The sequence below is a fragment of the Tropicibacter oceani genome, assembly GCF_029958925.1.
Lineage (GTDB): Bacteria > Pseudomonadota > Alphaproteobacteria > Rhodobacterales > Rhodobacteraceae > Pacificoceanicola > Pacificoceanicola oceani.
Genome location: NZ_CP124616.1, coordinates 2,365,385 through 2,422,143, shown reverse-complemented (window position 1 = coordinate 2,422,143; position 56,759 = coordinate 2,365,385). Strand labels below are relative to the sequence as shown.

The 56,759-nt window shown below is 63.5% G+C and carries 55 protein-coding genes and 2 tRNA genes (1 of these 57 cut by a window edge); 15 read left to right on the top strand and 42 right to left on the bottom strand.

The annotated features are described in order from the left end of the window. Positions 1-140 precede the first annotated feature (140 nt). The 9 genes from QF118_RS11705 (at position 141) to QF118_RS11665 (ending at position 8,718) form a co-directional block, all read left to right on the top strand. Entirely contained in the window at positions 141-980 is an 840-nt protein-coding gene (locus tag QF118_RS11705) for an AAA family ATPase (protein ID WP_282299238.1), read from the top strand. A 77-nt stretch (positions 981-1,057) separates the two neighbouring features. Continuing rightward, positions 1,058-1,960, top strand: a complete 903-nt coding sequence (locus tag QF118_RS11700; protein ID WP_282299237.1) for an AEC family transporter — start codon at positions 1,058-1,060, stop codon at positions 1,958-1,960. 353 nt (positions 1,961-2,313) lie between these two features. Further along, positions 2,314-2,769, top strand: a complete 456-nt coding sequence (locus QF118_RS11695) for a GNAT family N-acetyltransferase (RefSeq protein ID WP_282299236.1) — start codon at positions 2,314-2,316, stop codon at positions 2,767-2,769. Beyond that, complete coding sequence (locus QF118_RS11690) at positions 2,769-4,151, top strand: DUF2927 domain-containing protein (RefSeq protein ID WP_282299235.1); 1,383 nt, start codon at positions 2,769-2,771, stop codon at positions 4,149-4,151. The genes QF118_RS11695 and QF118_RS11690 overlap by 1 nt, the downstream gene beginning before the upstream one ends. Then, a complete protein-coding gene (locus QF118_RS11685) occupies positions 4,148-4,312 on the top strand; it encodes an apolipoprotein acyltransferase (protein ID WP_282299234.1) in 165 nt (54 codons plus the stop codon). The genes QF118_RS11690 and QF118_RS11685 overlap by 4 nt, the downstream gene beginning before the upstream one ends. A 109-nt stretch (positions 4,313-4,421) precedes the next feature. Continuing rightward, complete coding sequence (locus tag QF118_RS11680; protein ID WP_282299233.1) at positions 4,422-5,606, top strand: vWA domain-containing protein; 1,185 nt, start codon at positions 4,422-4,424, stop codon at positions 5,604-5,606. A 135-nt stretch (positions 5,607-5,741) separates the two neighbouring features. Then, entirely contained in the window at positions 5,742-7,808 is a 2,067-nt protein-coding gene (locus QF118_RS11675; protein ID WP_282299232.1) for a methyl-accepting chemotaxis protein, read from the top strand. 139 nt (positions 7,809-7,947) lie between these two features. Beyond that, positions 7,948-8,307, top strand: a complete 360-nt coding sequence (locus QF118_RS11670; protein ID WP_282299231.1) for a hypothetical protein — start codon at positions 7,948-7,950, stop codon at positions 8,305-8,307. A 132-nt stretch (positions 8,308-8,439) separates the two neighbouring features. After that, entirely contained in the window at positions 8,440-8,718 is a 279-nt protein-coding gene (locus QF118_RS11665; RefSeq protein ID WP_282299230.1) for a hypothetical protein, read from the top strand. Positions 8,719-8,720: 2 nt separating this feature from the next. On the opposite strand, the gene QF118_RS11660 is transcribed toward QF118_RS11665, so the two are convergent. The 13 genes from QF118_RS11660 to QF118_RS11600 form a co-directional block, all read right to left on the bottom strand. Then, complete coding sequence (locus QF118_RS11660; RefSeq protein ID WP_282299229.1) at positions 8,721-9,365, bottom strand: L,D-transpeptidase; 645 nt, start codon at positions 9,363-9,365, stop codon at positions 8,721-8,723. A gap of 201 nt (positions 9,366-9,566) precedes the next feature. Beyond that, complete coding sequence (locus tag QF118_RS11655; protein WP_282299228.1) at positions 9,567-10,475, bottom strand: FAD:protein FMN transferase; 909 nt, start codon at positions 10,473-10,475, stop codon at positions 9,567-9,569. Positions 10,476-10,479: 4 nt separating this feature from the next. Next, a complete protein-coding gene (locus QF118_RS11650; RefSeq protein WP_282299227.1) occupies positions 10,480-11,046 on the bottom strand; it encodes a nitrous oxide reductase accessory protein NosL in 567 nt (188 codons plus the stop codon). Further along, positions 11,043-11,867, bottom strand: a complete 825-nt coding sequence (locus tag QF118_RS11645) for an ABC transporter permease (RefSeq protein ID WP_282299226.1) — start codon at positions 11,865-11,867, stop codon at positions 11,043-11,045. The genes QF118_RS11650 and QF118_RS11645 overlap by 4 nt, the downstream gene beginning before the upstream one ends. Further along, the gene (locus QF118_RS11640) at positions 11,864-12,760 is read right to left on the bottom strand and encodes an ABC transporter ATP-binding protein (RefSeq protein WP_282299225.1); all 897 of its coding nucleotides are present in this window, start codon (positions 12,758-12,760) and stop codon (positions 11,864-11,866) included. The genes QF118_RS11645 and QF118_RS11640 overlap by 4 nt, the downstream gene beginning before the upstream one ends. After that, a complete protein-coding gene (locus QF118_RS11635) occupies positions 12,726-14,057 on the bottom strand; it encodes a nitrous oxide reductase family maturation protein NosD (protein ID WP_282299224.1) in 1,332 nt (443 codons plus the stop codon). The genes QF118_RS11640 and QF118_RS11635 overlap by 35 nt, the downstream gene beginning before the upstream one ends. 3 nt (positions 14,058-14,060) lie before the next feature. Next, the gene (gene nosZ / locus QF118_RS11630) at positions 14,061-16,001 is read right to left on the bottom strand and encodes a TAT-dependent nitrous-oxide reductase (protein WP_282299223.1); all 1,941 of its coding nucleotides are present in this window, start codon (positions 15,999-16,001) and stop codon (positions 14,061-14,063) included. Positions 16,002-16,023: 22 nt separating this feature from the next. Then, on the bottom strand, positions 16,024-18,219 hold the full coding sequence (locus QF118_RS11625; protein ID WP_282299222.1) for a NosR/NirI family protein: 2,196 nt from the start codon (positions 18,217-18,219) through the stop codon (positions 16,024-16,026). Beyond that, a complete protein-coding gene (locus QF118_RS11620) occupies positions 18,216-18,605 on the bottom strand; it encodes a hypothetical protein (RefSeq protein WP_282299221.1) in 390 nt (129 codons plus the stop codon). Before QF118_RS11620 ends, QF118_RS11625 begins: the two co-directional genes overlap by 4 nt. A 243-nt stretch (positions 18,606-18,848) precedes the next feature. Beyond that, the gene (locus QF118_RS11615) at positions 18,849-22,064 is read right to left on the bottom strand and encodes a PAS domain-containing protein (RefSeq protein ID WP_282302469.1); all 3,216 of its coding nucleotides are present in this window, start codon (positions 22,062-22,064) and stop codon (positions 18,849-18,851) included. Between the two features lie 259 nt (positions 22,065-22,323). Further along, positions 22,324-22,399, bottom strand: a tRNA-Val gene (locus QF118_RS11610). A 150-nt stretch (positions 22,400-22,549) separates the two neighbouring features. Then, positions 22,550-22,624, bottom strand: a tRNA-Val gene (locus QF118_RS11605). A 34-nt stretch (positions 22,625-22,658) separates the two neighbouring features. Further along, on the bottom strand, positions 22,659-23,096 hold the full coding sequence (locus QF118_RS11600) for an HU family DNA-binding protein (protein WP_282299220.1): 438 nt from the start codon (positions 23,094-23,096) through the stop codon (positions 22,659-22,661). Between the two features lie 207 nt (positions 23,097-23,303). On the opposite strand from QF118_RS11600, the gene QF118_RS11595 reads away from it, so the two are divergent. Beyond that, the gene (locus QF118_RS11595; RefSeq protein ID WP_282299219.1) at positions 23,304-23,495 is read left to right on the top strand and encodes a hypothetical protein; all 192 of its coding nucleotides are present in this window, start codon (positions 23,304-23,306) and stop codon (positions 23,493-23,495) included. A gap of 151 nt (positions 23,496-23,646) precedes the next feature. On the opposite strand, the gene lon is transcribed toward QF118_RS11595, so the two are convergent. Beyond that, positions 23,647-26,055, bottom strand: a complete 2,409-nt coding sequence (gene lon / locus QF118_RS11590) for an endopeptidase La (protein WP_282299218.1) — start codon at positions 26,053-26,055, stop codon at positions 23,647-23,649. A gap of 283 nt (positions 26,056-26,338) precedes the next feature. Here lon and QF118_RS11585 point away from each other — a divergent pair, with 283 nt between their 5' ends. Beyond that, a complete protein-coding gene (locus tag QF118_RS11585) occupies positions 26,339-26,770 on the top strand; it encodes a hypothetical protein (protein WP_282299217.1) in 432 nt (143 codons plus the stop codon). 14 nt (positions 26,771-26,784) lie between these two features. On the opposite strand, the gene tgt is transcribed toward QF118_RS11585, so the two are convergent. Further along, on the bottom strand, positions 26,785-27,912 hold the full coding sequence (gene tgt / locus QF118_RS11580) for a tRNA guanosine(34) transglycosylase Tgt (RefSeq protein WP_282299216.1): 1,128 nt from the start codon (positions 27,910-27,912) through the stop codon (positions 26,785-26,787). Between the two features lie 241 nt (positions 27,913-28,153). Here tgt and QF118_RS11575 point away from each other — a divergent pair, with 241 nt between their 5' ends. From QF118_RS11575 to QF118_RS11560, 4 genes are all read left to right on the top strand, one after another. Further along, positions 28,154-29,893 (top strand): glycosyltransferase family 2 protein, encoded by a 1,740-nt coding sequence (locus QF118_RS11575; protein ID WP_282299215.1) that lies wholly within the window; start codon positions 28,154-28,156, stop codon positions 29,891-29,893. Further along, positions 29,890-30,846, top strand: a complete 957-nt coding sequence (locus tag QF118_RS11570; RefSeq protein WP_282299214.1) for a glycosyltransferase family 2 protein — start codon at positions 29,890-29,892, stop codon at positions 30,844-30,846. Before QF118_RS11575 ends, QF118_RS11570 begins: the two co-directional genes overlap by 4 nt. A 100-nt stretch (positions 30,847-30,946) precedes the next feature. Beyond that, complete coding sequence (locus tag QF118_RS11565) at positions 30,947-31,417, top strand: cupin domain-containing protein (RefSeq protein WP_282299213.1); 471 nt, start codon at positions 30,947-30,949, stop codon at positions 31,415-31,417. A gap of 243 nt (positions 31,418-31,660) precedes the next feature. Then, positions 31,661-33,160: a DEAD/DEAH box helicase gene (locus tag QF118_RS11560; RefSeq protein WP_282299212.1), complete on the top strand. Its 1,500-nt coding sequence runs from the start codon at positions 31,661-31,663 to the stop codon at positions 33,158-33,160. 85 nt (positions 33,161-33,245) lie between these two features. Here QF118_RS11560 and QF118_RS11555 read toward each other — a convergent pair whose 3' ends face one another. The 27 genes from QF118_RS11555 to QF118_RS11425 form a co-directional block, all read right to left on the bottom strand. Next, positions 33,246-34,913 carry a ribonuclease J gene (locus QF118_RS11555; RefSeq protein ID WP_282299211.1) on the bottom strand — a complete coding sequence of 556 codons (1,668 nt, stop codon included), beginning with the start codon at positions 34,911-34,913 and terminating at the stop codon, positions 33,246-33,248. Position 34,914: 1 nt separating this feature from the next. Further along, positions 34,915-35,697: a type III pantothenate kinase gene (locus QF118_RS11550; RefSeq protein ID WP_282299210.1), complete on the bottom strand. Its 783-nt coding sequence runs from the start codon at positions 35,695-35,697 to the stop codon at positions 34,915-34,917. A gap of 12 nt (positions 35,698-35,709) precedes the next feature. Beyond that, positions 35,710-36,447, bottom strand: a complete 738-nt coding sequence (locus QF118_RS11545; protein ID WP_282299209.1) for a biotin--[acetyl-CoA-carboxylase] ligase — start codon at positions 36,445-36,447, stop codon at positions 35,710-35,712. A 135-nt stretch (positions 36,448-36,582) separates the two neighbouring features. Beyond that, a complete protein-coding gene (gene nuoN / locus QF118_RS11540) occupies positions 36,583-38,025 on the bottom strand; it encodes an NADH-quinone oxidoreductase subunit NuoN (RefSeq protein ID WP_282299208.1) in 1,443 nt (480 codons plus the stop codon). A 12-nt stretch (positions 38,026-38,037) separates the two neighbouring features. Next, a complete protein-coding gene (locus QF118_RS11535) occupies positions 38,038-39,591 on the bottom strand; it encodes an NADH-quinone oxidoreductase subunit M (RefSeq protein ID WP_282299207.1) in 1,554 nt (517 codons plus the stop codon). Next, positions 39,591-41,723, bottom strand: coding sequence for an NADH-quinone oxidoreductase subunit L (nuoL, locus tag QF118_RS11530; RefSeq protein WP_282299206.1), 2,133 nt, complete (start codon positions 41,721-41,723; stop codon positions 39,591-39,593). Before nuoL ends, QF118_RS11535 begins: the two co-directional genes overlap by 1 nt. 6 nt (positions 41,724-41,729) lie before the next feature. After that, positions 41,730-42,035 (bottom strand): NADH-quinone oxidoreductase subunit NuoK, encoded by a 306-nt coding sequence (gene nuoK / locus QF118_RS11525; RefSeq protein WP_023849383.1) that lies wholly within the window; start codon positions 42,033-42,035, stop codon positions 41,730-41,732. A gap of 95 nt (positions 42,036-42,130) precedes the next feature. Further along, a complete protein-coding gene (locus QF118_RS11520; protein WP_282299205.1) occupies positions 42,131-42,310 on the bottom strand; it encodes a hypothetical protein in 180 nt (59 codons plus the stop codon). 5 nt (positions 42,311-42,315) lie between these two features. After that, positions 42,316-42,918: an NADH-quinone oxidoreductase subunit J gene (locus QF118_RS11515; RefSeq protein ID WP_282299204.1), complete on the bottom strand. Its 603-nt coding sequence runs from the start codon at positions 42,916-42,918 to the stop codon at positions 42,316-42,318. Then, positions 42,915-43,322 (bottom strand): carboxymuconolactone decarboxylase family protein, encoded by a 408-nt coding sequence (locus tag QF118_RS11510; RefSeq protein ID WP_282299203.1) that lies wholly within the window; start codon positions 43,320-43,322, stop codon positions 42,915-42,917. The genes QF118_RS11515 and QF118_RS11510 overlap by 4 nt, the downstream gene beginning before the upstream one ends. Before the next feature lie 44 nt (positions 43,323-43,366). Then, the gene (nuoI, locus tag QF118_RS11505) at positions 43,367-43,861 is read right to left on the bottom strand and encodes an NADH-quinone oxidoreductase subunit NuoI (protein WP_282299202.1); all 495 of its coding nucleotides are present in this window, start codon (positions 43,859-43,861) and stop codon (positions 43,367-43,369) included. A 5-nt stretch (positions 43,862-43,866) separates the two neighbouring features. Further along, positions 43,867-44,904, bottom strand: a complete 1,038-nt coding sequence (gene nuoH / locus QF118_RS11500) for an NADH-quinone oxidoreductase subunit NuoH (protein ID WP_282299201.1) — start codon at positions 44,902-44,904, stop codon at positions 43,867-43,869. A gap of 7 nt (positions 44,905-44,911) precedes the next feature. Beyond that, the gene (locus tag QF118_RS11495; protein WP_282302468.1) at positions 44,912-45,310 is read right to left on the bottom strand and encodes a YNQ4 family lipoprotein; all 399 of its coding nucleotides are present in this window, start codon (positions 45,308-45,310) and stop codon (positions 44,912-44,914) included. 2 nt (positions 45,311-45,312) lie between these two features. Continuing rightward, positions 45,313-47,298, bottom strand: coding sequence for an NADH-quinone oxidoreductase subunit NuoG (gene nuoG, locus QF118_RS11490; protein ID WP_282299200.1), 1,986 nt, complete (start codon positions 47,296-47,298; stop codon positions 45,313-45,315). 204 nt (positions 47,299-47,502) lie between these two features. Next, complete coding sequence (locus QF118_RS11485) at positions 47,503-47,910, bottom strand: DUF5333 domain-containing protein (RefSeq protein WP_282299199.1); 408 nt, start codon at positions 47,908-47,910, stop codon at positions 47,503-47,505. 119 nt (positions 47,911-48,029) lie between these two features. Beyond that, the gene (locus QF118_RS11480) at positions 48,030-48,380 is read right to left on the bottom strand and encodes a hypothetical protein (RefSeq protein WP_282299198.1); all 351 of its coding nucleotides are present in this window, start codon (positions 48,378-48,380) and stop codon (positions 48,030-48,032) included. 95 nt (positions 48,381-48,475) lie between these two features. Then, complete coding sequence (locus QF118_RS11475) at positions 48,476-48,964, bottom strand: hypothetical protein (protein ID WP_282299197.1); 489 nt, start codon at positions 48,962-48,964, stop codon at positions 48,476-48,478. Between the two features lie 213 nt (positions 48,965-49,177). Next, complete coding sequence (nuoF, locus tag QF118_RS11470; RefSeq protein WP_282299196.1) at positions 49,178-50,476, bottom strand: NADH-quinone oxidoreductase subunit NuoF; 1,299 nt, start codon at positions 50,474-50,476, stop codon at positions 49,178-49,180. A gap of 4 nt (positions 50,477-50,480) precedes the next feature. Further along, positions 50,481-50,702: a DUF5337 domain-containing protein gene (locus tag QF118_RS11465; protein ID WP_282299195.1), complete on the bottom strand. Its 222-nt coding sequence runs from the start codon at positions 50,700-50,702 to the stop codon at positions 50,481-50,483. 12 nt (positions 50,703-50,714) lie between these two features. Then, positions 50,715-51,389, bottom strand: coding sequence for a hypothetical protein (locus QF118_RS11460; RefSeq protein ID WP_282299194.1), 675 nt, complete (start codon positions 51,387-51,389; stop codon positions 50,715-50,717). Positions 51,390-51,508: 119 nt separating this feature from the next. Next, the gene (locus QF118_RS11455) at positions 51,509-52,534 is read right to left on the bottom strand and encodes a helix-hairpin-helix domain-containing protein (protein ID WP_282299193.1); all 1,026 of its coding nucleotides are present in this window, start codon (positions 52,532-52,534) and stop codon (positions 51,509-51,511) included. A gap of 31 nt (positions 52,535-52,565) precedes the next feature. Continuing rightward, complete coding sequence (locus QF118_RS11450) at positions 52,566-53,768, bottom strand: NADH-quinone oxidoreductase subunit E (RefSeq protein ID WP_282299192.1); 1,203 nt, start codon at positions 53,766-53,768, stop codon at positions 52,566-52,568. 58 nt (positions 53,769-53,826) lie between these two features. After that, complete coding sequence (locus QF118_RS11445) at positions 53,827-54,129, bottom strand: hypothetical protein (RefSeq protein WP_282299191.1); 303 nt, start codon at positions 54,127-54,129, stop codon at positions 53,827-53,829. 104 nt (positions 54,130-54,233) lie between these two features. Continuing rightward, the gene (locus QF118_RS11440; protein ID WP_282302467.1) at positions 54,234-55,454 is read right to left on the bottom strand and encodes an NADH-quinone oxidoreductase subunit D; all 1,221 of its coding nucleotides are present in this window, start codon (positions 55,452-55,454) and stop codon (positions 54,234-54,236) included. Continuing rightward, positions 55,454-56,047: an NADH-quinone oxidoreductase subunit C gene (locus QF118_RS11435; protein ID WP_282299190.1), complete on the bottom strand. Its 594-nt coding sequence runs from the start codon at positions 56,045-56,047 to the stop codon at positions 55,454-55,456. Before QF118_RS11435 ends, QF118_RS11440 begins: the two co-directional genes overlap by 1 nt. Continuing rightward, a complete protein-coding gene (locus tag QF118_RS11430; protein ID WP_282299189.1) occupies positions 56,044-56,577 on the bottom strand; it encodes a NuoB/complex I 20 kDa subunit family protein in 534 nt (177 codons plus the stop codon). The genes QF118_RS11435 and QF118_RS11430 overlap by 4 nt, the downstream gene beginning before the upstream one ends. Beyond that, on the bottom strand, positions 56,568-56,759 hold the 3' portion of the coding sequence (locus tag QF118_RS11425; RefSeq protein ID WP_282299188.1) for an NADH-quinone oxidoreductase subunit A. The gene runs 174 nt beyond the window's last position; only the last 192 of its 366 coding nucleotides appear in the window; its start codon lies off the right edge, out of view; it ends in the stop codon at positions 56,568-56,570. The genes QF118_RS11430 and QF118_RS11425 overlap by 10 nt, the downstream gene beginning before the upstream one ends.

Sequence of the window (56,759 nt, the reverse complement as noted above, 5' to 3'; positions counted from 1 at the left end):
CCGTCATGGTAATTTCCTCAGATATCTGGCACCCCTGTGCCGTGCAATTAAAGCAAGCCCCCGGGGATGTCACTACACAATAGCGCCAAAATCTGGCGTTTTCGGGGCTTGTTCTGAAACCAATCGTGAGGAACGCCTTGATGCGATTCGAAGGAACCGAAAGCTATGTCGCAACCGATGACCTGACGATGGCGGTCAATGCGGCCGTGACGTTGGAACGACCGCTTCTGGTAAAAGGCGAGCCGGGCACCGGCAAGACCGAGCTGGCGCGGCAGGTTGCGGGCGCGCTGGGACTGCCGATGATCGAATGGAACATCAAGTCGACGACCAAGGCGCAGCAGGGCCTGTATGAATATGACGCCGTGTCCCGCCTGCGCGACAGCCAGCTGGGCGACGAACGCGTCAACGACGTGCGCAATTACATCCGCAAGGGCAAGCTGTGGCAGGCCTTTGATGCGCCGGGCAAGGTGGTGCTGCTGATCGACGAGATCGACAAGGCCGATATCGAGTTTCCCAACGATCTGCTGCAGGAACTCGACCGGATGGAATTCCACGTCTACGAGACCGGAGAAACGATCAAGGCAGTCAACCGCCCCATCGTCATCATCACCTCGAACAATGAAAAGGAATTGCCCGACGCCTTTTTGCGGCGCTGTTTCTTTCACTATATCAAGTTTCCCGAACCCGATGTGCTGCGCAAGATCGTCGAGGTGCACCACCCCGGAATCAAGGAAACCCTGCTGACCACCGCACTGACCCAGTTCTATGAATTGCGTGAACAGCCGGGCCTGAAGAAGAAGCCGTCGACCAGCGAGGTGCTGGACTGGCTCAAGCTGCTGCTGGCCGAGGACCTGGACGCCGAAGACCTGCGCCGCGACGGGGCCAATGCCTTGCCGAAACTGCACGGGGCGCTGCTGAAGAACGAACAGGACGTGCACCTGTTCGAACGGCTGGCCTTCATGGCGCGGCGCCAAAGGTGAGGTCGGCGCGGCGTGGCTTGGAGGGCGGGCCGCTGGTCACGCAAGGGGCCAGCCGGGGCGTCCGGAAAGTCGCGTAGATGCTGCATATCCTGACCCATGACATCCTGCCGGTGTTTTCCATGCTGGCGCTTGGCTTTGTGCTGGGCCGGATGCGCAAGGTCAGCCGGGACGAGGCCGCCGCGCTGAACCGCGTCGCCTTTTTGGTGCTGCAACCGGCGCTGATCCTGCCGCTGATCGCGCGGGTCGATCTGGGCGCCCTGCGCCTTGATGCGCTGGGGCTATACGCGCTGTGCCAGGTCGTCACCTTTGCTTTGGCCTATGGCGTTGCGCGGCGGATCTTTGGCCGCGCGCATCTGGAAAGCTGGCTTTTGGCCATGGCGACCGTCTTCGTCAATTCGCTGCTCTATATCTATCCGATCTCCTTCCTGATCTATGGCGAGGCCGCCGCCCTTCCGATCACCGCCATCGTCGCCTGGGATGCCTCGGTTTCCTTTGCCTTCTTCATCGTGACCACCGACCTGATGGCCAACAGGCAGGCAAGCCCGGCCGCTGCGCTGCGCCGGGTTGGGTCAAACCCCGTGCTGATCGCCATTGCCATCGGCATTGCCGCCAACCTGCTGGCCCTGTCCCTGCCCGCCCCGCTGTTGACGGCCATGGCCTTTGCCGGCGCCGGGGCCGCGCCGCTGACACTGTTCGCCCTTGGCGTGATCCTGTCCGGTCATGCGCTGATCCCCGGCCCGACCGTCATCGGCCTGTCGGCGATCAAACTTGTCGCCTTTCCGCTGCTGGTCTGGGGCGCGCTGCACCTGGCGCCGCTGCCCGAAGACTGGAACCGGCTGTTCATTCTCAATGCCGCGGGGCCCTCGGGGGCCATGGCCTTTGCCCTGGCCATGCTGCACGGCGTGCGCACCGATGCCATCGCCCCGGTGATCATCTGGACCAGCATCCTGTCGCTGGTGTCCCTGGCCGCCCTGGCCTGACGCCGCCCCCCCCCCTGCACCGCCGCCGGGAATGGTTAACACCCCTTGGCCGCAAAAGCGCCGCGCCCGGGTCAAAGGCCGCCCGCAAAGCCCCCAAAAGCCGCATTGCCGCCCTTATCTGAGCGCGCACAAAACCCCGGAATCGCCGGGATTGTTGCAGCGCTGCACAACCCAAGCCATTGATTAACAAGACCTTAACCCGCCAGGGCGAAGCCCCGCAAATAATTCCACCAACGCAGAATCAGGGCCTGTGCAAAAACCCATCTTTCGCCCTATAGTGTCCCCACAGAGGACAGAAAAACACCGGATGTCTTGAACATCTGAGTAAAACAACGAGCAGGCAGGCTTACAACGTGTCCCAAAACAACGATGTCATCGTTCGCGCCCTGCGCGACGAGGATGAACCCGTATGGCGCGAGCTGTGGAAGGCCTACCTGGACTTCTACAACAGCACCGTCAGCGATGAGGTCTACAAGTCCTCCTTCGCGCGCCTTCTGGGGGACGATCCAAGGGATTTCAGCGGCATGGTCGCTGAGGTCGATGGCCGCGTGGTGGGACTTGTCCACTACCTCTTTCACCGTCATGGCTGGAAAATCGAAGAGGTCTGCTATCTGCAGGACCTTTACGCCGACCCTTCCGTGCGCGGCAAAGGGGTTGGCCGGGCCTTGATCGAAGCGGTCTACAAGGCCGCCGACGATCACGGCGCACCCAATGTCTACTGGCTTACTCAGGACTTCAATGACACCGCCCGTCGTCTTTATGACCGCATCGGCGTCGTCACCCCATTCCTCAAGTACCAGAGATCGTGATGCGCAGAGCCAGACGTTACCTCCTTCCGCTTTACCTGATGCTGGGCGCCTGTATGCCGGTATCGCAATCCGACACGCCGACACGGGCCGCTGCTTCGATGGAAAGCGATCTGCCCTCGATGAAAAGCTTTTCGGTGCCGCGCCCCTCGGCGCCCATTGCGTCGAATTCCGACATCGCGCGGGATTTCCTGGACCTGGCCTTTTCGCTGGAATCGGGGCGCGGTCTGCAGACCCTGACCCGTTTCGAAGGACCGATCCGGGTGCGCGTCACCGGCGCGCCGCCGCCCAGCCTGGCGCCCGACCTGAACCGGCTGCTGCACCGTCTGCGCACCGAGGCCGGCATCGACATCGCCCAAAGCGACAATGGCGTGGCCAACATCACCATCCAGGCCGTCACCCGCGCCGAGATCCGCAAGACCCTGCCGACCGCCGCCTGTTTCGTGGTGCCGAATGTCAGCTCGCTCAAGGAATATGCCGCCTCGCGCCGCACCGCCAAGGTCAGCTGGTCGCGGCTGACCTCGCGCCAGCGGCTGGCTATCTTCCTGCCCAACGACAGCACCCCGCAAGAGGCCCGTGACTGCCTGCACGAGGAACTGGCCCAGGCCCTGGGGCCGCTGAACGATCTGTACCGCCTGCCCGACAGCGTCTTTAACGACGACAACGTGCACACAGTGCTGACCGGCTATGACATGCTGATCCTGCGCGCCTATTACGACCGCGAATTGCACAACGGCATGAGCCGCCGCGACGTCGCCGACCGCCTGCCGGGCATCCTGGCGCGGATCAACCCCGCCGGGCAGAACGGCGCCGCACGCCGCCTGTCGAAAACGCCGCGCGTCTGGATCGATGCGGTGCAGACGGCGCTTGGGCCGGGCGCAGGCCCCGCCGAACGCCGCGACGCCGCCACCGAGGCGCTGAAAGTCGCCATCGCCATGGGCTGGTCCGACCACCGCCGCGCCTTTTCGCACTATGCCATGGGCCGCCTGTTGCAGGCGATCGACCCCGAGGCCGCGCAAGACCACTTTGTCCTGGCGCAACGGTTCTTTGGCACCTCGCCCGATACCCGGCTGCACCGCGCCTATGTGGCCTCGCAGCTGGCCGCCTATGCGATCAGCGCAGGCCGCGCCGATGATGCGCTGTACCTTCTGACGCCGCATCTGGACACCGCCGCCCAGCATGAAAACGCCGCCCTTCTGGCGACGCTGATGATGCTGCGCGCCGAGGCGCTCGAGATGGCCGGCCGCGTGTCCGAAGGCCGCCAGGTCCGTCTGGACAGTCTGGGCTGGGCACGCTACGGGTTCGGCTCGGACTGGGCGGTGCGGGCCAAACTGCGTGAGATCGGCTCGCTCAGCCCCCTCAGACGGAGACGTGGCGCGCTATGATCGTGATCTTCGGGGCCCTGCTGGGCGCCATCCTGGGCGGCATCAATGCCGCCCGCCGCAAGGGCAACATTGCCGACATCGCGCAATATGCGGCGGTCTACGCCATCATTTTCGCCCTTGTCGGGCTGATCCTGACCATCAGTATCGAAAAACTGGTCTGATCAGGGACAGCGCGCCCCGGTCCGGGGCGTCGCGCGGCAGATCCCGGATCAGGTCCGGAAGGCAACCGGGGTGATTGCCCTTGCCCGCACCCTGCCCTAGTGTCGCGCCATGTTCGTGCCCTTCTTTGAAAACCTGCGCAAATCCGGGGTTCCGGTGTCCTTGCGCGAATACCTGACCTTTCTCGAAGCGGTGGGAAAGGGTCTGGCGACCTATGACGTCGAGGCCTTTTATTACCTGGCCCGCAGCGCAATGGTCAAAGACGAACGCCATCTTGACCGCTTTGACCAGGCCTTTGCCGCCACCTTCAAGGGGCTCGAAGCGATCGGGTTCGAACAGGTGCTCGAAGCGGTGAACCTGCCGGACGACTGGCTGCGCAAGATGGCCGAAAAGCACCTGTCCCCCGAGGAAAAGGCCGAGATCGAGGCGCTTGGCGGCTTTGACAAGCTGATGGAGACGCTGCAACAGCGGCTCAAGGAGCAGCAAGGCCGCCATCAGGGCGGCAGCAAATGGATCGGCACCGCCGGGACATCGCCCTTTGGCGCCTATGGCTACAACCCCGAAGGCGTGCGCATCGGGCAGAATGAATCGCGTCATCAACGGGCCGTAAAGGTCTGGGACAAAAGAGAGTTCCGCAATCTGGACGACAGCGTCGAACTGGGCACCCGCAACATCAAGGTGGCGCTGAAACGGCTGCGTCGCTGGGCCCGCAGCGGTGCCGAAGAAGAGCTGGATCTGGACGGCACCATCCGCGCCACCGCCGAACATGGCTATCTGGACGTGAAAACCCGCCCCGAACGGCGCAATGCCGTCAAGGTGCTGCTGTTCCTCGATGTGGGCGGCAGCATGGACCCCTATATCAAGCTGGTCGAAGAACTGTTTTCGGCCGCGCGGGCCGAATTCAAGCATCTCGAATATTACTATTTTCACAATTGCCTGTACGAAGGCGTCTGGCGCGACAATCGCCGCCGCTATGATCAGCAGACCCCCACCTGGGAGGTGCTGAACACCTATGGGCATGATTACAAATGCATTTTCGTGGGTGACGCCAGCATGTCGCCCTATGAAATCGCCTATCCGGGCGGCGCCAATGAACACTGGAACGCCGAGGCCGGGCAGGTCTGGTTACAGCGCGCGCGCCAGCAATGGCCCGATCACCTGTGGCTGAACCCGGTGCCGCAGCGCCATTGGGACCACACCCAAAGCATCGCGATGATCCGCGAGGTCTTCGAGGATCGCATGGTGCCGATGACGCTGGACGGGATCGACCGGGGCATGCGGCTTTTGTCGCAATAATCGGCCCCGGGCGCTGACTTTGCGCGATTGACGCCGATTTCCCCTAAAAAACGCGGCATTTTTCACGCGGCGCTTCACCAATGATCAAACTTTGGCGCGGTATCCCGGCACCTGTCTTACGTGGGAGAGCGCTCAATGTCGCTGAAATACAGGATCATCATGGCGATCGTCGTCTGCGCCCTTGTTTCCGTCGTCCTGGTCGCCGCGCCGCTGTACATGGGGACACAGAAGCTGATCGAAGAGGGCGGCAAACGCGAATTGCAGCAGATGGAGGCGCGCATTCGCGCCGGGTTGGAGTCGCGCATCGAAACCGCGCTTTCCATGGCCCAGACCATCGCCGCGATTCCGCGCGTCCAGCGCGCCGTCGCCAATGCCGACACAAAGGGGTTGCACCGGCTTTTCGTCAAGGATTTCGCCACCATGTCCGCTTCGACCGGTGTTGCGCAATTCCAGTTCCACACGCCCCAGGCGGTTTCGATCCTGCGCGTCCACAATCCCGAAAAATACGGTGATGACCTGTCCGAATTCCGCCAGATGGTGGTGCAGACCAATGACACCAGCCAGCCGCTGTCGGGGCTGGAACGCGGTCGCGCCGGGCTTGGCATTCGCGGCGTCAGCCCGGTAACCGATGACGGCGAACACCTGGGCAGCGTCGAGATCGGGCTGGCTTTTGATTCCGCGCTGTTGCACGCCATCCTTGGAACCACCGAAACCCGGCTCGAGGTTTACATCCTGCCCGATCAAAGCATTGCGACCTTCGAGGAAAGCGATGATGAAATCCAGCGCATCACCGGCAATTTCGACGGCGACGCCCTGCTGACGCGCGCCGATCTGAACCGGTTCCTGCAGAACACGCAAGGGACGACGAAAAACACCATCGACGGCGCGCCCTTTGCCGGCACCGTCTTTACCATCAACGACTTTTCGGGGCAGCCGGTGGCCATTGCCCATGTGCTTGTGCCGCAAAGCGCGCTTGTCAGCATTTCCAGCCAGATGACGCAGGTCGCCCTGGGCGCCGCGGCCCTGGCCATGGCCCTTAGCGCGGTCATGGCCTGGCTGTTTGGCGGCCGCCTGACGCGGTCCCTTGGCCAGATCATCGCCCGCATGAAATCCCTGGCCGAGGGCGACACCGCCGTCGACCTGGACGCCTTTCAGGACAACGGCGAAATCGGCCAGATGGCGGTGCGTCTGGATGTCTTTCGCCAGGGCCTGATCGAGGCGGAAAAGCTGCGCGTGGCGCAGGAAACCCAACAGGCCGAACAGGAACAGATCGTCAGCCACCTAGCCCGGGCGCTGCGCGGGCTGGCCGATGGCGATCTGGACTCCCGCATCGACGCCGATTTTGGCGAAGGCTATGCCCAGCTGGTCACCGATTTCAACGCCGCCGCCACCGGGCTGTCAGACATCATTTCGTCGATTGCCGGGGTCGCAGGCACCGTCACCGACCGCGCCAAGGACCTGACCGAGGCCGCCGACGACCTGTCGAACCGGACCGAAACCTCGGCCGCGACGCTTGAACAGACCGCCGCCGCGCTGGAACAGGTCACCAGCAACGTGCGCACCACGTCCGAAGGCGCGCAAAACGCCAATGAATCCGGCAAGGCCGCCATCGACAAGGCCCGCTCGGGCGCGGATATCGTTTCGGACACGGTGCAGGCCATGACCGACATCGACGATTCCGCCGAGGAAATCGCCCGCATCACCGGGTTGATCGACGACATCGCCTTTCAGACCAACCTGCTGGCGCTGAACGCCGGGGTCGAGGCCGCGCGCGCCGGCGAGGCAGGCAGCGGTTTCGCGGTCGTCGCCTCCGAGGTGCAGGCGCTGGCCCGGCGCACGGCGGATGCCGCCGGCCAGATCGACACGCTGATCACTGTCTCGGGCGAAAAGGTCAAACATGGCGTCCAGCTGGTCAACCGCACCGGTAGCGCGCTGGACGAAATCGTCGCCGCCGTCGAAGGGGTGACAAACCAGATCAGCACGATCGCCGACCTGGCCGCCGAGCAGCTGCAAAGCCTGTCCGAAGTCAATGTGGCGGTCAACGATCTGGACCAGACGACCCAGCGCAACGCCGCGATGTTCCAGCAAAGCACGATGGCCAACCAGGCGCTGCTGGAACAGGGCGAAAAGCTGCAATCGCTGGTGAACCGATTCACCCACGAATCCCGGCCCGATCACCTGGACGAACAGAGTGCTGCATAATGCTGCCAGAACCGCGGCACTGTCGCGGTTTGCCCCGCCTGTTTCGAACAGGCATCACAAAGTCGCCGCATTTTGAACAAGGATGCGCCACAGCGCACGATCACCCTATGGTTGCGCCTTGCTTTGTGAAATGTACCTCATGCCAACGCCCTCTTCTACGCCCGCCGCCAAAGGTGTTCCCGTCATCATCCGCGATGAAAACCGGGCCTTTTCACGCAAGCGCGACGTGCAGGTCGTGCTGCCTGACCCAAGCATGAGCCCCGCCAGCCTGATCGCCTTGCGCCTGCGACTTCAGTTCGCCGAGCTGACCAAGGCGGAGGGCAGCGCAACGCCGGGCGCAGACCCCGCGCCCCTGCACAGCCGGATCGAACGGGCCTGGCGCGCCTTTGAAAACCGCAGCCTGATCATCCTGATCGACGACCGGCAGATCGACAAACTGGACGCGCCGGTCTTTTTCAGGGCGGGAACCGTGATCACCTTTTTGCACATGGCGTCGTGACCGGCGATGCCGCGACGGATGCGCTGCCTGCGGACGGTTGCAGCAGGGCGCGTTTTCCCCGAAAAGGCGGTCTTGCGGCCTTGGCCGCGGAATGCAACCTTGGCGAAAATCCATCCAACCCGTGGGGCCCCTATGACCAGACCGTTGAAATTCCTCGCAGGCTCGCTGATCCTTGTGGGCCTTGCCGCCTGTGAACCGGTGCCCGCCCCGCAGGGCACGGGCGGCGCTGCCGCCGTGACCGTGCCCGAGTCGGTCTCGTCGATCGCGGCGCCTTTCCAGGATCTGACCTCGGCGCGGGTGCGCTCGGACGATGGCTGTTACTGGTATACCCACCGCGGCCCGGTCGAGACCACCGAACTGCCCCTGCGCACCGCAGAGGGCAACCCGATCTGCACGCGGCCAGCCAGCTGAGGTTACAGCCGGCTGCCGTCGGTCGGGTACAGATAGGCGGTGACGCCGGTATCGACCTGATCGTACAGCGTGTTGATATGCGCCATGACCATGCGCACACAGCCCGAACTGGCCCGCGTTCCGATCGAACGCGGTGCGGGCGTGCCGTGGATGCGCAGGTGACTGTCGCGGTTGCCGACAAACAGGTACAGCGCCCGTGACCCCAGCGCATTGTCCGGCCCCGGAGGCATGCCCTCTTCCCAGCGGGCGTATTTGTCGGGCTCGCGCTTGATCATCGCGGGCGTCGGGGTCCAGCGCGGCCACTTGGCCTTGCGCTTGATCGAATAGACGCCGGGTTCATACAGCCCGTCGCGGCCGATGGCGACGCCATAGCGCATCGCGGTGCCGTCGCTTCCGATGTGGTACAGGTAGCGCGCCACCGCATCGACATGCACATCGCCCGGCTTCAACCCGTCGTTGGCCGTGACCCGCACCGGCAGGAACCGCGGATGCAGCCCCCAGGGGTTGCTGGAGCCAAGGTCGAACCCCTCCGGGGTCACCTGCGCATCCCAGGTGTCCCATTCACCGGGGGCGGCAAAGGCGGGCCGGGCCAGGGCCGGCGTGGCAAATGCGGCAAGGGATGCGATCATGGAGCGTCTGGAGAGCATGCTGGACCTTTCGGGCGTATCGACGAACGCCGAGACCGCCCAAGGGGCCGCCTGACGCGCCGTGATCAAACATTCAAACCCCGGGCAGGTTCAACCGCATTCTGGCAGGTTCACGAATTTTTTGCCGCGCTGCGGCCTTGCGGGCGTGATTTGGGGCGCTGTGGGCCCTTTGCCGGGGCCAGCCCGGACCACTCCATAGGGTCACAGCGCTGCAATCGCCTCCAGGTTTGCGCCGTCAAAGCGGGCCAGGCAGGCCTCGATCCCGGCGCGTGTGTCGTAAAGGCAGGCGGCGGTCGACAGCGCGTCCGCCAGGGCGGCGGTGCTGGCCGATACGGTGATTTCACGCCACGCGGCCTGCGCCGGTGCCGCAGTGCGCGGGTCAAGAATATGGCCGGCGCTGGCGGCTTCGTCAAAGGTGGTGCCCAGCGGCGCGGAGGTGGCCAGCGCGCGGGCGACCAGCGGCACCGCCCCCCCGGCGGCCAGACGCACCGGCCAGGGCGATCCGTCCGGCTGGGCGCCAAGCGCGCGGAATTCGCCGGTGTCGATCAGGATATTGCTCAGCCCCATCTGGGCCAGCATCCCGGCCACCTGATCCGCGACAAAGCCCTGGGCTATACCGTTCAGGGTCAGCGCCATGCCCGGCCGCAGCGTGATCCGCGCCGCATCCAGCGTGACGCCCTGCCATCCGGTCAGGGCGCGCGCGGTCTGCAGATCGGCCAGCGCGGGGGCGGTGCCGCGGGCATAGCTTTCGGCATAGCGGGACCAAAGCGGCTGGATCGTCGGGTCGAACCGGCCTTGGCTGGCCTTGTGGACCGCCCCCGCCAGCGACAGGCATTCCAGCAGTTCAAAGGGCGGCTGGTCCAGCACGCCGCTTCGGTTCAGCAAAGACAGCGCACTGTCCGGGCGATACAGGCTGAAGATATCCTCAAGGCGGGAAATCTCGGCCTCGACCCGGGTGCAGATCGCCTTGGCATCGGGGTGGGCCAGGCGCAGCGTCGCCTGCGCGCCAAGCGCCCTGCCCTGCCAGATATAGACCGGGTTGGCCCGGCCCGGTGCGGGAAACATGGCGGCGGCGGCACTGATGGCCAGGAAACGGCGGCGGGGTATCATTGTCTTATTCTCCCAATTCTCTGGACAGGACGCGCAGGCGGTCCTGGAAAGTCGTGTCATCCGTTTCAGCGGTCAGCTCGACCGGCGCCAGCACCGCGCTGTCGGGGATCTGGTCCAGGCGCATGACCTGCCCGCCATTGGCGGTGGCAAAGCGGGCGGCGGCGGAAGGGTCGGCAAAGGGCACCAGTTCCGGCGCGCCCATGCCGCCCAGAACCCGCGCGCCGACCACATAGACGGCGTCCTGCGCGGCGATCCAGTTGGCCTGGCCCGGCTCCTGCCATGTCGCGTGCGGCGCGCCCATGTCGTTGACCCAGACGGCAACGATTTCATGGCTTTGCTCGGGCATGCGCATATAGGCGACCACGTCGCGCACCTGGCTGAAGAACAGCGGCGCGCCCGGCAGGCCGCCCAGGTGGGCCTGCGCCTTGGGCCCGGCGTGTTCCAACAGGTCCATCTGACAATAGTGGCCAACCGCCCCCGCCGTCAGCGGCACCGGCGCGGTGTCCTGCGCGACATCTTTCTTGCAGGCGCCAAGCGCCAGCACGATCAACAAAAACGACAGGGCTTTCATGGTTCCACCTTTCGAAAGGCCAGCGCCGCCAGCGCCAGCGCCACCAGCGGCCAGACCAGGACCGAAACCAGCGATTGCCACTGCGCGATCGCATGGGCCGCGCCGCCAATCCCCGAGGCGGCCGAGGTCGCCTGCGCGGCGGACAGGTTGAACAGGCGAAAGGCATCGGCCGGGTTGGCCAGCAAGGCTATGGGAAAGACCCTGGTGGTAAAGACGCCGCCATCATCGGCCACCACTGCCGCCAAAAGCCCCAGATCGTACAGCACGACCAGCCCCAGCCACAGCCCGATGGCCAGCCCCGCCGCCCCGGACACCCGGCGCGCCAGCGAGGACACCGCATAGCCGATCCCCAGGAAGGTCGCGCCCAGCAGCGCCGAGGTCCAGGTCAGCGTTGCCAGCGCCCCGAGGCCCGACAGCGCATCCGGATCGGCCAGGATGGTCACCGCCGCCGCCGCGCCATAGCCTGCGGAAATGGCCAGGATCAGGATCGCGGCATGCGCCAAGAACTTGCCGGCCAGTACCTCCCAGCGGGCGACCGGATAGGTCAGCAGCAAGGGCAGCGTGCCGCGCTCGACCTCGCCGGCGACGGCGTCAAAGGACATCAGCAGCGCCACCAGCGGCACAAGGTAGACCGACAGCGAGGTCAGCGAAGCCACGACAACCGACAGCCTGTCAGCGCCAAGCGCCCCGGTCGGGGCCGAGCCCGCCGCCGCCAGTACCAGCGAAAAGACGACCATCAGAAGAACCGCGATCAGCACCCAGCGGTTGCGGCGCGCGATGTGAATTTCGGTGGTTGCGGTGGCAAGGATGCGGGCGATCATTGGCCGTCCCTCCGGCTGAAATGGCTGTAGATGTCTTCGAGGCTGGGCGGGATCACGTCCAGATCCGCCACCTTGCCGCGCAGCGCCGAAATCTGCGCCAGCGTGGCCAGCTTGTCCGCCTGCGCGCAGCTTAGCTGCAGCCGGTCACCGATGCGGATGGCATCCGGAAAGACCGCCATGATGTCCCTGTCATAGCCGTTGATCGCGGTGATCTGCATCGCCACTGGCAAGGCCGCCTTGCTGCGCAGGTCGGTCAGGGTGCCCTCGGCCACCATCTTGCCGCCCGACAGGATCAACAATCGGTCGGTGCGGGCCTCGACCTCGGTCAGGGCGTGGCTGGACAGCAGGATCGCCGCGCCCTCGGCGGCCAGCGTGTCGAGCAGTTCATAGAAATCGCGCCGCGACACCGGGTCCAGCCCGCTGGTCGGTTCATCCAGGACCAGCAGCGCCGGATGCCCGATCAGCGCCTGCGCCAGCCCGACACGCTGGCGCATCCCCTTGGAATAGGTGCCGATGCGCCGCCGCGCGGCATGGGCCAGCCCGACACGGTCCAGAAGGTCCATCGCCCCGGCAGGATCGACGCCGCGCAGGCGCATGTAGTGGGTGATCTGCTCCAACCCGGTCAGCGCCGAATGAAAGGCCGCGTTTTCAGGCAGATAGGCCACCTTGCTGCGCGCCAGGGCGCCGCCGGGGGCCGCCCCGCAGACAGAGATATCGCCAGAGTCGGGCGCGATCAGGCCAAGGATGATCTTCATCATCGTCGACTTGCCCGCGCCGTTATGGCCAAGCAGCGCGACGCGTTCGCCGGGCTCGACCCGCAGCGACACATCGCTCAGGGCATGCACCCCGCCGAACGTCTTAGTGAGACGTGAGATCGTTAACGTCGAAGTCATTGAGATCACTTTCATTCCGCCGCGCGGCCGCTTCGGCCTCCATGGCGGTGTATTGGGCCGCAACCGCGATCTGCGGTGCGGTCATCAGGGGGGCGCTGTCGACGACACCGCCCGGCAAGGTCGCCGGAAAGCTGGACTGCGCCCAGCGGATCAGCTGCACGGCGGGGGCCCCGGTCAGCAGGGCGGCGGCAGGCTGCGACCACAGGATATGGTCCATCAGGTCGTTGGGGCGAAAGGCGCTGTCGGCGATGCCGTCGCCGCCCAGATCGAACCCGGGATGGTCCGACCAGAAATTGCCGCGCCCCTCGAAGCTCCATTCCACATCGCGCGTGCCGACATATTTGACCTGCGTGCGGTTGCCGACAAAGGCGTTTCCGGTCAGCACGTTACGCTCGGACCCTGCGGTGAAATGGATGCCGATTTCGCAGCCCTCAAAGCGGTTGTTGTAGATCAGGTTCTTGTGCGCATTGTAGATGAAGGTGCAGCGGTTCGCCCCGCCGCGCACCAGGTTGCCCGACACGGTGGCGTTGTTGGCATAGTTCAGCATCACGCCATGGCTGATGTCGGACAGCGACAGGTTGTCCTTGACCACCGGGTTGTTGGAAAACATGATCGCATAGCCCAGGCCATTGCCGATCGACACGTTGCCCGACACCTCGGAGTCGTTGGTATACATGAAGTGCACGGCAAAGCGCAGGTCGCGGAACAGGTTGTTGCGATAGGTGCCGGTGCGCGAGGCGTTGGAAAAGATGCCGTCGCGGCCCCAGCGGACCGAGTTGCCTTCGACCACCGTTCCGGGCGAATTCCAGACATAGATGCCGTTGCCCCGGTCGTTGACGCGCTTTTGCCGGGTGCCTTCGATCAGGTTGCCGCGCACCTGCGCATCGCGCCCGCCATGCACGTCGACGCCGTGCAGATTGCCAATCAGGCGGTTGTTTTCGATGATCGCGCGGTCGGCCTTTTTCAGGATCTTGATCCCTGCGTCCAGCGCCTTGCTGTCCATGCCCGACCCGGTCACGGTCACGCCCCGGATCGTCACATCGGAGGCGGCGATGGTGATGGCGGTGCCCTGCCCCATGGCGTCGATGATCACATCCGCCCCGCCTTGCAGCGTCAGGCTGCGGTCGATGACAATCGCGCCCATGTGGCGGCCGTCTTCGAGGATGAGCACATCGCCGGGATGTGCCCCGGCGATGGCAGTGGCAAGCGTCCCTGACCCGGCAGGCACACGGATGTCAGCGGCCCATAGGGGCAGCGCGGTCAGCAGCGATACAAGCAAGGTCAGGAAACGCGTCATGGGTCAGCCCGCCTTGGGTTCAACGAACATCCGGCCGCGCATTTCCATGTGCAGCGCGTGACAGAACCACTGGCAATAGTACCAGAAGACCCCCGGTTGCGCCGCCACAAAGGTGACAGAGGCGGTCGCCTGCGGCCCGATTTCCATCGCGACGCCATGGTTGCCCATGGTGAAGCCATGCGTCAGGTCGTCGATGTCGTCGAGGTTGGTGACGATCACCGTCACCTCGTCGCCCTGCTGCACGGTAAAGGATTCAAGCGCAAAGTTGGGCGCCTGGCTGGACATGTAGACGCGCACCTTGTTGCCGTCGCGAATGATCGTGTCCTGCCAGTCGTCCAGATCGACGCCATCGGCCTCGGCCTGGGCGCGGGCATCGGCCCACATCGGATCGTTGCGATCCCAGACCGAATTGGGGTTCACCTTGGACGGATCGACGATGATCGAATCGTGTGGCTCGGCAAAGGTCGGGCCGTCGTGGACCAGGGTCAGGTCATCACCGTCGATGACGAACAACTGTTCGTTCTCGGGCTTGAGCGGGCCGACGTTCAGGAACCGGTCCTTCGAGAACTTGTTCATCGACAGGTAATACTTGTCCGTCGCCTCCAGCGTTTCGCCCATCACTGTCGAGTTGTGGCCGGGCTGGTAATGCACGTCCTTCTTGACGATGATCGGGTCGACGTTTTCGCCGTTGTACAGCTGAACCGCCTTTTCAAGGTTCCACTTGACCACCTGGCTGTCCAGGAACAGCGTGGTATAGCAGTTGCCCTTGCCGTCGAACGCGGTGTGAAGCGGCCCAAGCCCCAGTTCGGGTTCGGCCACCACGGCGCTGCGCGGATCGGCCCCGTCGTTGAACACCGCGTCCAGCTTGCGCACGTCGATCACCGACACCGTGGGCGACAGTTTGCCCGCGATGCACAGGTGGATCTTGTCGGGCGCCATGTTGCAGCCGTGCGGGTTGTTCGGGATCGGGACATAGCGGGTGTACTTGTTGTCCGAGCCCTTGCGCCCGTCCAGAACCTTGACGCCGTTCAGCTCTTGATAGTCACCCGCGGCGATGCCTGCCTCGATTTCCTTGATGTTGAAGACGACGACATGGTCCATGTCGGCCTCGGTCATGTCCGGCAGCGTCATGCCCATTTCCGAGTTGTACGAGGTCGCGAAGGCGTATTTGCCCTCATAGTCGCAATCGGTGTTGTCGAGGTTGCCGGTCACCATCACCTGCCAGGCCACCGTCATTTCGTCGGCGTTGATGGCGGTGTAGAAGTTCACGTACTTGTCCGGCTCGTCCAGGATCTGGCCGTCGTTGATCATCGGCACTTCGTCTTCGCCGTTGCAGAAGACATAGTCGGTGCGCGGCCATTTTTGCGGGCGCAGACCGTGGATCGCCTTGGCGTTCGGGATCTCGATGATCTTGTCGCACTTCATCACGTCGCAGCGCACGCGCGCGACGCGGGTGTTGGCCTTGTCGTTCATGAACAGATAGCGGCCGTCATAGGTGCCCTCGGTAAAGGACATGTGCGGGTGGTGCAGGTCGCCGTTGCGCGGGAATTCCAGCCCGTTGGCGGCCAGATAGGCCTTGGTCTTTTCGGTCAGGCCTTCGGTCAGGATCTTCTTGGATTCGTTGGTGATCCCCCAGCCGGTGGCCGAGCAGATGTTGAACACCGGCACGCGCATCAATTCGCGCATCGACGGAACGCCAAGGATGCGCATTTCGCCGGCCTGGCCCGAGGACCAGAAGCCATAGTATTCGTCCAGCTGACCCGGGCCGACCTCGGCCCCGGTTGCGGCGCGCGCGCTGGTGGTTCCGGCCAGGGTCGCGGCCCCGACAACGGCGGTTCCGGTCAGCATCGCGCGGCTGCCAAAGGCCCCGGCCAGCGCCGCGCCCCCGGCAGTGGCGCCCAGCAGGCCCCTGCGTGTGATTGGCAGTTTCGTTCCCTCAGACATGATACATCCTTTCAGGTTGCGGTTATTGGGATTTGGTGACGTTGGGGTGCCCCGAGAGATCGCGGGACAGATCAGGCGCAGCGCCAACCTTGGCGCGCCGCCTCACCTTCTTGATGACCACCGGACAGGTGGTTTCGGACTGGTAGAGCACCTGACAATGCAGACAGTTGATGCATTCGTTCGGGTTGATCTCGCCGGTCGGATGGATGGACTGCACCGGGCATTCATGGGCGCAGCTTTGGCAGGGGTTGCCGCATTCGTGATACCGCTTGAGCCAGTCGAACATGCGCAGCCGCGCAGGGATCGCCAGCGCCGCGCCCAGCGGGCAAAGGTAGCGGCAAAAGAACCGTTCCACGAACAGACCGGCGATCAGAAGCGCCGCCGCATAGGCCACGAAAGGCCAGGCGCGGACAAAGTTCAGGATGATCGCGGTCTTGAAGGGTTCGACCTCGGCCAGTCTTTCGGCCTGTTCGATACTGGTCAGCGACACCCCGAAAAGCCCCAGAAAGATCATGTACTTGAGCGGCCACAACCGTTCATGCAGGCCCCAAGGCAAGGTCCATTGCGGAATGTGCAGCGCCTTGGCCACGCGGTTCAGCAGTTCCTGCAGCGCACCGAACGGGCACAGCCAGCCGCAATAGGCCCCCCGCCCCCAGAACAGCAGCGCCGCCGCCACCGCGAACCACAAGATGAAGGTCAGCGGATCCAGCAAAAAGGCCTGCCAGCTGAACCCCGACACCAGCGATCCGAACAGCGCCATCAGGTTGACCACCGACAGTTGCGCGTTGGCGTACCAGCCCAGGAACACCAGCGTCACCGTCAGGTATCCGATGCGGAACCAGTGAAAGGCGCGGGCGTTGCGGGTGGCGAAGCCCTGGAAAAAGAACACGGCTGTCAGCACGGTCAGCATCACCGCCAGCACGCCGATTTCCAGCGTCTTGCCCGCCCAGATGCGCTTCCACAGCGCCTGATGCGCGTCCGCTTCGGTTTGCGATGTAACCTCGGCCACGCTGTCGGGAACCGCGGCAGACGCCGGCGGCGCGACCGCGCGCAGGTATTGGGAAGGCAGCTGATAGCCCAGGTCGAAGGTGGTAAAGACCTTTTCGATCGCGCCGACCTCGCGCTGGACCAGCAGCTGGATGCGGAAGGGCTGCGTCGGGTCAAAGCCGCTGTCCGCCGGGATCTTGAACAGGTCGGATTCGTTGAACACCGGCGCGCCCTCGGCGGCGATGGTGTTGATCCGTTTGTGCATCCGGTCGCGGAACCGCACCGAGACATCGTCCTGGATCAGCACGATCCGGTCAAAGATGCCGCCGCGCACATAGCCCGACCCCTTGAAGGAATACAGCCCGCGCCCAAAGACCGCCACCGCGTGGTCGCCCTCTTCCAGCCAGTTGGCCAGGTTGTCGGCCTCGGCCTGTCCCAGCACGACACGGGCGATGGCCGGATGCGACACCAGCGTCGCCTGCATTTCGACAAAGGTGGTTTCGGGCGCTTCGGTCAGGGCACGCTGGCCGGCGCGCGGATCGTCCATCGCGGCAAAGGCGGCGTTGACCTGCCCGACGTCCAGCGACAGACGCCGCAGGGTGCCGTCGCCTTCCAGCGTCATCCAGTCGTCTGCAATCTCGGCTTCGGGGTCGATCTCGAACCTTGGGCCTGCGTCCGGGGCCTCGACCGCCAGACCGCCCAGGCCCAACTGCCGCGCGACCTTCAGCCCGGCGCGGATGATGGAATCGTCGATCACCATGATCGTCACGGTGGCGCCGGAAATGATGTCCAGCGCATGGGCGGTGCCGCCCGTTTCCGCCTCGGCCACCAGGTCAAGCCCGCGGTAGTTGGCCACCAGCGCCTTGACCTTGGCATCAGGGATGCCGATCAATACGATCGGCTCCGAGTGTTTGACCAGCTCGACCCCGATCACCTGCGCGGCGTCATCGACCACCACCAGCGTGTGGATGGGTTTGCCGGAATAGCCGGTCGTGGACACGAAATCAGAGGTGATGAAGGCCCAGCCGATGCGCTGCCCGTTCCCCAGGACCTCGACCGCCGGAACATCGGGGTGGAGCGCGCCAAAGCTGTCGGCGCCTTCGACCACCTCGGTGATCTGCACGTCGGGCAGAAGGTTGGACAGCACCGATTGCGCCGCCGCGGGCAGGCCGAACAGCACCAGCACGGTCAGAAAGGTCAGGGTTTTCAGGAATGAGCGAAGGGTCGTCATGCAACGGCGTCCTTGAGGTCAGGTCGCCCATTGCCGCGCATGGCAAGGCTGATGCCATTGCGCTGTGTCCGGATCATCTCCGGTGCGGTCGTATGCAGGTCCGCAATGGCCGGGGGGCCGCGCGGCAAGGGGCGTGTAACAGGGTTTCGAACAAAGGGATCGTGACGCAGGGCAAAGCCGGCAGGGACCGCGCGCGCCGCCAGATCAGGATCGGCGGCCACCCGCGCCGGCGCCACGGCATCGGGCGACTGGCAACAGGCCAGGCAGTCATGGCATTCGGCGCCCGGATCGACAGGCGTGCCATCGGCACCGATGCTGACGGTCTTGACCGCGCCATCGGCGCAAATCTCAATGGTCAGACCGTCGCCGCCCGTCATGGCCATCATCGCAGGGCCATAATGGCAAAGGCACAAGATCAGTACCAATCTGGAAAGGAGGGCGAGCAGCGGTGTCATGCCGCCAGTCTTAGGGCCGCCCACCGCCGGAACGTTGTTGTAGCGCAAACTAAATGCGCAATGTCATTGGCGCGCGGTTTGCCCAGCCCGCCCCAGCCCGCCCCGTTCAGCGCGCGGCAAAAGGGCCTGCGCCCTTCGGCAACAGGCCCGTTTCCTGGCGCTCAGCAATGGTGTTCAGGCGGCCGCGCCGGGGCGGTCTATCGCATAGCCCTGCACCAGGTTTACACCCAGCTCTTCAAGCACCGGCACCATCGCCTTGTCCTCGACATGCTCGGCGATCGTCTTGAGCCCTGCGACCTGCGCCATCTTGATAAAGCATTCCACGCTCGAGGCGGCGACAGGGTCGTCGTAGTTGCGGATAAAGCTGCCGTCGATCTTGAGATAATCGGCCGGCAAGGTCCCGAAATACCGAAACGACGAGGCCCCCGCCCCGAAATCGTCGATCGCGACCTTGAGCCCAAGCGCCCGCAGTTCGGACAGGAACCCAAAGACGGTTTCATAATTCTGCACCATCGAGGTTTCGGTGATCTCGATGCAGATCTGTTCCAGCTGCGCCTTGTCCGCGCCGCGCACCAGGGTCAGCAGATCCCCCTGGAAACTGCGCGACGACACCGAAGATGCCGACAGGTTTACCGTAAAGATCACACCGAGGTCGGTTGCCGACACCCGGTCCAGGCAATAGCGGAACATCCACAAGTCGATCGACGGCATCAGACCATAGCGTTCGGCCGCGCCCAGAAACTTGTTCGGCGCGATCAGCCCGCCGTCGTCATCTGGCATTCGGATCAGCAGTTCGCGCATTTCGGGCTGGTCCGGATCGTCGGCGATCGGCGCGATGCGCTGTTCGTGCACGATCCACCGGCTTTCGACATTCGCCCGTTCGATGCGTTCGATCAACGACACCTGGGTGGCGGCATTCTGCATGGTTTCGTCAGACTCGGTCCACAGGCAGACCTGCCCGCGCCCGGCCGCCTTGGCGGTATAGGCCGCGATGTCGGCGCGGCGCAGCAACTGCCCGATATGCCGGGGCGCGGTGCACAGGTCGACGACGCCGACACTGGCTCCGATCCGCGGCAAATCCTGCCTGTCCGGGGTTCCGGTGGCGATGTTCGCGATTTCGCGGCACAGCCCTTCGGCAAAGGTCTTGGCCGCCGCGTCGCCGTCGAACCGTTTCAACATGACGAATTCGTCGCCGCCCTGCCGGGCGATATGCGCATCCTCGCCGGCCACCTGGCGCAGCACATGCGCCACCCGGTGCAGCAGCTTGTCGCCCGCGTCATGGCCCAGCGAATCGTTCACCCGCTTGAAGTGGTCAAGGTCGATGAAGAACAGATAACTGCCGTTCTTGCAGATCGGATCGTTCAGGCAATCCTGGAACCGGTGTTCGAATTCGACCCGGTTCAACAGCCCCGTCAGCAGGTCATGGGTGGCGCGATATTCGATGTCGCGCGACAGACGCCGCTGATTGCTGACATCGCGAAACACCAGCACCGCCCCGACCGCGCGCCCGTTTTCGTCGATGATCGGCGCTGCGGAATCGTCTACGGCGATAGGGTCCCCGGACTTGTTGCGCAGGATCGAGTTGGGCTGAAGATCCACCGTGCGGCCTTCGAGCAGGCATTGCCGGATCGGATCGGTGACCAGTTTCCCGGTCTCTTCGTTGAAAACGGCAAAGACCTCGTGGGACAGTTTGCCGATGGCCTCTGACCGCGTCCAGCCGGACAGGTTGGCCGCCACATCGTTGATCCAGTTGATCCGGCAATCGCGGTCCGTGGTGATCACCCCGTCCCCGATCGAGGACAGCGTCACCGACAGCTTCGAGGTCTGCTCCTGCAGCTCGAACATCAGGCGCCGTTCCGGGGTCAGGTCAAAGCAGGCGCCATGAATCCGGTCGATCAGCCCGTCTTCGTCCCGGCTGGCCTCTCCGGTCAGTTTGAGCGCGTGCACCAGCCCGTCCTGGTCACAAAAATCGATTTCGATATCGGCCCGGCCCTTGCCCGAAATCAGACGCCGGATCTGCGATTTGAACTTCTTGGCCTCCGAGTCGGGCAGCCAGTTCAACCATTCGGCCAGGGTATCGGGCCGCTTGTTGGACGAGATCACGAAGTGCTGCAACATCACGTCGTCCCAGGTCACGGTGCCATCGACAGCGTCGAGGCTCCACAGCCCAACGCCGCCGCTGCTGGTGGCCAGCTGCATCCATTCCTGCGTCGCGCGCAATTCCTTGTCCCGGGTCACCCGGTCGCTGATGTCCTGAAAGGCGCCGAACAGGCGTTTGGGCGTGCCGTTCTCGAACTCGACCTCGCCGACCGCCCGCACCCAGATCCGCTCTCCGTTCAGGCGGATGAACGGCAATTCCAGATCCCAGGGCTGGCCTTCGTCGATGCCCGCCTGAACCGCCTTTTCGATCACCGGGCGCGCCGAGGGCGCATAAAAGCTCAGCCCTTCGGTCAGGTTCGGGATATAGTCGTCGCTGACCCCGTGAATGCGCCGTGTCTCGCGGGTCCACAGAACCTGGTTGGTTTCCAGGTCAACCTCCCAACCGCCGACCCCGGCAATCGTGCCCATGCGTTCCAGCAGGACTTTCAAGCGCGCCGTTTCGGCCTGTTTCTGCTTGTATTCGTTGATCGAGATATGGGTGCCGAACATCCATTCCGGTTCGCCGTCCTCGGTCCAGGTAAAGACGCGGCCGCGATCGTGGACCCAGACCCAATGCCCGTCCTTGTGGCGCATCCGTGCGTGGATGTCGTAAAACGCGCTTTCACCCGCCCAATGCGCCCGCAGCGCGGCCTCAGAGGTTTGCATGTCTTCGGGATGCCCCAGATCCTGCCATGTCTGGATGGTTGTCTTGCCCAATTCGTCCAGCGAATAGCCGACGATCTCGGCCCAACGTTCGTTGAACCGTGTCTCGCCGGTTTGCACGTTCCATTCCCAGGTGCCGGCATTGGTGCCTTCGATGCATGATTGCAGGCGATAGGATTTGGTCTGAAGGCGCTTGGCCAGAGCATCGTCGCCATCCAGCACGCTTAGCGTCGCGACGTTGCCGATCACCTTGCCGTCATCGTGAACAAGGGGCGTCGAGGAAATCATGCAAGACACTTCTTTCCCACTGCCCGCGATGAACGTGCAGGCCAGCTGATCGACAAGCTTGCTGGCCGGGTCCTGCCCGGGCGAGGCCTGGACAATCGCCCAGCTGTCGCGCGCCATGAAATCGAAACAATGGCGACCGATGACCGCATCGCGCACATAGCCAAACACACTGAGCCAGTTGTCACTGGCCTGCACGATGATGCCGTCCATATTCGTGACATGGAAGATCGCCGGAAAACTGTCCGGTATCCTCCCGGCCCATTCAGACCTTGCCTCATGACCATCAAAAACCACGTTCATCATCAACTCCCATGCAAAGGGCTACGAAACCGTTAACTAAATTAATCTGCTTAACAGAGCGTTACCCGCCCGAGTGGCTGACAGCACAAATCGAGACTGACGCAAGGGCAAGAAACCCAGAAACCACGTGCTGGTCCGGTCGCTAAGGTTTCTTTGAAAAACGCGCGAGAGCGCCTGCTTGTGCGCATGGACACAAGGCGCGAAACGAACACCGGCAACCGCCTGATAACAGGCAGGTTTCAGGTTTCACAGAAGGGGATGGTGGGTGATGAGAGACTCGAACTCCCGACATCTTCGGTGTAAACGAAGCGCTCTACCAACTGAGCTAATCACCCGCTGCGCCGCTTTTGCCGCAACCCGCGCGCCTTGGCAAGCCCTTCGGAACGGGCCTGTGCATTTCTTGCCGCCCGGCCGCCTGCCCCCCGCAACGCCCCGGCATGACAACAAGAAAGGCGCGCCAATCGCTGGCGCGCCTTTCAGGAAACTGGTGGGTGATAAGAGATTTGAACTCCTGACATCTTCGATGTGAACGAAGCGCTCTACCACTGAGCTAATCACCCGTGGCGCGCGTTCTAGCGCCCATCGCTTTGGGGATCAAGAGGCGTTTTCGCTATTTTCGCCCTCGGTCGATTGACGCACGCGCACGTTCAGAACCAGCGCGTTATCCTTGGGTTTGATGTTCGCAACCTTGACCTTGCCAAGCGGCTTGAGGTTCAGCGGCCGCCCTTCTGCCAGGGCCTGGCCCAGAATCGCCAAGGCTGCCTCGATCGCGGGCTTGGCGTCGCGTTTCTTGACGCCGCTGCGTTCGACGACCAGGTCGATCAGTTCCTTCTTTTTCATTTCCACCGTGGGCTGATCCGCGTCCGGGCCCGCCGCTGCGGTTTTGGCAGGTTTCGGGCTGGCCATGTCCAGGGACGCCGCGTCGGGGCTGAATTCGGCGGCGATGGGCGCGGGCTTGCGGGGTTTGTCCGCGCCCTTGTCGGGGGTGGCGGCTGCGCCGCGGGCCTTGCGTGTCTTTGTCTGGGCTGTCATGTCTCTGCTCTTTCGCTGTTTTCGGCTGGGCGGGCTGTCCGCCAGACCGTTGTTATGCTGCCTTGCGCCGCCATTCACGCGCGCCGCCCAGCAGGCCTGTTTGGCGTCAGAATAGTCGAAACCGGGGTCACAAGCCAGCACTTGCTTGACAGGGCACAAGCGCCGGTTGCACAGTCTTGGCGATTTTTTGCAAACTGGGGGACCAATATGAAAACTTTTGCAGCAGCGACCGTCCTGGCCTTGGCCGGTGCGACCGGCGCGCAGGCCGATGGCTATTCCGACCCGGTGGTGGAACCTGTGGTGATCCGCGAAGCGGCGGTGCAGGACAGCGCGCCCTCGGCGGAACTGGTCATGCTTTTGGCGACGCTGGCGGTGTTCGGCGCGGCCCTGTCGCACTGACGCGCAAGGCCAACCCCGACCTGCCAGTCGGGGGGCGCCGCCAACACCCTTGCCGGAATGCCAGACCCACGCCACACCGCCCCCGATCATGGGGCCAAACGCAAAGCGCCGCGCAAACCTGCGCGGCGCTTTCTTGTTGTAGCGAAAGGGTTTAGTGGGCCGTGACCCCTGCCCCCGCATCGCCGGACTTGGCGGCGGCGGCGGCAGCGGCCTCTTCGGCCTCTTCATCCCATTCGATCGGCTCGGGCTTGGCGGTCAGGGCCAGATTGAGCACTTCGGAGACGTGTTTGACCGGGATGATTTCCAACCCTTCCTTCACGTTGTCCGGCAGTTCGGCCAGGTCCTTTTCGTTTTCCTCGGGGATCAGAACCGTCTTGATCCCGCCGCGCAATGCCGCCAGCAGTTTTTCCTTCAAACCGCCGATGGGCATCGCGTTGCCGCGCAACGAAACCTCGCCAGTCATGGCGATATCCTTGCGCACCGGAATGCCCGTCAGAACCGACACGATCGAGGTCACCATCGCCAAACCGGCCGAGGGCCCGTCCTTGGGGGTGGCGCCGTCCGGCACGTGGACGTGAATATCCATCTTGTCGAACTTCGGCGGTTTCACCCCGATCTGCGGCGCGATCGAGCGGACATAGCTGCTGGCCGCTTCGATGGATTCCTTCATCACATCGCCCAGCTTGCCGGTGGTCTTCATCCGGCCCTTGCCCGGCAGGCGCAGCGCCTCGATGTGCAGCAGATCGCCGCCCACGCTGGTATAGGCCAGCCCGGTGACCACACCGACCTGATGATCGTCTTCGGCCAGACCATAGCGGTACTTCTTGACCCCAAGGAAATCGTCCAGGTTTTCGGCGGTGACATGCACCTTGTCCGACTCTTTCTTGACGATCTTGGTCACCGCCTTGCGCGCCAGCTTGGCAATGTCACGCTCCAGGTTCCGCACGCCCGCCTCGCGGGTGTAAAAGCGGATGATCCCGGTCAGCGCCGCGTCATCAACCTCGAATTCGCCTTTCTTCAGGCCGTGGTTCTTGACCTGCTTTTCCAGCAAATGCCGCTTGGCGATCTCCAGCTTTTCGTCCTCGGTATAGCCGGACAGCGGGATGATCTCCATCCGGTCCATCAAGGGCCCCGGCATGTTGTAGCTGTTCGAGGTGGTCACGAACATCACGTTCGACAGGTCATATTCCACCTCAAGGTAGTGGTCCATGAAGGTCGAATTCTGCTCGGGATCAAGCACTTCGAGCATCGCCGACGCGGGATCGCCACGGAAATCCTGGCCCATCTTGTCGATCTCGTCGAGCAGGATCAGCGGGTTGGTGGTCTTGGCCTTTTTCAGCGCCTGGATGATCTTGCCCGGCATCGAGCCGATATAGGTCCGGCGGTGGCCGCGGATCTCGGATTCGTCACGCACGCCGCCCAGCGAAATGCGGATGAATTCGCGCCCCGTGGCCTTGGCCATCGACTTGCCAAGGCTGGTCTTGCCCACGCCCGGAGGGCCGACAAGGCACAGGATCGGGCCCTTGAGCTTGGCCGAACGCGCCTGCACCGCAAGATACTCGACAATGCGTTCCTTGACCTTGTCCAGGCTGTAGTGATCGGCGTCCAGAATATCCTGAGCCTTGTTCAGATCCTTCTTGACGCGGCTTTTCACGCCCCAGGGGATCGACAGCATCCAGTCCAGATAGTTGCGCACCACGGTCGCCTCGGCGGACATGGGCGACATGTTTTTCAGCTTCTTCAGCTCGGCGTCGGCCTTGTCGCGGGCTTCCTTGGACAGCTTGGTTTCAGCGATTTTAGCCTCAAGTTCGGCAACCTCGCCTTCGCCCTCTTCGCCGTCGCCCAGCTCCTTCTGAATGGCCTTCATCTGCTCATTCAGATAGTATTCGCGCTGGGTCTTCTCCATCTGGGTCTTGACGCGGGTCTTGATCTTTTTCTCGACCTGCAGGACCGACATTTCGCCCTGCATCAGGCCGTAAACCTTCTCAAGCCGCTCGGACACCGACAGCGTTTCCAGCAGTTCCTGCTTTTGCGGCACTTCGATGCCCAGGTGGCCAGCGACCAGATCGGCCAGCTTGGCGGCATCCTGCGCCTCGCCGACGGCGGTCAGCGCCTCTTCGGGAATGTTCTTTTTGACCTTGGCATAACGCTCGAACTCTTCACCCACGGTGCGGGTCAGCGCCTCGACGGCGGCGACATCGCCGGGCATTTCCGTCAGATATTCTGCGGAAGCCTCGAAGAAATTCGGGTTTTCAAGGTATTCGGTGATGCGCACGCGGCTTTGCCCCTCGACCAGCACCTTGACGGTGCCATCGGGCAGTTTCAGCAGTTGCAGCACATTGGCCAGCACGCCGGCCTTGTAAATCCCATCGGTTTCGGGATCGTCGACCGACGGGTCGATCTGCGACGCCAGCAGGATCTGCTTGTCGTCGTTCATCACCTCTTCCAGCGCGCGCACCGATTTTTCTCGGCCCACGAACAGCGGCACGATCATATGCGGGAAAACCACGATATCGCGCAGCGGCAGCACCGGGTAAGAGGGATTGAGGGGATGTTTCATGCTCGGTATCCTGTTCTTGGCAAGGACCCCCGCCCCGCTTGGCGGCAGCAAAGGATCCTCCGGTCTCGGACTATGTAGATGGGGCGGGTTAACAGATTTTCAACCTGCACGCCCCCGCAGATTGGCGACCAGAATGGCCCCTGCGCGTTGCAGGTGCAAGCGCACAATAAGGGGTATTGTCAGGAAACGGCGAGGTGGACAGCCAGCGTCATTTAAAATTGCGAGCCCCACCGGGCCGTGCTAGCCCGTGCCGCGAATGAAGCCACAAAGACAAGAGACCTACATGCTTTCGAAAATCCGATTTGCCCTGCCCCTCATTGCCGTTCTTTGCGCCACGCCCGCCGTCGCGGCCGACCCGATCAAAGGGTTCTTCTTTCGCCTCGAGCGCGGCTCGCAAAAGGTAGAAGGACTCTACTCGGTGGGCGGATATTCTTTGACCGAGATCACCGGCATGATGCGAAAATATTGCAAGGGTGAAAAGATCGGGCAGATCGCCCACATCGGCAAGGCCCGCAAGCGGCGCGGTCAGGTCCTTCAGAAATTCGAAACCACCTGCGCGGGCGGGATGCCAGACCGTTTCAAAGGCAAAACAGCTGGCATCGAGATTGAGTACATTACCAAGAAAAACGAATACCAAGGCAAGCACCTGGTCGAAATCACCACCTCGGACGGCCTTGGGAATATCGTGACCCTACGAGAGACGATCGAACCCTGAGCGCCGCCAAACGCCTATAACGGGGCGATATCCCCCTCTGCCCGCTGAGCATGGAAATCCGCTTCCCAGGCCTCGAACCGCCCCTCGGCAATCGCCGTGCGCATTCCCTGCATGATCTGCTGGAAATAATGCAGGTTGTGCCAGGTCAGCAGCATACCGCTGATCATCTCGCCCGACCGGTACACATGATGCAGATAGGCGCGGCTGTACCCCGAACAGGCCGGGCAAGAACACGCCTCGTCCAGGGGGCGCGGATCATCCGCATGGCGCGCGTTCTTGATATTGACCACGCCGTGCCGGGTAAACGCCTGCCCGGTCCGCCCTGACCGGGACGGCAGAACACAATCCATCATGTCGACGCCGCGCTTGACCGCGCCGACGATGTCGTCGGGCTTGCCGACCCCCATCAAATAGCGCGGCCGATCCTCGGGCAACAACTCGGGCGCATAGTCCAGGCAGTCAAACATCGCCTCCTGCCCCTCGCCCACGGCCAGACCGCCAATGGCATAGCCGTCGAAACCAATCCCGCGCAGCGCCTCGGCGCTTTCCTCGCGCAGATCGCGCTCAAGACCGCCCTGCATGATCCCGAACAGCATATGCCCGGGCCGGTCACCAAAGGCATCGCGCGAGCGCTGCGCCCACCGCATGGACAGGCGCATGCTTTCGGCGATCCGCTTACGGTCGGCAGGCAAGGCAGGACATTCGTCAAAGGCCATGACGATGTCAGACCCCAGCAGCTTCTGAATCTCCATCGACCGCTCGGGGCTCAGCATGTGTTTCGACCCATCGATATGCGACGAAAACTTCACGCCCTCTTCGGTCAGCTTGCGCAGGCCCGACAGGCTCATCACCTGAAAGCCCCCGGAGTCCGTCAGGATCGGCCGCTCCCAGTTCATGAACCTGTGCAAACCGCCCAAACGCGCAATCCGCTCGGCCCCGGGGCGCAGCATCAAATGATAGGTATTGCCCAGCAGGATATCCGCCCCCGTCGCGCGCACGCTTTCGGGCAGCATTCCCTTGACCGTGGCGGCCGTACCCACGGGCATGAAGGCCGGTGTCCGGATCTCTCCGCGCGGAGTGGAAATCACCCCCAGCCGCGCCCGCCCGTCCCGGGCTTTCAGTTCAAACGATGTCTGTGTCATACCGCTCCTTTGCCCCAGCCAAACCCGTTTGAAAAGCCCCCGGCTCTTCTTCTTGGCTCAAATACTCACTTCCCCGCGCCCCCCTCCCGCGCCACGCCGCCGCAGCACGTCGCGCCGCCACACACCCAGCCCAACGAGGCAAAGGCCGCAGGCCGGCGCCGAGACGGGAAAGCGCGCGGAACGCGCACAATTTGACAAAGGCCCGCTTGCCCATTTCCCGCCGTCTCGCCAATGTAGCCGCATGACCAGCCCCCCCACCTACCCCGGCGGCATGCCCGCGCTTCTTGCCCAATACGAAACCCGCCGGGACAGCATCGACCATGCCCCGGGCGAAGGCCTGCCGCCGCTGGACGTCGATCTTGCGGCGCTGGCGGGCCAGCGCGTCGGTGATCCCGAACAGGACCCCGGCGAACAGCCGCCCTTCCGCTCCTCGTATCATCGCAAACGCTTTGCCCTGCGCCAGGAATTGCAGGGCCTTTCGGAACTGGCCTACCTGAACGGCATGCTGATCGCGCATCTGCGCAAACGCGCCTGGCCCGATCACGCCCCCGCCCTGTTCCAAAGGCTCTGGGCGCAGCAGGGCCCCCACCTGCTCGATCAACTGGATCAACGCTGGCTGGTCTCGGCCGTCACCACCTTTGGCGATCACGGCGCCAATGTCACCCAGCGCGCCGTCGGGCTGGCGCTGACCGCCCTGTTCGGCACGATGAAGCTGTACGAATCCGAACGGCTCTACTCCGGGCTGACCCCGGACCAGCCCTTTACCCTCGATGGCAAGGCCCGCGCAAAACTGCCGCTGGACATGGAAAGCTATTCGATCACCGCCGGCGGGCTGGACGTGAACCTGATCGCCCGCCTCTGGCAAGAGGCCGAAGCCGATGCGGTGATTGCCCCCCTTGCCCATCGCCTGCTTGACCTTCTGATCCATGACGACCGCACCGTCATGCGCCGTCTGATGACCATGCGCAAACGCAAGGCGCGCCAACCCGATGCCGCCCAGCCGAAATCCAACATGGCCCCGGTGCCCGCATCGGCCATCGGCCTGCGCGCCGACACCCTGCGCTGGGGCCTTGTCAGCACGATCAAGGCGCCGCTGCCCGCGATTGCCCGCTTTGCCGCGCACCACCTGGACCTGGGCGCCGATGCGCTGCACATCTACCTGGACGCCCCCGATCCGGACACCGCCGCCTTTCTGGCGCGTCACCCGAAAATCCATGTCACCCGCTGCGATGACGCCTATTGGCAGGAAACCGGCCGCGCCCGGATGCCCGAACACCAGCGCCGCCAGGCCTACAACGCCACGCGCTGCCTGCGCGCGGTAAAGGACGATCTGGACTGGCTGGGCCATATCGACGTCGATGAATTCCTGATCTGCGACACCCCCATCGCGCAAAAGCTGGGCCATGTCGGCAGCCAGAACGCCATCGCCCGCATTCCCCCGGCCGAGGCCCTGGCCCCGCCGCAGGGCACGCCAAGCCACTTCAAGCTGACGCACAAGCAGGCCGGCGTGAAAAAGTCCGAACTGCAAGAGGTCTATCCAACCTTCGGCCTGCATCTGTACGGCGGGTTCCTGTCGCATACCTCGGGCAAGATCTTTGCCCGCACCGGCATTGCCGACACCCGCCTTGGCATCCACACGCTGAAATACAAGGGCGAGGACGTGACCAACCGGACCAAGCCCCCGGGCCTGTACCTGGCGCATTTCCATGCGCCGTCCTGGCAGCATTTCCGCGACCACCTGGAGTTTCGCCAGCAAAAGGGATCGTACCGGCCACGTTCGCTGCGGCCCGAACTGGGGCAGGCAGAGCTGCTGAAATTCCTCGCCGAGGAAGAGGGCGACGACGGTCTGCGGGTCTTTTTCGACGAGGTCTGCGCCGATACCCCCGACCTGCGCGCCCGCCTTGCCGCCCGCGACATGCTGCTCAGCCACAGCTTTGACTTCGACGCCACCACCCGGCGGATCTTTGGAGCGTTGCCATGACCGCCGCAGCATCCTGGGGGATCGTGTCGACGATCAAGGCGCCCCTGCCCGCGATCCTCGACTTTGCCGCCTGGCATCTGGAGCTGGGGGCGCAGCGGCTGTACCTGTACCTCGATGATCCCGCGCCCGACACTCAGGCCGTGCTGGCCGCGCATCCGAAAATCCGGGTGCAGCATACCGACGCCGCCTGGTGGGCCAAGCGCAACGGCCGGCCGGACAAACACCAGGTACGGCAATGCAAGAACGCCCGCCACGCCAACAACCGCAAACCCGAGGTCGACTGGCTCGCCCATATCGACGTCGACGAATTCCTGCTGCCGCAGACGCCGCTGGGCGCGCAGCTGGCGGCGCTGGCCCCCGATACGCTGTGCGCCCGCGTCCGCCCGGTCGAGGCGCTGGCCGCGGGCAGCGGCACCGCCGAGGGCGAGACCGCCTTCAAGGCCTTTCACCTGGATCAGAAACAGCGCCAACAGGCCGCGCAGGCCTGTTTCCCGACCTGGGGCCGGCACCTGTCGGGCGGTTTTCTGAGCCATGTGGCGGGCAAGCTGTTCTTTCGCACCGGGCTGGGCGGATTGGACATCAAGATCCACAACGTCACGCTGGACGGCGTCCAGAACCCCGGACAGGTCGAACTGACCGGGGTCGAGCTGGGCCATTTCCATTCGTCCAGCTGGGACCACTTCATCGCCGGCTATCGTTTCCGGCTGGAACGCGGGTCCTACCGGGCCGAGCTGAAACCCCAGGTGCGCCAGGGCGATGCGCTGAACCTGCACGACCTGTTCCGCACCATCGAGGCCGAAGCCGGAGAGGACGGCCTGCGCGCCTTTTTCGACGAGGTCTGCACCGCCTCGGCCCCGCTTTGCGACCGGCTGGAGCGGCACGGATTGCTGCGCCGACACCGGATGGACCTTGCCGCGCTGCGCGCCCGGCATTTCCCGCAGGGCGCCGCCTGATCGGGATTCGCCCCCTGCACGGGCGCGCCCCTTGACGGTTGATTTTCCGGACCCAGCGCAACTATACATGGAAACCCCAAGGATCATCCAAGAGGCCCCCATGCGTCTGATCGCCACAATCCAGGCCTGCGTCCTGCTTGCCGCGGCAACGCCCGGCGCGGCCCAGCACGCCTGCGCCCATACCGGCCATGACGTCGTCACCCGCATCAACGGCCAGATCCCGCCCGGCACGGTGGCCGGACTGGTCGACGTGACCGTGATGGTCGACACCGTCATGCCCGACGGCAACCGGCTGGTGGTGACCCGGGGCACCCGCCGCGCCGGCACCCGCGTCGGCATCCATGTGCACGAATTCGGTGGCCACACCTGTGTTCTGCAAGGCGCGATCACCGATTTCGTCGAAGGTGCAGACCCCGGCCTGTTCGCCGCGGACAGCTGTTACTACATGCCGCCAGAGACACCGATGACCGCCGCCAACCTTGGCACCGTCGATGCCGTGCTGATCGACACCTTCATCCTGCCGCCGGGCAAGGACCCGATCACCATCATCGAAACCTGCCCGGACAGCTAACGCCGCGCCCGAAACTATTTCGCAAAACGCCCCAATCCGCCCCCTCCGCGCGCCGCGTTTCGATTTTGGAAACAAACACGGGCGATCTATTGCCCGGCGCGACAGCGCGCAATTGACCTTTCCCGCGCTTTTCACTATGGCACGCAACAGGAGTTAACCACGCAACGATATGCGGGGCCGTAAGGGCCTTAACTCACTCAGACGCGCAGGCCATGCAACAGTGCCTGCATTGATCGGACACGCATGACCCAAACCAAGTTTTCTGACCTGAACCTGAACCCCAAAGTTCTCAAGGCCATCGAAGAGGCAGGCTATGAAAGCCCCACGCCTATTCAAGAGGGCGCCATTCCCCCCGCGCTCGAAGGCCGTGATGTTCTGGGCATTGCCCAGACAGGCACAGGCAAGACCGCCAGCTTTACGCTGCCGATGATCACCATGCTCGCCCGTGGGCGCGCCCGCGCACGGATGCCGCGCAGCCTTGTGCTGTGCCCCACGCGCGAACTGGCCGCCCAGGTGGCCGAAAACTTTGACGTCTACGCCAAGAACGTCAAACTGACCAAGGCGCTGCTGATCGGCGGCGTTTCCTTCAAGGAACAGGATCAGCTGATCGACAAGGGCGTCGATGTGCTGATCGCCACACCGGGCCGCCTGCTGGACCATTTCGAACGCGGCAAACTGATCCTGTCGGACGTCAAGATCATGGTCGTCGACGAAGCCGACCGGATGCTCGACATGGGCTTTATCCCCGATATCGAACGCATCTTCGGCCTGACGCCCTTTACCCGCCAGACACTGTTCTTCTCGGCCACCATGGCGCCGGAAATCGAGCGGATCACCAACACCTTCCTGTCGTCGCCCGCGCGCATCGAAGTGGCCCGTCAGGCCACCGCGTCGGAAACCATCGAACAGGCCGCCGTCTTTGTCAAAGCCTCGCGCAAGGACCGCGAAGCCACCGAAAAGCGCAAGGTCCTGCGTGACCTGATCGACGCCGAGGGTGAGAAACTGACCAATGCGATCATCTTCTGCAACCGCAAGGTGGATGTGGATATCGTTTCGAAATCGCTGACGAAATACGGCTATGACGCGGCCCCGATCCACGGCGATCTGGACCAGTCCCAGCGTACCCGCACGCTTGACGGCTTCCGCGAAGGCGCGCTGCGCATTCTGGTCGCCTCGGATGTGGCGGCGCGCGGGCTGGATGTGCCTTCGGTCAGCCATGTGTTCAACTTCGACGTGCCCGGCCACCCCGAAGACTACGTGCACCGCATCGGCCGTACCGGCCGCGCCGGGCGCGAAGGCAAGGCCTTTACCATCGTGGTGCCGCGCGACGAAAAGAACTTTGCCGCAGTCGAGGCGCTGATCCAAAAGGAAATCCCGCGCGTCCAGACCGCCCAACAGGCCGAAACGCCCGTGGATGCCGCAGCCGAGGAAACCCCGGCCAAGAGCGACGTGAAAAAGCCGACGCGCACCCGGTCGCGCAGCAAAAGCGCCGACAAGGCCCCGCGCGTGGTCGAAGCCGAAACCGCGCCGGAACCGCAGCCCGAAAGCCCGCAAACCGACGAGCGCCCGCAGCGCGCAGAGCGTCCCGAACGGGCTGAGCGCCCCGAACGGGCTGAGCGCCCCGAGCGTAGCAAGGACCGCAGCAAGGAACGGCCGCGCCGCAACGACAACAATATCGTCGGCATGGGCGATCACATGCCCGAGTTCATCGCGCTCAGCTTTGACGAACGCCGCGCGTCGTGATCCGCTGACCGCAGCGCCGCACCAATGACAAAAGGCCCGGGCATCGCTGCCCGGGCCTTTTTCGTTTCACCCCAAGGGGATGACCTTACATCAGACGGCTGACGACCACCGTGACCTCGGGCTTTTTGCCAATCTCGTTCTGACAGGTCTGGCGCACCACGCGGCGCATGCCTTCCTCCAGCTTGTCGTCATCGGTCAGGGTCTTGTCGCCGGCACGGCCCAAGAACTGCGACAGGTCTTCTTCGAGGATGTCCGACAGCGGCACGCGCGACCGCCCGGTTTCGGCAAGGCCCATCAATTCGCACCACGGCTCGCCCAGCGGCGTGTCGTCTTCGTCGATGATCACCGTCACCAGAACATGGCCGTTCATCGCCATGCGCAGGCGGTCACGCACGATCCCGTCCAGCGCGCCGATCTGCACGCTGCCATCCAGATAGGTGCGCCCGGTGTCGATGTATTCGGCCACGGTGGGTTCGTTCCCCGACAGGTCGATCATCATGCCGTTGACCGCCAGAACGCCCTTGCGGCCGCGGCGCTGGCTGATCTTGACGTGTTCGCGCAGGTGGCGGTGTTCGCCGTGCATCGGGATCACCATCTGCGGCTGCACCACATCCTGCAGCGTTTCCAGATCAGGGCGGTTGGCATGGCCCGACACGTGGTACAGCCCGTTGGAATCGTCAACCACATCAACACCTTGCTCGGACAGCTGGTTCATGATGCGAATGACGCCGCGCTCGTTGCCCGGAATGGTCTTGGACGAAAACAGGAACAGATCGCCCTCTTTCAGGGTCATGCCGTGATACTTGCCGCGCGCCAGCTGCGCACTGGCGGCGCGCCGTTCGCCCTGCGATCCGGTGACGATCAGCATCAGGTTCTCGCGCGGGATTGCGCTGGCATCCTCGGGGCCGATCACCTTGGGAAAGCCGGTCAGAACCCCGGTTTCGATCGAGGCCTCGATCATCCGGCGCATCGCCCGCCCCATCAGGCAGATCGACCGCCCTGCCCGATCCGCTGCCTCGGCAAGGGTCTTGACCCGCGCCACGTTGCTGGCAAAGGTCGTCGCCACCACCATGTGCGGCGCCTCGGCCACCAGCTTTTCAACATTAGGGCCAACCTCGGCCTCGGACCGGCCGGGATGCTGAGAGAAAACGTTGGTCGAATCGCAGACCAGCGCCTTGACGCCTTCCTTGCTGACCTCGGCCCAAAGCTCGGGGTCCCAGGGCTCACCCACCAGCGGCGTGGTATCCAGCTTGAAATCGCCCGAATGGATCACCCGGCCAGCAGGGCTGTCGATCACCAGCCCGCTGCTTTCGGGAATCGAATGCGAGATCGGCAAAAAGCCCACGGTAAACGGCCCAACCGTCACGGTTTCCGGCCATTTCGACACGGTCCGCACGGCTTTGCCCTCGACCCCGAATTCGTTCAGCTTTTGCCGCGCAAGGTTGGCGGTAAAGGCGCGCGCATAGATCGGTGCGCCGAGATCCTCGAAGGTATGGCCAACGGCGCCGACATGGTCCTCGTGCGCATGGGTGATGAACACCGCCTCGATCCGGTTGCGGTTTTCCTTCAGCCAGGTGATGTCCGGCAGGATCAGGTCCACCCCGGGCGAGCTGTCCATATCCGGAAAGGTCACCCCCAGATCGACAACGATCAGCCGCTCCTGCCCCGGTTTGCCATAGCCATAGACATAGCAGTTCATGCCGATTTCGCCGGCGCCCCCCAGCGGGAGGTAAATCAATCTGTCGCTGCTCATGTCACTCTGCCTTTGTCAACGTCTTGTTATAATTGTGGATAACGGTCAGACCATGCATGGTCAGATCGTCCTCGATCTTGTCGAACAGCACCTCGCCACTGGCGAAAAGCGGGGCCAGCCCGCCGGTGCCGATCACTTTCATCGGGCGGCCATACTCGGCCTTGATACGGGTGGTGATGCCCTGGATCAGGCCGACATAGCCCCAGAACACACCCGACTGGATGCAGCCCACGGTATTGGTGCCGATCACCTTGTCGGGCTGGGTGATGTCGACATGCGGCAGCGCCGCCGCACCCTGGTGCAGGGCCTCAAGCGACAGGTTCACACCGGGCGCGATCACCCCGCCGACATAGGCACCATCCTCGGCTACCACATCGAAATTCGTCGCCGTTCCGAAATCCACCACCACCACGTCGCCGCCATGCCGGTCAAAGGCGGCGGCGGCATTGGCCAGCCGGTCCGGCCCAACCCCGGTGCCAGCGTCCACACGCGGCGGGATCGGCAACTGACACTCGGGCTTGCCCACCACCAGCGGGCGGCAGCCAAAGAACCGGTCCGCAAAGACCCGCAGGTTCCAGACCACGCGCGGCACGGTGGACGAGATGATCACATCGGTGATGTCGGCATCAATCTTGTAGTGGTTCACCAGGGTCGAATACCAGGTGAAATAGGCATCCGCCGTGCGGCTGTGATGGGTCGAGGTGCGCAGCGTGCACAGGAACCGCGTCCCGTCCCAGATGGAAAAGACCGTATTGGTATTGCCGCAGTCGATGCACAAAAGCATAGGCAAAGCCTTCTAGAAAAACACATCCGCCGCCGCAATGGCGCGGCGGGCCTCAGGGGTCTTTAAGACAAGATTGCCCTGCTCGTCCACCGTCTCGAAGGTGCCGGTGACCTCTTCGCGCCCCGTGCGCGCCGTTATCACCTCACCAAGGCGCGCGGCACGCTCCAGCCAGGCGGCGCGGATCGGCGCAAAGCCATAGGTGACAAAGCTCTGCTCGCGTGCCGCATAGGCCGCCGCCAGCGCTTCCAGCATCGCCTCGGGAGTCACCCGCTTGCCGGTCTCGCCCAGCACCGACACGGGCGCCAAGGCTCCCGGTTCGACCTGCGCCGCCCCCGGCGCGGCAATCAGGTTGACGCCGATCCCGATGGCCAGATGCCCGCCTGGGCCGCCCAGGCTTTCCAGCAGGATACCGGCCACCTTGCCACCGTTCATCAAAACGTCGTTGGGCCACTTCAGCGCCAGCCCCGCCGCGGTCCCCGTCACCGCCTCAAATGCGTCAAACAAGGCCAGCGCCGCCACAAAGGACCGCAAGGCAACCACCTCGGGCGCCTCGCCGGGGCGCATCACCAGGGTCGCTGCAAAATTGCCCGCCGGCATGACCCAAGGGCGCCCGCGTCGCCCCCGCGCCGCGCTTTGCGACAGCGCCAGGATCCACTCCGGCCCCGCCAGCCCAAGGGCGATCCGAGCGGCTTCTGCATTGCTGCTGTCCACCGTCTCCAGCACCCGCTTGCCATACCCCTCAGGCCACATGCGCGCCCCCTGCTTCTTTGTGCCCAAAATATCCCGGGGGAGTCGCGCAGCGACGGGGGCAGCGCCCCCAACCCCCAAAAACAAAGCGACGCGCCCGAAGGCGCGTCCCCTTTTATCATCGCTCGCAAGGCAGGGTCAGTTGACCAGCGTCGCCGCAGCCGCCGCCGCCGCCCCTTCGATCCCGAACAGGTTCACGACACCAACCACCATGATCACCGCCGAGGCCATCAGGAACCCCCACAGCACCGGCGACTTGCCACCATCCAGGGCGTCCTCGCGGTCCTCGCCGAAATACATGTAGAACACGATCCGCAGGTAGTAGAAGGCGCCGATCACGCTGGCCACCACGCCCGCAACCGCAAGCCAGGCATAACCCGCCTCGTAGGCCGCGCGCAGCACGTAGAACTTGCCAAAGAACCCGACCAACGGCGGCACGCCTGCCAGCGAAAACAGCAGCACCAGCATGGCCAGCGCCTTGCCCGGCTCGCGCTTGGAATACATCCCCAGCGCCTCGATATCCGTCACCGGCTGGCCGTCGCGTTCCATCGACAGGATAAAGGCAAAGGTGCCGACGTTCATGGTGACATAGATCGCCATGTAGATCAGCATCGCCTGCACACCCAGCGCCGTGCCCGCCGCCAGGCCCATCAGGGCAAAGCCCATGTGCGCAATCGACGAATAGGCCATCAGGCGCTTGATATCGCGCTGGCCGATCGCCGCCACGGCGCCCAGGAACATCGACAGCAGCGACAGCAGGGCAACAACCTGCCCCCAGTCGTGCGTCGCATTGCCAAAGGCGTCATGCATCACGCGGGCAAACAGGCCCATCGCCGCGACTTTCGGTGCGGTGGCAAAGAAGGCCGTCACCGGCGTGGGCGAACCCTGGTAGACGTCCGGCGTCCACATGTGGAAGGGCACCGCCGAAACCTTGAAGGCCATGCCGGAAATCAGCAGCACAAGGCCGATCAGCAGGCCAACGGACATTTCCCCTTCGGTCGCGGTCTGGATGATGCCGGCGAACTGGGTCGTCCCGGCAAAGCCATAGACCATCGACGCCCCATACAACAGCAGTCCCGAGGACAGCGCGCCCAGCACGAAATACTTCAGGCCCGCTTCCGTCGACTTGGCACTGTCGCGGCGCAGCGAGGCGACCACATACAGCGACAGCGATTGCAGCTCGAGCCCCATGTACAGCGACATCAGGTCGCCGGCGCTGACCATCATCATCATGCCGACGGCGGCCAGCGCCACCAGCAGCGGATATTCAAAGCGCAGCAAGCCGCGCGCGCTCATGTAGCCTTCGCTCATCAGCAGGACGGCCGCGGCCGAGACAAGGATCGTCACCTTGGCAAAGCGGGCAAAGCCGTCGTCGACGAACATCCCGTTGAAGGCGACGTTCGTCCCCGCGCCCGAGGCCCCGATCCAAAGCGCCAGCAGCACGAAGATCGCCGAGGTTGCCCAGACCAGCATCGGTGCCAGCTTGTCCTTGCCGGTATAGACCGCGCCGATCAGCGCCAGCATGGCAAAGACCGCCAGCAGGATTTCCGGCAGGATGATAGTGAGATCAGCCGAGATCATAGCCCCGCCCCCTTAATGTTCTGCTTTGGCGACATGGGTGTCGCCACCCAGGCCGGCAGCGGCCACAGCCGTGTCATACTGTTCGATCAGCGCGCCAACGCTGGGTCCGATGCGGTCCAGGATCGGCGCCGGATAGACGCCCATCCAGATCGTCATCACCACCAGCGGCGCAAAGATCACCTTTTCGCGGGTCGTCATGTCGGTGATGGTCTTCAGGCTTTCCTTGATCAGGTCGCCCATGACCACGCGGCGATACAGCCACAGCGCATAGGCCGCGGACAGGATCACCCCGGTGGTGGCGCCTGCGGCCACCCAGGTGTTGACCTGGAAAATGCCCATCAGCACCAGGAATTCCCCGATGAAACCAGAGGTGCCCGGCAGGCCGACGTTGGCCATGGTGAACAGCATGAAGATCAGCGCATAGGCCGGCATGCGGTTCACAAGGCCGCCATAGGCGTCGATCTCGCGGGTGTGCATACGGTCATAGATCACGCCGACACACAGGAACAACGCGCCCGAGATGAAGCCGTGGCTGATCATCTGGAAGATCGCGCCATCAACCCCCTGCTGGTTGGCCGCAAAGATGCCCATGGTGACATAGCCCATGTGCGCGACCGACGAATAGGCGATCAGCTTTTTCATGTCTTCCTGCACCAGCGCCACAAGGCTGGTGTAGATGATCGCGATCACCGACAGGGCAAAGACAAGGTCCTGCATGATCTCGGACCCGACCGGGAACATCGGTAGCGAAAAGCGCAGAAAGCCATAGCCGCCCATCTTCAGCAGGATCGCCGCCAGCACGACCGAGCCCGCCGTCGGCGCCTGAACGTGCGCGTCCGGCAACCAGGTGTGCACCGGCCACATCGGCATCTTGACCGCAAAGCTGGCAAAGAAGGCCAGGAACAGCATGGTCTGAAGGCCGCCGATCACCTGCACGCCCATCAGGCTGAAGCTTTCGGACGAGAAGGTGTGGTTCATCAGCAGCGTGATGTCTGTGGTGCCCGCATCGGCGAACATCGCCACCATGGCCACCAGCATCAGCACCGACCCAAGGAAGGTGTAGAGGAAGAACTTGAAGCTGGCATAGATGCGGTTGGCCCCGCCCCAGATGCCGATGATCAGGAACATCGGGATCAGGCCTGCCTCGAAGAACAGGTAGAACAGCACCAGGTCCAGCGCCATGAACACGCCCAGCATCAGCGTTTCCAGCAGCAGGAAGGCGATCATGTATTCCTTGACGCGGGTGCTGACGCCCCAGCTGGCCAGGATGGTCAGCGGCATCATGAAGGTGGTCAGCATCACGAACAGGACCGAAATCCCGTCGACGCCCATCTTGTACTTCATCCCCAGCAGCCACTCCTGCTCTTCCACCATCTGGAAACCGGTGTCCGAGGCATCGAACTGCGCAAGGATGAACAGCGAGATCAGGAAGGTCACGCTGGTGGCGATCATCGCCAGCCATTTTGCATTGCGATCCGCCGCTTCGTCACCGCCGCGCAGGAACAGCGCAAGGATCAGGGCCGCCAGAGCAGGCAGAAAGGTGACAATGGAAAGCAAGTTATCCATCAGTGCGCTCCTCCGCTGAGCGACATCCAGGTGATCAGGACGGCGATCCCGATGACCATCGCGAATGCATAGGTAAAGATGTATCCAGACTGCGCCCGGCCCGCGAGCCTGGTAAAGAAGGGCACGATGCCCATGGCGATGCCGTTGATCGACCCGTCGATGACGTCGCCGTCGCCGCGCTTCCACAGCAGGCGGCCAAGCGCCTTGGCGGGACGGACAAAGAGGAAGTCATAGATTTCGTCAAAGTACCATTTGTTCAGCAGGAACAGGTACAGCGGGCGCTGGTTTTCGGCCAGACGCTTGGGCAGTTCGGGGTTCGCGATATAGAACCAGAAGGCCGTGGCGAAACCGATGATCATGGCAACGAAGGGGCTGACCTTGACCCATGTCGGGGCATGGTGCGCGTCGTCCATCACGTGGTTGTCCGGCGCCATGTAGATCGCGCCCTGCGGGGCCATTGCGTGGTCTGCGGCGGCAGCGTGGTCCGCGGCCTCGCCATGCGCGGCGTCGTCGCCATGACCGGCATCCGCAACAGCGGTGTCCCCGTGACCGGCATCCGCCGCTTCGCCGTGTCCTGCATCGGCCACCTCTTCGTGGTGGGCCGGAATGCCAAAGAACTTGTTCACCTGGTTGTGGTCGCCAAAGAACGAACCGTACCAGATCATCCCGGCAAACACCGACCCGAAGGCCAGCACGCCCAGCGGAACCAGCATGACCATCGGGCTTTCGTGCGCGTGCTCATGCGTGTGCTTGTCGCCGCGCGCCTCGCCGTAGAAGGTCAGGAAGATCAGGCGCCAGCTGTAAAAGCTGGTGAACAGCGCCGCGATGACCAGCATCCAGAAGGCATAGCCACCATTGGTGCCCGCCCAGGCGCTTTCGATCACCGCGTCCTTGGACAGGAAGCCGGCAAAGCCCAGATGGGTCAGCGGGATCCCGACGCCGGTGATCGCCAGCGTGCCGATCATCATCGCCCAGAAGGTATAGGGCAGCTTTTTGCGCAGCGCGCCATAGTTCCGCATGTCCTGTTCGTGGTGCATGCCGTGGATCACCGACCCCGCGCCAAGGAACAGCATCGCCTTGAAGAAGGCGTGCGTGAACAGGTGGAACATGGCGACCGAATAGACGCCGACACCGGCAGCCACGAACATGTAGCCCAGCTGGGACATGGTCGAATAGGCGATCACGCGTTTGATGTCGTTCTGCACCAGACCGATGGTCGCGGCGACAAAGGCCGTGGTCGCGCCAAGGAAGGTGATGAAACCGGTTGCCCCGGGGGCGAATTCCATCAGCGGCGACATGCGGCAGACCAGAAAGACACCGGCGGTGACCATGGTCGCGGCGTGGATCAGCGCCGACACAGGCGTCGGGCCTTCCATCGCGTCAGGCAACCATGTGTGCAGGAACAGCTGTGCCGATTTGCCCATCGCGCCGACGAACAGCAGGAAGGCCACAACCTCGGCCGCGTTCCATTCGCGCCACAAGAAGGTCAGCTGCGTTTCGGCAATCGCCGGAGCGGCGGCAAAGATGTCGTCGAACTTGATGCTGTCGGTCAGGAAGAACAGGCCAAAGATGCCAAGCGCAAAGCCAAAGTCGCCAACCCGGTTGACCACAAAGGCCTTGATCGCGGCGGCGTTGGCCGACGGCTTGCGATAGTAGAAGCCGATCAGCAGGTAGGATGCGACACCCACGCCTTCCCAGCCAAAGAACATCTGAACCAGGTTGTCCGAGGTCACCAGCATCAGCATGGCAAAGGTAAAGAACGACAGATAGGCAAAGAAGCGGGCGCGATAGCTTTCCTCGCCGTCCTTGAACTGGCTGTCATGCGCCATGTAGCCAAAGGAATACAGGTGCACCAGCGACGACACGGTGGTGACGACGATCAGCATGATCGAGGTCAGGCGGTCCAGCCGGATCGACCAGTCGGTCGACAGCGTGCCGCTTTCGATCCAGCGCATGATCTGGATGTGCTGGGTTTCCGGTCCGTGCGAAAAGAACACGATCCAGGACAGCAGGCAGGCCAGGAACAGCAGGCCCGTAGTGACGTATTGCGCCCCGGTGATCGAAATGTAGCGCCAGCCGAAGCCGGCGATCAGGCTGCCCACCAGCGGGGCGAAAAGGATGATCGTCTCCATTTTGGGTCAGCCTTTCATCACGTTGACGTCTTCCACGGCGATGGTGCCGCGGTTCCGGAAGAAACAGACAAGGATCGCAAGGCCGATCGCGGCCTCGGCGGCGGCGACGGTCAGCACGAACAGCGTAAAGACCTGCCCCACCAGATCGCCCAGATGGGTCGAAAAGGCGACAAGGTTGATGTTCACCGCCAAGAGCATGAGTTCGATGCTCATCAGCAGGATGATCACGTTCTTGCGGTTCAGGAAAAGCCCGAAAATACCGATGACGAACAGCACAGCGGCCACCGTCAGGTAATGTTCCAATCCGATCATCTCACGTCCCTCCGGGTCTTGCCCGATTATCGTCTTGCCATTCAGCTGCCCGGGTGTCCCCGGACCTTGCCCCGGTGTGCCCCGGGGCGCCTTGTTCATTCAGGGCGCACGCGCCGCAGTTTCAGCCGCGTCAGGCCGCTTTCGATCCGCACGATCACCGCCACCGGCATCCGTGCCGCCACCTTGCGCACCACCCATGCCCCCAACAGGAGCTTTAGTGTCCAGAACCCCGCATAAAGCGCCAACCCGGTTGGCGAAAACAGCAGATCCCACATTTGGTTTACAGCCCCTGCCCCGGCTTCACGTCCTTGAGTTCCATCTGCTTGGCCGGATCGCGCAGGATCTGGCTGACGATGTCCTGCCGCTTGACGTTGTCGCGGTGGCGCAGGGTCAGAACGATGGCGCCCATCATGGCGACCAGCAGGATCAGACCGGCCAGCTGGAACAGCAGGAAGTAGTCATCATACAGGATCATCCCCAGCGCCTGGGTGTTGTGCATGTCGCTCGGGGTCGGCTGGGCCAACTGGCCGGCGGCCAATTCGCTGGCTTCCCATGCGCCAAAGGCCATGGCCAGCTGCATCAGGATCACCAGGCCGATCAACAGGGCCAGCGGCATGTAGCGCGCCATCTCGGCCTTCAGCTCGGCAAAGTCGATGTCCAGCATCATCACGACGAAAAGGAACAGCACCGCCACCGCGCCGACGTAAACGATGATCAGCAGCATGGCGACGAATTCCGCCCCCATCAGAACGAACATCCCCGCCGACGACAGGAAGGCCAGGATCAGCCAAAGCACCGAATGCACCGGGTTGCGGCTGACGACCGTGAACAGGCCCCCCGCAATGGCGCCAAGTGCAAAAAGGTAGAAGGCAAAGACGATCATGTCTCGTTATCCTTTCGATCTGCCATCACGGCGCGGGCCATTTCCATGGCGCGGGTCATGGCGGGAATACCGGCGAACATCGACATCTGGGCGATGGTCTCGGCGATCTCTTCTTCGTTGGCGCCCGCTTCCAGAGCGTGGCGCACGGTCATGCGAAACGGCGTTTCCGCCTGCGCGCCCTGCATGGTCAGACCGGCGATGGTCAGCAGCAGGCGGGTCTTGGCGTCCAGCCCGTCCTTGGACAAACCCTTGCCGAACCACATTTCCATGGCGTCCTTGGGCATCGTCGGCCAAAGGTTTTCAAACCCCTTGGGATCGAACGACGACATGGCCGGGTTGAAGGCCTTCGCCATCTCCTGCGCCTGCTCCATCATCAGTTCGAACGGGGTTTTCTGGTCGCTCATGTCGGTCTCCTGCGGGTGAATGGAATTTTCGGCGAAAATTCCATTCAGCGGTAAGGCGCGTCCATTTCAAGGTTGCGGGCAATCTCGGCCTCCCAGCGTTCGCCGTTCGACAGGAGTTTTTCCTTGTCATAGAACAGCTCTTCGCGGGTTTCGGTCGAGAATTCAAAGTTCGGACCTTCGACAATCGCATCCACCGGGCAGGCCTCCTGGCAGAAGCCGCAGTAGATGCATTTGGTCATGTCGATGTCATAGCGCGTGGTGCGGCGGCTGCCGTCCTCGCGGGGCTCTGCGTCGATGGTGATCGCCTGCGCCGGGCAAATCGCCTCGCACAGCTTGCAGGCGATGCAGCGTTCTTCGCCATTGGGATAGCGGCGCAGCGCGTGTTCACCGCGGAAACGGGGCGACAAAGGCCCCTTTTCATGCGGATAGTTCAGCGTGGCCTTGGGCGCAAAGAAGTATTTCAGCCCCAGCTGGAACCCCTTGATGAAGTCGAACAGCAGGAAATACTTGGCGGCGCGGCCGTAGTCGATGCTTGCCATTGGTCTTACCCTCCTGTGGTCCAGCGCGCATAGGCGCCGAAGAACCAGCCGAATTTTGCGGCGAACGAAACAAAGACCACCCAGACCAGGCTGAACGGAAGGAAGACCTTCCAACCCAGGCGCATCAGCTGGTCATAGCGGTAGCGCGGGGTGATCGCCTTCACCATCGCGAAGATGAAGAAGAAGAAGGCCATCTTGGCGACCATCCACAGAACGCCATCCGGCAGGCCCGGGATCGGCGACAGCCAGCCGCCAAAGAACAGCAGCGAGGTCAGCGCGCACATCAGGAAGATGGCGATGTATTCACCGGCCATGAACAGCAGGAAAGGCGTTGCCGAATATTCCACCTGATAGCCCGCCACCAGTTCCGATTCCGCCTCGGGAAGGTCGAAGGGCGGGCGGTTGGTTTCGGCCAGCGCCGAGATGAAGAACAGGAAGACCATCGGGAAGTGCGGCAACCAGTACCAGCTGAAGAAGCCGAACCGGCCATCCTGCGCCTGGACGATTTCACCAAAGTTCATCGAGCCGGACGAAATGATCACACCGACGATGATCAAGCCGATCGAGACTTCGTAGGAAATCATCTGAGCGGCAGAGCGCAAGCTGCCCAGGAAGGGATACTTGGAGTTCGACGCCCAGCCGCCCATGATCACGCCGTAAACCTCGAGCGAGGACATGGCGAAGACGTAAAGGATCGCGACGTTGATGTTCGAGATCACCCAACCATCGTTGAAGGGGATCACCGCCCAGACGATCACCGCCAGGACAAAGGACGTCATCGGCGCCAGCATAAAGACCGGACGGTCCGCACCGGCGGGAATGACCACCTCTTTGACGACATATTTCAGCGCGTCGGCCACGGATTGCAGGATGCCATAGACACCCACCACGTTGGGCCCCCGGCGCATCTGCACCGCGGCCCAGATCTTGCGGTCCCCGTAGACGAGAAACAGCAGCGAGACCATCACGAAGCCCAAGACCGCAAGGCATTGGGCAAAGATGATCACGAATATGCCCAGAGGCGTGGTAAAGAAGTCGGCCATCAGATCCTCACACCATCGGTATTCCGTTTTCGGCACAGGCCAGCGCCACAACTTCTGCGTCGATGGTCTTGAGCCCGCGGGGCAGCGCCGCCGAGATGGTGTAAACCGCATCTCCGCGCCAGAGGCCACCCTCTTCGTATACATTTGTGCGCAAATGACGCGCAAATCCGTAACCCCGGATCAGCGCGTATTGCGCGGCTGCGCATTCAGCATAGTCCTCGACGTCCGCCGCATCGCGGGCGCCGCGCATTTCAACATCGAACTGCACCAGATCTCCGTCCAGCAGGCTGGTTTCGATGCCCTCGTAGACGGGGGCAAAGGCGCGCTGGCTTTCGGCCGGGGTACAGGCCGAAAGGCCACTGGCCAGGGCCAGCGCGCTCAGGGTTATGATCGCCCCGGTTTTCAAGATCACTCCGCCGCGATCGGGGCCTCGGCCCGTGCCTTGGCGCCCTTGGACAGTTCGGCCATCAGCTCGGACGCCCGGGCGATCGGGTTGGTCAGGTAGAAATCCTTGATCGCGTACCGGAAATCGGCGTTGCCCAAGGTGCCGGCAGGCTCGGCCTGCCAGGCGTTTTCCACGACCTCGTCGATCTGCGCCAGATGCGGAACCTCTGCCACCAGGGCCTGACGCAGCTGCGCCAGAGAGTCCCACGGCAGGGTTGCACCCACTTCTGCGGACAAGGCCCGCAGGATGGCCCAGTTTTCCTTGGCCTCGCCGGGGGCAAAGCCCGCGCGCAGCGCCAGTTGCGGACGCCCTTCGGTGTTCACGAACAGGCCCTGTTCTTCGGTATAGGCGGCGCCCGGCAGGATCACGTCGGCGCGGTGCGCCCCGCGGTCGCCGTGCGAGCCCTGATAGATCACAAAAGCGCCTTGCCCAATCTCGATCTCGTCCGCGCCAAGGTTGTAGATCACGTCGGCGGCGCTCACCGCCTCCATGCCCTTGTCGTTCACCGCGTTCACGTCCAGCGCACCCACGCGGGCGGCAGCGGTGTGCAGCACCAGCATGCGGCCCGAAATCGCCATGGCAGCGGCCAGAACGGCAGCGCCATCCGCTTCGGTCAGGGCACCCTGCCCGACGATCACGATGGCATTTTCGCCTGCCTTGACCTTGGCCAATGCATCGCGGCCCGTGCCCAACTCGGTCACGTCATAGGTCAGATCGACCGGCGTACCGATACGCGCGACCTTGGCGCCGCGCGCCCAGGCCCGGCGGATACGGGCGTTCAACACCGGCGATTCGTCGCGCGGGTTGGAACCGACCAGAATGATCTCATCAGCGGCGTCGATATCCTCGATGGCGACGTTGCCGACATAAGCCGACCGGTTGCCCGCAGGCAGCCGAGCGCCGTCGGTGCGCGATTCGACAACACCGCCCTGCCCTTCGATCATCTGCTTGAGGCTATAGATCGCCTCGACCGGGGCCAGATCGCCGACCACACCGGCCAGCGCCTTGGCGCCGTTGATCGCATCCGCCGCCTTGGCCAGGGCCTCGCCCCAGCTTGCCGGACGCAGCTTGCCGTTCTCGCGAACGTAAGGACGATCCAGCCGCTGACGGCGCAGCCCGTCCCAGACAAAGCGCGTCTTGTCGGAAATCCATTCCTCGTTCACGCCGTCATGGTTGCGCGGCAGGAACCGCATCACTTCACGGCCCTTGGTATCGACCCGGATGTTGCTGCCAAGCGCATCCATCACGTCGATGGATTCGGTCTTGGTCAACTCCCAGGGGCGGGCGGTAAAGGAATAGGGCTTTGAGGTCAGCGCGCCCACCGGACACAGGTCGATGATGTTGCCCTGCAGGTTCGAATCAAGCGTCTGGTTCAGGTACGAGGTGATCTCGCTGTCTTCGCCGCGGCCGGTCTGGCCCATCTGGGTGATGCCGGCGACCTCGGTGGTAAAGCGCACGCAGCGGGTGCAGGAAATGCAGCGCGTCATGGTCGTGGCGACCAGCGGACCAAGGTCCAGGTCATCCACCGCACGCTTGGCTTCGGTGAAACGCGAATTCGACAGGCCATAGGCCATCGCCTGATCCTGAAGGTCGCATTCGCCGCCCTGGTCGCAGATCGGGCAATCCAGCGGGTGGTTGATGAGCAGGAACTCCATCACCCCCTCGCGGGCCTTCTTGACCATGGGAGAGTTGGTTTTCACCACGGGCGGTTGCCCTTCCGGCCCCGGGCGCAGGTCCTTGACCTGCATGGCGCAGCTGGCGGCGGGTTTTGGCGGTCCGCCAACAACCTCGACCAGGCACATCCGGCAGTTGCCCGCGATGGACAGCCGTTCGTGGTAACAAAAACGGGGTACTTCAATCCCGGCCTCTTCGCAGGCCTGGATAAGGGTCATAGCCCCGTCCACTTCCACCTGAGTGCCGTCGATGATGATCTTGCGCAAATCGGACATGCCCGAGCCCTTCAGTTGCCATGGCAGGCACAGCCCACATCAGCACTTGCGGCTAAGGGGCCGTGGTCGGGCGGGTTCTAGCGCGGCTGGCGCCGAGACGCCAGCAGTTATACTCCATAAAGCCGAGAAAAATCGCCGCGCTTCCGGGGTGTTACATGCACATGAATGAATGTGTGATCACGTAGCCACCCCGGTTCGGGCGTTTCAGTGCAGCAACACGCCAATCGCGGTGGATTTCGCGATTTGCTGCTTGCCAAAGGCGCACAGCGCCTTGGTGTCCTTGGCATTCACGCCCTGCGCCGCCAGAAAGGCCGTGGCCTTTTCGCGCATCCGGGCCTTTTCCGCCTTCGAGGTCACATAGTCCTCGATCTCGTCATCGGTATAGCCAAGCGCCTGCGCCCGGGACTTGAGCGCATTGATCGTGGCCAGCGCCTTGATCATGCGGGCACCGATGTCATCACAGCGGTTGCGGATTTCATCGGCGATGGCGATGGCCATCAGGCCGTTGTCGATCTCGTCCACCTGGGACAGGGGCGTCTTGGCAGCCAGCGGACCGGCCAGCAAAAGGGTCGTCACGGTCACAGTAGCCGCAAGTCGGGGAATCAGGCGCATCTAGCCGCCTCCTTGTTACGAAACATTGCCCCAGATGTGCGAAAGGGGCCGCCGTTATGCAATAGCAGCCCCTTCAAACCCTTGGATATCCGGGATTTTCAGCGAAACCCCGCCAACCGTCACTCTTGGCAGGTGCCCATGAAGGTCAGCGTGTCATTCTCGATCACCAGCGCCTCGCGCGGGGTGTCGGGGCCCACGTCCCAGGCGATGTCCGAGGTGCCGTAATACTTGATGCAGTGCTGCACGCCCTCGTAGCGGGCCGCTTCGATCGCCCCGTCAAAAGAGGCCGAGACCGGCCGGACCGAGGCCACGAAATGCGACCGGTCGCTGCGGTCGGCCTTGGCGCTGCCGGAATAGCGCTGCCCGTCAAAGAATTCGGTTCCCTTGCCAATGCCAAAGCGATCCCCCAGCCCGCTGCCGCAGGCCGACAGGGTCAGAACCAGACTTCCCAGAATCACAATGCGCATCATCAGCTTTTCCCCGGCTCAACCCTTTGATTTGGCGCAGTCTCGCCATTGGGGCGGCAATGGTCAAGCCGAGTTGCGCAACGCGCCCCGCACGCGGCCTATCCGCAAGGGCGCACCACGTGCCAATGGCCATCGGCAACCCAGTCCGGGGTGCTTTGCGCCGATTGCCCAGCCGCGGGCAGAACGGTGCGCGGCCATTCGGGATGCTCAGAGCACAGGAACGTCGCGACCTGAAGGCTGTGCCCCTTGGTCGATTGGGTCATCGGCGTGCCATCCGCCCGGCCAATGCGCAGGATCGGCGCGCGCGCCTCGCCCGGGACCAGCACTTCGGACAGGGCGTCCTCGGTGGCGTGCGGCACCATCGGCTGGCCGGTGGCGGTGTAGTCGTACAGATAGCGCACGCCGTCCAGTTCCACCGCCGTCTGACCGAAGGTGGCCACCGACATCGGGCTTTGTTCCTGTTCCGCGATCCGGCCCTTGGTGTTGAACACGCCCAGTTGCATCTGGCCACAGCCGGCAAGGGCCAGACCCATCGCCACAGTCATGAATACCTTGCGGGCCGAACCGGCCCCGAAAACTTGTGTCATACGACCCCCTATCGGCTCAATATCCGGGTCCCGCGCGGCGCCGCGCAGGATTACAAAGGGCAGTCTAACACAGATTTCACGAAAATTGTCGCATTTCGGGAAACAAGCCGTTGAACGCCCGATGCGCGCCCGCGCCGTCGCAAAGAAAAAGGGCGCAGCCTTACGCCGCGCCCCCTTCCCTGTCTGTCAGGCGGCCACGCGCCGCGCCGTGGATCACTCGGCCGCGACGGCGCTGATCTTGCCCGATTTCTGCGCCTTGATGCGATCCTCGATCTCGTCGCGGAAGTTGCGGATCAGGCCCTGGATCGGCCAGGCCGCGGCGTCGCCAAGCGCGCAGATGGTGTGGCCTTCGACCTGCTTGGTCACGTCCCACAGCATGTCGATTTCTTCCTCGTCCGCCTGGCCTTTGACCAGACGGTCCATGACGCGCATCATCCAGCCGGTGCCCTCGCGGCAGGGCGTGCACTGGCCGCAGCTTTCGTGCTTGTAGAACTTGGACAGACGCCAGATCGCCTTGATGATGTCGGTCGACTGATCCATCACGATCACCGCCGCCGTGCCAAGGCCCGAGCCAAGATCGCCGCGCAGGTAATCGAAATCCATGATCGCGTCGCGCATCTTTTCGCCGCGCACACAAGGCACGGACGATCCGCCGGGGATCACCGCCTTGAGGTTGTCCCAACCGCCGCGAATGCCGCCGCAATGCTTTTCGATCAACTCTTCAAAGCTGATCGACATCGCCTCTTCGACGACGCAGGGGTTGTTGACGTGGCCGCTGATGGCGAACAGCTTGGTGCCCGCGTTGTTGGGGCGACCAAAGCCCGCGAACCATTCCGGCCCGCGACGCAGGATGGTCGGCACAACGGCGATGGATTCGACGTTGTTCACCGTGGTCGGGCAGCCATACAGGCCCGATCCCGCCGGGAACGGCGGCTTCATCCGGGGCATGCCCTTCTTGCCTTCGAGCGATTCCAGCAGCGCGGTTTCCTCGCCGCAGATATAGGCGCCCGCGCCGTGGTGCAGGTACAGGTCGAAATCCCAGCCGGATTTCGCGGCGTTCTTGCCCAGCAGACCGGCGTCATAAGCCTCGTCAATCGCGGCCTGCAGCGCTTCTTTCTCGCGGATGTATTCGCCGCGAATGTAGATATAGCAGGCATGGGCCTGCATCGCGAACGACGCGATCAGCGCCCCTTCGATCAGCGTATGCGGATCGTGGCGCATGATTTCGCGGTCCTTGCAGGTGCCCGGCTCGGATTCGTCGGCGTTGATCACCAGGTAGGACGGGCGACCATCGCTTTCCTTGGGCATGAAGGACCATTTCAGACCGGTCGGGAAACCCGCGCCGCCGCGGCCGCGCAGGCCGCTGGCCTTCATCTGGTCGATGATCCAGTCGCGCCCGTTCTGGATGATCTTGGCCGTGCCATCCCAATGGCCGCGCTTTTTGGCGCCGTCCAGGGTGCGGTCGTGCATCCCGTAGATGTTGGTAAAGATGCGGTCCTGATCCTGCAGCATGCTCTTAGTCCTGTTTCTGCTGGCGCGCGCGCCAGAGTCCGTAAATCATCCAGATCGCCCATCCGAAGGCGGCAACCGCCACCAGGTCGAACAGGGCCAAAGTCCTCGGGGTCCAGCCCAGAGCGGCGCCAAGCGCGTTGACGGCGACCCAGGCCACACCGGTTCCGGCAATCACCAGCGCAATCTTGCGCCCGGTTTTCTCAAGATCCGGTTTGCCCACGGTCATCGCCCCTGTCCGTTACCCCTTGGCAGCGGTTTTGTCCACGCCATCGGCACGCGCGGCGGTGGTTTTCGCACCGGCAGGCGTGGCGGCGGCGGCTGTCTTGGCAGCGGCCTGGGGTTTGGCTGCAGCGCCTGCCGCTTTTGCTGCCTTCCGCTTGGCCGCCCGCCTGGACGTCTTGGCCTTCGGAGCGGGTTTTGCGGTCTCGGCTTTGGCTTGCGGCGCAGCGGGTGTCGGCTTGGCCGCAGGCTCGGGCTTGGCAACCGGAGCGGGCTTGGCAACCGGAGCCGGTTTGGCAACCTCAACCTTGGCTCGCGGCGCAGCGGGCGCTGCTTTGGCCGCCGGCTCGGCCTTGGCCGCCGGGGCAGGCTTGGCAATCGAAGCGGGCTTGGCAGCCTCGACCTTGGTTTGCGGCGCAGCGGGTGTCGCCTTGGCCGCAGGCTCGGGCTTGGCAACCGGAGCGGGCTTTGCAGCCTCGACCTTGGCTTGCGGTGCAGCGGGTGTCGGCTTGGCCGCCGAAGCGGGCTTTGCCACGGCTTCGTTGCGCAGCCCCTGTGCCACGCTCAGCGGCAGTTCAAGCGCGGCCTGGGTGACCATGCAATTCCATTCGATCAGCGTTTTGGCCTGATGGCCCCACAGGGCGATCATCGGGGTGAAATCCGCCATCGGCAAACCGGAGGTCATTCTGGTCACGTCATATTCCTTTACAATCACACTTGGGCAGTCCCGTCACACGGCCGTCCCCTGCCCCGGGGCCTTGCCGGGCCTCGCATGGGCCGGATCGCCACGCAAGACCCGTTGTCGTCGCAGGCTTAGTAAACCTTGCCGCCTTCGACCCGCTTCGAGAACTCGGTCTCGCCGCCGGCCGCCAGCACCTTGGCCTGGCCAACCCAGTCGTCACGCGTCGCGCGGCCACGGAACCCGGCCAGGTTCGAATCGACCCAAGCCAGCTCGTCACTGGTCCAGGCGGCGATCTGGTCAAAGTGATAGACCCCAAGGCTGTTGCACAGCTTTTCAAGTTTGGGACCGATCCCCTTGATTTCCTTGAGGTTGTCCGCCCCGCCCGCGCGCGGACCGGTCAGCATTTCGGGCTTGGAGCCCTCGTTCACGCCTTCGATCTTGCCATCTCCGTCGCGGTCGACATTGTCCTGATCCGCGCCCGAGGGGGCCGGATCTGTTGCCTTGGCCGCTTTGGCCTTGGGTTTGTCGGCCTTGGTTTTGTCGACTTTCGCCTTGGGTTTGGATTTCGCGGCAGGCTTGGCCTTGGCGGGCTTGGCGTCGGCCGCAGCTTCACCCTCGTATTTCCAGCTGCCCTTGCGTGTGGCCAGCTCCTCTTGCCCGGCAAGAGGTTTGGAGGCGGTAATGACCGATGCGCTGGCCTCTGCCGTGGCGACGTCCCGGGCCTCAGAGGCAGCCGCCTCATCGTCTGCGGCGCTGTCCTTGGCGCCTTCCGCGCTGTCCTCGGCCTTGGCCGCGTCGGCGGCGGGCTTGGTCACTGGCTCGGGTTTCGGAGTTGCGGCAGCGGCGGCGCTGGACGCAGCTGCGGAACCGCTGGCAACCGCCCCGGATGCAGAACCTGCACCGGACCGCGCAACCGCCGCCGATGCGGCAGGCGCAGCGCCGGACCCGGCGGATCTGGACTGGCCTTCGCCCAGCTTTGCCACCGGGGCGCAGAACAGCCAGGTGAACAACAGGCCCAGCCCCCCAAGGGTCAAAAGCCCCAGAACTAGCGCCGGAAACAGCCCCTTGTCAGCCGTCAGGATCAAGACGAACAGCCCCAGTATGGCCGCCGTCCCCCAGCACTTCATCGCGCAGGTTCCACCAGTGTTGTCACTCATCCGATCACTCCCTATCCCGTATCATGGGCGTCTATTCGTAGACGTCCCCTTTCTTGACACGGTTAGAAAACTCGGTTTCTGCGCCCGATGCCAGCGTTTTTGCCTGGGAAACCCAGGCGTCACGCGTCACGCGGCCCTTGAAGCCTTCGAGATTGGCATCCACCCAGGCCACTTCCTCGTCGCTCCAGGCGGCGATCTGGTCAAAGTGGTAAAAGCCAAGACGGTTGCACAGCTTTTCAAGTTTCGGGCCTATGCCCTTGATCTGCTTGAGATCATCGGCCTTGCCGCCGCGTGCTTCTGCCAGCGCTTCGGGCTTGCGGCCCGGGCTTTGGGCACCTTCAGCCGCCGCTGCGGCCGGGGCCTGTGCGACTTTGGTCGCGGCATCGGCATCGGCGCCGGTTTTGCCCGCCGGCTTGGCCTTGGAACTGGCCGCGGCCTCGCGTTTGTCGATCCCGGTGGCATCCGCCGGGCGCGTTGCCGACGGCTTGGGCTGCTCGGCGGGTTCACCCGTCGTGCTGGTCGCCGAGGCATTGCCCCAGGGCGCGCGCAGCGGCACTTCGTTGCCGTCAATGCGCTTGACCGTATCGCCGATCTCGTCTGCCAACTGGGCGCTGGCGTTCAGCTTGATCGAGGCATTGACGTATTCCGTCAACGAGGTGATCCCGCCCTTGGGTTCCGCCGCAAAGCGTCCGTTCTGCGGGCCGACCTGCGGCACCTCGCCCTTGGCCAGCGCGTCCAGCAGGGCGCGCAGCTTGTCGGCGGTCAGATCCTCGTAATAATCCTTGCCGATCTGGGCCATCGGCGCGTTGGTGCAGGCACCAAGGCATTCGACCTCTTCCCAGGAAAACTTGCCATCGGCGGACAGCGCATGCGGCTTGGCGGCGATCTTTTCGCGGCAGACGGCGATCAGGTCCTCGGCGCCGCAGATCATGCAGGACGTGGTGCCGCAGATCTGGATATGCGCAACGGACCCAACCGGTTGCAGCTGGAACATGAAGTAGAACGACGCCACCTCGAGCACCCGCATGTAGGGCATCCCCAGCATGTCGGCGACGTTTTCGATCGCCGGGCGGGTCAGCCAGCCCTCTTGTTCCTGGGCGCGCCACAGCAGCGGGATCACCGCGCTGGCCTGGCGGCCGGCCGGATACTTGGTGATCTGGGCCTCGGCCCAGGCCAGGTTGTCCGGGGTAAAGGCAAAGGAGTCAGGTTGTTCTTTGTGCAAACGGCGCAGCATCGGGCACGTTCTCCGAAAGTTGCGCGCCGCCCTGATGGCGGCGCGGGATCATTAAGTCTCAGGCCTGGGCCGGGGTTTCCGCCTTGGGCGCGCAGGCCCCGACGATCGAGCGTACGCCGCCGCTGGGCAGGGACACGGCCTCTTCGAGGGTGACCTTGTACTGGGCGACCTGGATCAGCTTTTCGCGGGTCATCCCGGTCTGAAGCTCGACCGGCAGATAGTCGGTTTCCGTGTTCAATTCGCATCCGATCGACGCCACCGCCTGATCAAAGGCGGCCAGGTCCTCGGGGGTGACACCCTCGGGCGGGACACAGGCCGCGATCAGCGACAGCGCGGCAAAGGCGGCAAACATCTTTTTCATTACGGATCCCTCGTAGTCACTTGGTCCCTGGGGCACCGCTGCCAGGGCATTGCCCGGGCAGACCGGTGTCGTCATGGCCGAACGGGGCCTGATGGCCCCGCCCCTTATCTGTCGATTTCTCCGAACACCACGTCCATCGTGCCGATGATCGCGGCCACGTCGGCCAGCTGGTGCCCCTTGGACACGTGGTCCATCGCCTGCAGGTGCAGGAAGCCGGGCGCGCGCAGCTTGGCGCGGTAGGGTTTGTTCGACCCGTCCGACACCAGATAGACGCCGAATTCGCCCTTGGGCGCCTCGACCGCGGCGTAAATCTCGCCTTCGGGGACGTGGAAACCCTCGGTATACAGTTTGAAGTGGTGGATGAGCGCCTCCATCGAGGTCTTCATCTCGCCGCGTTTCGGCGGGGTCAGCTTGCCCCGGGCCAGAACGTCGCCCTGCCCGTCCGGCGCACGCAGCTTGGCGATGGCCTGGTGGATGATGTGCACCGACTGGCGCATTTCTTCCATCCGGCACAGGTAGCGGTCATAGCAATCGCCGTTCTTGCCGACGGGGATCTGGAATTCGAATTCGTCATAGCATTCATAGGGTTGCGCGCGGCGCAAATCCCATGCCAGGCCACTGCCCCGCACCATGACGCCCGAGAAACCCCAGTCGTTGATTTCCTCTTCGGTGATCACACCGATATCGCAGTTGCGCTGCTTGAAGATGCGGTTTTCCGTCAGCAGGCCGTCGATGTCCTCGAGCACGCGGGGGAATTCATTCGCCCATGTCTCGATATCGTCGATCAGCGCCGGCGGCAGGTCCTGATGAACACCGCCGGGGCGGAAATAGGCCGCGTGCAGACGTGCGCCGCAGGCCCGTTCGTAGAACACCATCAGCTTTTCGCGTTCCTCAAAGCCCCAGAGCGGCGGCGTCAGCGCGCCGACGTCCATGGCCTGCGTGGTCACGTTCAGCAGGTGGTTCAGCACCCGGCCGATTTCGCAGAACAGCACGCGGATCAGGCTGCCGCGACGCGGCACCACGGTGCCGGTCAGCTTTTCGATGGCCAGACACCAGGCGTGTTCCTGGTTCATCGGCGCCACGTAATCCAGCCGGTCGAAATACGGCAGGTTCTGCAGGTAAGTCCGGCTCTCCATGAGCTTTTCCGTACCGCGGTGCAGCAACCCGATATGCGGGTCAGCGCGTTCGACGATCTCGCCGTCCAGCTCAAGCACCATGCGCAACACGCCGTGCGCGGCGGGGTGCTGGGGCCCGAAGTTGATGTTGAAATTGCGGATCTTCTGCTCGCCCGTCAGGGCGTCATCGAAACCTTTGGAGCCGTCCATCATTTGGCCTCCGTCTTTTCATCACCGGGCAGGATGTAGTTTGCACCCTCCCAGGGAGACATGAAATCGAACTGGCGGTATTCCTGAACCAGCGAAACCGGCTCATAAACAACCCGCTTCTGCTCTTCGTCGTACCGCACTTCGGTATAGCCCGTGGTCGGGAAATCCTTGCGCAGCGGGTGGCCGCGGAAACCGTAGTCGGTCAGGATGCGGCGCAGGTCCGGGTGGCCGGAAAAGATCACGCCGAACATGTCAAAGACTTCGCGCTCGAACCAGTTGGCCGACGGATGCACCGAGGTGATCGAAGGCACCATTTCATCCTCGCGGATCGACACCCGCAGGCGCACGCGCTGATTCTGGTACATCGACAGGAAGTGATAGACCACGTCGAACCGCTTGGGGCGCTCGGGGTGATCGACCCCCGTGATGTCCACCAGGCTGGTGAACTTGCAGGTGGAATCGGTCTTGAGAAACTCGACCAGGCCACGGATGTTCGCGGGCGCCACGTCGATGGTCAGCTCACCATGGGTGACGGCCCAGCCCAGCACGCAATCGGGGCGTTTCAGCTCGATATGGGTTCCGAGTTCGTTCATCGTACCAGCGTCCCCGTTCTGCGGATCTTTTTCTGCAAGGCCATGATGCCGTACAGCAGCGCCTCGGCCGTGGGCGGGCAGCCCGGCACATAGACGTCGACCGGCACGATGCGGTCGCAGCCGCGCACGACGCTGTAGGAATAGTGGTAGTAGCCCCCGCCATTGGCGCAGGACCCCATCGAGATCACATAGCGCGGCTCAGGCATCTGGTCATAGACCTTGCGCAGCGCCGGGGCCATCTTGTTGGTCAGCGTGCCGGCCACGATCATCAGGTCGGATTGACGCGGAGAGGCGCGCGGCGCGGTGCCAAAGCGTTCCATGTCATAGCGCGGCATGGCGGTGTGCATCATTTCCACCGCGCAGCAGGCCAGACCAAAGGTCATCCAGTGCAGCGATCCGGTGCGCGCCCAGTTGATGATGTCCTCGGTCGAGGTCAGCAGGAAACCCTTGTCCTGCAGCTCGCGGTTCAGTTCCTGCGTGGCGACCTCGCGGTCGGGACCAGCAGTGTTGACCCCTGTCATCACTCCCATTCCAGCGCCCCCTTCTTCCATTCGTAGGCAAAGCCGATGGTCAGCACCCCGAGGAAGACCATCATCGACCAGAAGCCCACCATGCTGATGTCCTTGAAGGCCACGGCCCAGGGAAACAGAAAGGCGATTTCAAGATCGAAGATGATGAAGAGGATCGAGACCAGGTAGAACCGGACATCGAA

Excerpts from the sequence above, each read along its gene's own strand:
- QF118_RS11705 (WP_282299238.1), top strand. The coding sequence starts at position 141 with ATGCGATTCGAAGGAACCGAAAGCTATGTCGCAACCGATGACCTGACG.
- QF118_RS11700 (WP_282299237.1), top strand. The coding sequence starts at position 1,058 with ATGCTGCATATCCTGACCCATGACATCCTGCCGGTGTTTTCCATGCTG.
- QF118_RS11690 (WP_282299235.1), top strand. The coding sequence starts at position 2,769 with ATGCGCAGAGCCAGACGTTACCTCCTTCCGCTTTACCTGATGCTGGGC.
- QF118_RS11685 (WP_282299234.1), top strand. The coding sequence starts at position 4,148 with ATGATCGTGATCTTCGGGGCCCTGCTGGGCGCCATCCTGGGCGGCATC.
- QF118_RS11680 (WP_282299233.1), top strand. The coding sequence starts at position 4,422 with ATGTTCGTGCCCTTCTTTGAAAACCTGCGCAAATCCGGGGTTCCGGTG.
- QF118_RS11675 (WP_282299232.1), top strand. The coding sequence starts at position 5,742 with ATGTCGCTGAAATACAGGATCATCATGGCGATCGTCGTCTGCGCCCTT.
- QF118_RS11670 (WP_282299231.1), top strand. The coding sequence starts at position 7,948 with ATGCCAACGCCCTCTTCTACGCCCGCCGCCAAAGGTGTTCCCGTCATC.
- QF118_RS11665 (WP_282299230.1), top strand. The coding sequence starts at position 8,440 with ATGACCAGACCGTTGAAATTCCTCGCAGGCTCGCTGATCCTTGTGGGC.
- QF118_RS11660 (WP_282299229.1), bottom strand. The coding sequence starts at position 9,365 with ATGCTCTCCAGACGCTCCATGATCGCATCCCTTGCCGCATTTGCCACG.
- QF118_RS11655 (WP_282299228.1), bottom strand. The coding sequence starts at position 10,475 with ATGATACCCCGCCGCCGTTTCCTGGCCATCAGTGCCGCCGCCGCCATG.
- QF118_RS11650 (WP_282299227.1), bottom strand. The coding sequence starts at position 11,046 with ATGAAAGCCCTGTCGTTTTTGTTGATCGTGCTGGCGCTTGGCGCCTGC.
- QF118_RS11645 (WP_282299226.1), bottom strand. The coding sequence starts at position 11,867 with ATGATCGCCCGCATCCTTGCCACCGCAACCACCGAAATTCACATCGCG.
- QF118_RS11640 (WP_282299225.1), bottom strand. The coding sequence starts at position 12,760 with ATGACTTCGACGTTAACGATCTCACGTCTCACTAAGACGTTCGGCGGG.
- QF118_RS11635 (WP_282299224.1), bottom strand. The coding sequence starts at position 14,057 with ATGACGCGTTTCCTGACCTTGCTTGTATCGCTGCTGACCGCGCTGCCC.
- nosZ (WP_282299223.1), bottom strand. The coding sequence starts at position 16,001 with ATGTCTGAGGGAACGAAACTGCCAATCACACGCAGGGGCCTGCTGGGC.
- QF118_RS11625 (WP_282299222.1), bottom strand. The coding sequence starts at position 18,219 with ATGACGACCCTTCGCTCATTCCTGAAAACCCTGACCTTTCTGACCGTG.
- QF118_RS11620 (WP_282299221.1), bottom strand. The coding sequence starts at position 18,605 with ATGATGGCCATGACGGGCGGCGACGGTCTGACCATTGAGATTTGCGCC.
- QF118_RS11615 (WP_282302469.1), bottom strand. The coding sequence starts at position 22,064 with ATGAACGTGGTTTTTGATGGTCATGAGGCAAGGTCTGAATGGGCCGGG.
- QF118_RS11600 (WP_282299220.1), bottom strand. The coding sequence starts at position 23,096 with ATGACAGCCCAGACAAAGACACGCAAGGCCCGCGGCGCAGCCGCCACC.
- QF118_RS11595 (WP_282299219.1), top strand. The coding sequence starts at position 23,304 with ATGAAAACTTTTGCAGCAGCGACCGTCCTGGCCTTGGCCGGTGCGACC.
- lon (WP_282299218.1), bottom strand. The coding sequence starts at position 26,055 with ATGAAACATCCCCTCAATCCCTCTTACCCGGTGCTGCCGCTGCGCGAT.
- QF118_RS11585 (WP_282299217.1), top strand. The coding sequence starts at position 26,339 with ATGCTTTCGAAAATCCGATTTGCCCTGCCCCTCATTGCCGTTCTTTGC.
- tgt (WP_282299216.1), bottom strand. The coding sequence starts at position 27,912 with ATGACACAGACATCGTTTGAACTGAAAGCCCGGGACGGGCGGGCGCGG.
- QF118_RS11575 (WP_282299215.1), top strand. The coding sequence starts at position 28,154 with ATGACCAGCCCCCCCACCTACCCCGGCGGCATGCCCGCGCTTCTTGCC.
- QF118_RS11570 (WP_282299214.1), top strand. The coding sequence starts at position 29,890 with ATGACCGCCGCAGCATCCTGGGGGATCGTGTCGACGATCAAGGCGCCC.
- QF118_RS11565 (WP_282299213.1), top strand. The coding sequence starts at position 30,947 with ATGCGTCTGATCGCCACAATCCAGGCCTGCGTCCTGCTTGCCGCGGCA.
- QF118_RS11560 (WP_282299212.1), top strand. The coding sequence starts at position 31,661 with ATGACCCAAACCAAGTTTTCTGACCTGAACCTGAACCCCAAAGTTCTC.
- QF118_RS11555 (WP_282299211.1), bottom strand. The coding sequence starts at position 34,913 with ATGAGCAGCGACAGATTGATTTACCTCCCGCTGGGGGGCGCCGGCGAA.
- QF118_RS11550 (WP_282299210.1), bottom strand. The coding sequence starts at position 35,697 with ATGCTTTTGTGCATCGACTGCGGCAATACCAATACGGTCTTTTCCATC.
- QF118_RS11545 (WP_282299209.1), bottom strand. The coding sequence starts at position 36,447 with ATGTGGCCTGAGGGGTATGGCAAGCGGGTGCTGGAGACGGTGGACAGC.
- nuoN (WP_282299208.1), bottom strand. The coding sequence starts at position 38,025 with ATGATCTCGGCTGATCTCACTATCATCCTGCCGGAAATCCTGCTGGCG.
- QF118_RS11535 (WP_282299207.1), bottom strand. The coding sequence starts at position 39,591 with ATGGATAACTTGCTTTCCATTGTCACCTTTCTGCCTGCTCTGGCGGCC.
- nuoL (WP_282299206.1), bottom strand. The coding sequence starts at position 41,723 with ATGGAGACGATCATCCTTTTCGCCCCGCTGGTGGGCAGCCTGATCGCC.
- nuoK (WP_023849383.1), bottom strand. The coding sequence starts at position 42,035 with ATGATCGGATTGGAACATTACCTGACGGTGGCCGCTGTGCTGTTCGTC.
- QF118_RS11520 (WP_282299205.1), bottom strand. The coding sequence starts at position 42,310 with ATGTGGGATCTGCTGTTTTCGCCAACCGGGTTGGCGCTTTATGCGGGG.
- QF118_RS11515 (WP_282299204.1), bottom strand. The coding sequence starts at position 42,918 with ATGATCGTCTTTGCCTTCTACCTTTTTGCACTTGGCGCCATTGCGGGG.
- QF118_RS11510 (WP_282299203.1), bottom strand. The coding sequence starts at position 43,322 with ATGAGCGACCAGAAAACCCCGTTCGAACTGATGATGGAGCAGGCGCAG.
- nuoI (WP_282299202.1), bottom strand. The coding sequence starts at position 43,861 with ATGGCAAGCATCGACTACGGCCGCGCCGCCAAGTATTTCCTGCTGTTC.
- nuoH (WP_282299201.1), bottom strand. The coding sequence starts at position 44,904 with ATGGCCGACTTCTTTACCACGCCTCTGGGCATATTCGTGATCATCTTT.
- nuoG (WP_282299200.1), bottom strand. The coding sequence starts at position 47,298 with ATGTCCGATTTGCGCAAGATCATCATCGACGGCACTCAGGTGGAAGTG.
- QF118_RS11485 (WP_282299199.1), bottom strand. The coding sequence starts at position 47,910 with ATGCGCCTGATTCCCCGACTTGCGGCTACTGTGACCGTGACGACCCTT.
- QF118_RS11480 (WP_282299198.1), bottom strand. The coding sequence starts at position 48,380 with ATGATGCGCATTGTGATTCTGGGAAGTCTGGTTCTGACCCTGTCGGCC.
- QF118_RS11475 (WP_282299197.1), bottom strand. The coding sequence starts at position 48,964 with ATGACACAAGTTTTCGGGGCCGGTTCGGCCCGCAAGGTATTCATGACT.
- nuoF (WP_282299196.1), bottom strand. The coding sequence starts at position 50,476 with ATGCTGCAGGATCAGGACCGCATCTTTACCAACATCTACGGGATGCAC.
- QF118_RS11465 (WP_282299195.1), bottom strand. The coding sequence starts at position 50,702 with ATGACCGTGGGCAAACCGGATCTTGAGAAAACCGGGCGCAAGATTGCG.
- QF118_RS11455 (WP_282299193.1), bottom strand. The coding sequence starts at position 52,534 with ATGAGTGACAACACTGGTGGAACCTGCGCGATGAAGTGCTGGGGGACG.
- QF118_RS11450 (WP_282299192.1), bottom strand. The coding sequence starts at position 53,768 with ATGCTGCGCCGTTTGCACAAAGAACAACCTGACTCCTTTGCCTTTACC.
- QF118_RS11445 (WP_282299191.1), bottom strand. The coding sequence starts at position 54,129 with ATGAAAAAGATGTTTGCCGCCTTTGCCGCGCTGTCGCTGATCGCGGCC.
- QF118_RS11440 (WP_282302467.1), bottom strand. The coding sequence starts at position 55,454 with ATGGACGGCTCCAAAGGTTTCGATGACGCCCTGACGGGCGAGCAGAAG.
- QF118_RS11435 (WP_282299190.1), bottom strand. The coding sequence starts at position 56,047 with ATGAACGAACTCGGAACCCATATCGAGCTGAAACGCCCCGATTGCGTG.
- QF118_RS11430 (WP_282299189.1), bottom strand. The coding sequence starts at position 56,577 with ATGGGAGTGATGACAGGGGTCAACACTGCTGGTCCCGACCGCGAGGTC.